The 55551-nt window shown below is 66.8% G+C and carries 56 protein-coding genes (1 of these 56 only partly in view); 21 read left to right on the top strand and 35 right to left on the bottom strand.

The window, feature by feature from the left end; translation table 11 throughout:
- Nucleotides 1-258: the 3' end of an arsenical resistance protein ArsH gene (gene arsH / locus GM672_RS12920; protein WP_155470937.1), read on the top strand. It extends 453 nt beyond the left edge of the window; the window shows 258 of its 711 coding nt (coding positions 454-711); the start codon falls outside the window, past its left edge; it ends in the stop codon at nt 256-258.
- A 2-nt stretch (nt 259-260) separates the two neighbouring features.
- On the opposite strand, the gene GM672_RS12915 is transcribed toward arsH, so the two are convergent.
- Nucleotides 261-1022, bottom strand: a complete 762-nt coding sequence (locus GM672_RS12915) for a carbonic anhydrase (RefSeq protein WP_155470936.1) — start codon at nt 1020-1022, stop codon at nt 261-263.
- A gap of 386 nt (nt 1023-1408) precedes the next feature.
- Nucleotides 1409-2392, bottom strand: coding sequence for an aldo/keto reductase (locus GM672_RS12910; RefSeq protein WP_155470935.1), 984 nt, complete (start codon nt 2390-2392; stop codon nt 1409-1411).
- Between the two features lie 103 nt (nt 2393-2495).
- Here GM672_RS12910 and GM672_RS12905 point away from each other — a divergent pair, with 103 nt between their 5' ends.
- Entirely contained in the window at nt 2496-3410 is a 915-nt protein-coding gene (locus tag GM672_RS12905) for a LysR family transcriptional regulator (RefSeq protein ID WP_155470934.1), read from the top strand.
- Nucleotides 3411-3429: 19 nt separating this feature from the next.
- On the opposite strand, the gene GM672_RS12900 is transcribed toward GM672_RS12905, so the two are convergent.
- The 3 genes from GM672_RS12900 to GM672_RS12890 form a co-directional block, all read right to left on the bottom strand.
- The gene (locus GM672_RS12900; RefSeq protein ID WP_155470933.1) at nt 3430-4002 is read right to left on the bottom strand and encodes a gamma carbonic anhydrase family protein; all 573 of its coding nucleotides are present in this window, start codon (nt 4000-4002) and stop codon (nt 3430-3432) included.
- A gap of 18 nt (nt 4003-4020) precedes the next feature.
- A complete protein-coding gene (locus GM672_RS12895; RefSeq protein WP_155470932.1) occupies nt 4021-4989 on the bottom strand; it encodes a threo-3-hydroxy-L-aspartate ammonia-lyase in 969 nt (322 codons plus the stop codon).
- A gap of 69 nt (nt 4990-5058) precedes the next feature.
- Nucleotides 5059-5700 carry a helix-turn-helix transcriptional regulator gene (locus GM672_RS12890; protein ID WP_155470931.1) on the bottom strand — a complete coding sequence of 214 codons (642 nt, stop codon included), beginning with the start codon at nt 5698-5700 and terminating at the stop codon, nt 5059-5061.
- 130 nt (nt 5701-5830) lie between these two features.
- On the opposite strand from GM672_RS12890, the gene GM672_RS12885 reads away from it, so the two are divergent.
- The 7 genes from GM672_RS12885 to GM672_RS12855 all read left to right on the top strand — a co-directional run bounded on the left by GM672_RS12885 (nt 5831) and on the right by GM672_RS12855 (nt 14471).
- Nucleotides 5831-6166, top strand: a complete 336-nt coding sequence (locus tag GM672_RS12885) for a hypothetical protein (RefSeq protein ID WP_155470930.1) — start codon at nt 5831-5833, stop codon at nt 6164-6166.
- 51 nt (nt 6167-6217) lie between these two features.
- Complete coding sequence (locus tag GM672_RS12880; protein ID WP_155470929.1) at nt 6218-7459, top strand: TolC family protein; 1242 nt, start codon at nt 6218-6220, stop codon at nt 7457-7459.
- Entirely contained in the window at nt 7456-8673 is a 1218-nt protein-coding gene (locus tag GM672_RS12875; protein WP_155470928.1) for an efflux RND transporter periplasmic adaptor subunit, read from the top strand. Before GM672_RS12880 ends, GM672_RS12875 begins: the two co-directional genes overlap by 4 nt.
- Nucleotides 8663-11821, top strand: a complete 3159-nt coding sequence (locus tag GM672_RS12870) for an efflux RND transporter permease subunit (protein WP_229417709.1) — start codon at nt 8663-8665, stop codon at nt 11819-11821. The genes GM672_RS12875 and GM672_RS12870 overlap by 11 nt, the downstream gene beginning before the upstream one ends.
- A gap of 80 nt (nt 11822-11901) precedes the next feature.
- Nucleotides 11902-13218: a hemolysin family protein gene (locus GM672_RS12865; protein WP_155470927.1), complete on the top strand. Its 1317-nt coding sequence runs from the start codon at nt 11902-11904 to the stop codon at nt 13216-13218.
- Between the two features lie 169 nt (nt 13219-13387).
- The gene (locus GM672_RS12860) at nt 13388-14119 is read left to right on the top strand and encodes a PEP-CTERM sorting domain-containing protein (RefSeq protein WP_170300047.1); all 732 of its coding nucleotides are present in this window, start codon (nt 13388-13390) and stop codon (nt 14117-14119) included.
- A gap of 97 nt (nt 14120-14216) precedes the next feature.
- Nucleotides 14217-14471, top strand: a complete 255-nt coding sequence (locus tag GM672_RS12855; protein WP_155470925.1) for a hypothetical protein — start codon at nt 14217-14219, stop codon at nt 14469-14471.
- Nucleotides 14472-14474: 3 nt separating this feature from the next.
- On the opposite strand, the gene GM672_RS12850 is transcribed toward GM672_RS12855, so the two are convergent.
- Nucleotides 14475-15890: a methyl-accepting chemotaxis protein gene (locus tag GM672_RS12850; RefSeq protein WP_155470924.1), complete on the bottom strand. Its 1416-nt coding sequence runs from the start codon at nt 15888-15890 to the stop codon at nt 14475-14477.
- 199 nt (nt 15891-16089) lie between these two features.
- On the opposite strand from GM672_RS12850, the gene GM672_RS12845 reads away from it, so the two are divergent.
- Both GM672_RS12845 and GM672_RS12840 read left to right on the top strand, forming a co-directional pair.
- Nucleotides 16090-18060, top strand: coding sequence for a peptidase U32 family protein (locus GM672_RS12845; RefSeq protein WP_155470923.1), 1971 nt, complete (start codon nt 16090-16092; stop codon nt 18058-18060).
- Nucleotides 18061-18283: 223 nt separating this feature from the next.
- Nucleotides 18284-19339, top strand: a complete 1056-nt coding sequence (locus tag GM672_RS12840; protein WP_155470922.1) for a M35 family metalloendopeptidase — start codon at nt 18284-18286, stop codon at nt 19337-19339.
- Between the two features lie 175 nt (nt 19340-19514).
- On the opposite strand, the gene GM672_RS12835 is transcribed toward GM672_RS12840, so the two are convergent.
- Nucleotides 19515-20012, bottom strand: coding sequence for a hypothetical protein (locus GM672_RS12835; RefSeq protein ID WP_155470921.1), 498 nt, complete (start codon nt 20010-20012; stop codon nt 19515-19517).
- 127 nt (nt 20013-20139) lie between these two features.
- Here GM672_RS12835 and GM672_RS12830 point away from each other — a divergent pair, with 127 nt between their 5' ends.
- Nucleotides 20140-20637 carry an arsinothricin resistance N-acetyltransferase ArsN1 family B gene (locus GM672_RS12830; protein WP_170300048.1) on the top strand — a complete coding sequence of 166 codons (498 nt, stop codon included), beginning with the start codon at nt 20140-20142 and terminating at the stop codon, nt 20635-20637.
- Nucleotides 20638-20649: 12 nt separating this feature from the next.
- Here GM672_RS12830 and GM672_RS12825 read toward each other — a convergent pair whose 3' ends face one another.
- A complete protein-coding gene (locus tag GM672_RS12825; RefSeq protein WP_170300046.1) occupies nt 20650-21501 on the bottom strand; it encodes a M48 family metallopeptidase in 852 nt (283 codons plus the stop codon).
- Nucleotides 21502-21678: 177 nt separating this feature from the next.
- On the opposite strand from GM672_RS12825, the gene GM672_RS12820 reads away from it, so the two are divergent.
- Together GM672_RS12820 and GM672_RS12815 are read left to right on the top strand one after the other, a co-directional pair.
- Nucleotides 21679-22161, top strand: coding sequence for a hypothetical protein (locus tag GM672_RS12820; protein ID WP_155470919.1), 483 nt, complete (start codon nt 21679-21681; stop codon nt 22159-22161).
- 84 nt (nt 22162-22245) lie between these two features.
- Nucleotides 22246-24654, top strand: a complete 2409-nt coding sequence (locus GM672_RS12815; RefSeq protein WP_155470918.1) for a sensor domain-containing phosphodiesterase — start codon at nt 22246-22248, stop codon at nt 24652-24654.
- A gap of 60 nt (nt 24655-24714) precedes the next feature.
- Here the strand turns inward: GM672_RS12815 and GM672_RS12810 are convergent, their stop codons facing one another.
- Complete coding sequence (locus GM672_RS12810; protein ID WP_155470917.1) at nt 24715-25281, bottom strand: SRPBCC family protein; 567 nt, start codon at nt 25279-25281, stop codon at nt 24715-24717.
- Between the two features lie 156 nt (nt 25282-25437).
- Nucleotides 25438-27543 carry an elongation factor G gene (gene fusA / locus GM672_RS12805; RefSeq protein ID WP_155470916.1) on the bottom strand — a complete coding sequence of 702 codons (2106 nt, stop codon included), beginning with the start codon at nt 27541-27543 and terminating at the stop codon, nt 25438-25440.
- A gap of 203 nt (nt 27544-27746) precedes the next feature.
- Here fusA and GM672_RS12800 point away from each other — a divergent pair, with 203 nt between their 5' ends.
- Entirely contained in the window at nt 27747-28811 is a 1065-nt protein-coding gene (locus tag GM672_RS12800) for a phospholipase A (RefSeq protein WP_155470915.1), read from the top strand.
- A gap of 54 nt (nt 28812-28865) precedes the next feature.
- Here the strand turns inward: GM672_RS12800 and GM672_RS12795 are convergent, their stop codons facing one another.
- The 9 genes from GM672_RS12795 to mltG all read right to left on the bottom strand — a co-directional run bounded on the left by GM672_RS12795 (nt 28866) and on the right by mltG (nt 35476).
- Nucleotides 28866-29063, bottom strand: a complete 198-nt coding sequence (locus tag GM672_RS12795) for a hypothetical protein (protein WP_155470914.1) — start codon at nt 29061-29063, stop codon at nt 28866-28868.
- Nucleotides 29064-29198: 135 nt separating this feature from the next.
- Nucleotides 29199-30137 carry a class I SAM-dependent methyltransferase gene (locus GM672_RS12790; protein ID WP_155470913.1) on the bottom strand — a complete coding sequence of 313 codons (939 nt, stop codon included), beginning with the start codon at nt 30135-30137 and terminating at the stop codon, nt 29199-29201.
- 116 nt (nt 30138-30253) lie between these two features.
- Complete coding sequence (locus tag GM672_RS12785) at nt 30254-30958, bottom strand: ankyrin repeat domain-containing protein (protein WP_155470912.1); 705 nt, start codon at nt 30956-30958, stop codon at nt 30254-30256.
- Nucleotides 30958-31740, bottom strand: a complete 783-nt coding sequence (locus GM672_RS12780; RefSeq protein WP_155470911.1) for a TatD family hydrolase — start codon at nt 31738-31740, stop codon at nt 30958-30960. The genes GM672_RS12785 and GM672_RS12780 overlap by 1 nt, the downstream gene beginning before the upstream one ends.
- Before the next feature lie 109 nt (nt 31741-31849).
- Nucleotides 31850-32380 (bottom strand): GNAT family N-acetyltransferase, encoded by a 531-nt coding sequence (locus tag GM672_RS12775; RefSeq protein WP_155470910.1) that lies wholly within the window; start codon nt 32378-32380, stop codon nt 31850-31852.
- Between the two features lie 25 nt (nt 32381-32405).
- A complete protein-coding gene (locus GM672_RS12770) occupies nt 32406-32798 on the bottom strand; it encodes a PilZ domain-containing protein (RefSeq protein ID WP_155470909.1) in 393 nt (130 codons plus the stop codon).
- A 28-nt stretch (nt 32799-32826) separates the two neighbouring features.
- Nucleotides 32827-33843: a DNA polymerase III subunit delta' gene (locus GM672_RS12765; protein ID WP_155470946.1), complete on the bottom strand. Its 1017-nt coding sequence runs from the start codon at nt 33841-33843 to the stop codon at nt 32827-32829.
- Between the two features lie 20 nt (nt 33844-33863).
- The gene (gene tmk / locus GM672_RS12760; protein WP_155470908.1) at nt 33864-34490 is read right to left on the bottom strand and encodes a dTMP kinase; all 627 of its coding nucleotides are present in this window, start codon (nt 34488-34490) and stop codon (nt 33864-33866) included.
- Nucleotides 34487-35476 carry an endolytic transglycosylase MltG gene (mltG, locus tag GM672_RS12755; RefSeq protein WP_155470907.1) on the bottom strand — a complete coding sequence of 330 codons (990 nt, stop codon included), beginning with the start codon at nt 35474-35476 and terminating at the stop codon, nt 34487-34489. Before mltG ends, tmk begins: the two co-directional genes overlap by 4 nt.
- 140 nt (nt 35477-35616) lie before the next feature.
- On the opposite strand from mltG, the gene ygfZ reads away from it, so the two are divergent.
- The 3 genes from ygfZ to GM672_RS12740 are packed head-to-tail and all read left to right on the top strand — an operon-like array spanning nt 35617 to nt 37735.
- On the top strand, nt 35617-36624 hold the full coding sequence (ygfZ, locus tag GM672_RS12750; protein WP_155470906.1) for a CAF17-like 4Fe-4S cluster assembly/insertion protein YgfZ: 1008 nt from the start codon (nt 35617-35619) through the stop codon (nt 36622-36624).
- Complete coding sequence (locus GM672_RS12745; RefSeq protein ID WP_155470905.1) at nt 36624-36911, top strand: DUF4936 family protein; 288 nt, start codon at nt 36624-36626, stop codon at nt 36909-36911. Before ygfZ ends, GM672_RS12745 begins: the two co-directional genes overlap by 1 nt.
- Nucleotides 36911-37735 carry an NRDE family protein gene (locus tag GM672_RS12740; RefSeq protein WP_155470904.1) on the top strand — a complete coding sequence of 275 codons (825 nt, stop codon included), beginning with the start codon at nt 36911-36913 and terminating at the stop codon, nt 37733-37735. The genes GM672_RS12745 and GM672_RS12740 overlap by 1 nt, the downstream gene beginning before the upstream one ends.
- Nucleotides 37736-37775: 40 nt before the next feature.
- Here the strand turns inward: GM672_RS12740 and nfsB are convergent, their stop codons facing one another.
- Genes nfsB through GM672_RS12725 form a run of 3 tightly spaced genes read right to left on the bottom strand, consistent with a single transcriptional unit; the run spans nt 37776 to nt 40604 of the window.
- A complete protein-coding gene (gene nfsB / locus GM672_RS12735) occupies nt 37776-38429 on the bottom strand; it encodes an oxygen-insensitive NAD(P)H nitroreductase (RefSeq protein WP_155470903.1) in 654 nt (217 codons plus the stop codon).
- 29 nt (nt 38430-38458) lie between these two features.
- Nucleotides 38459-39586 (bottom strand): L-dopachrome tautomerase-related protein, encoded by a 1128-nt coding sequence (locus tag GM672_RS12730; RefSeq protein ID WP_155470902.1) that lies wholly within the window; start codon nt 39584-39586, stop codon nt 38459-38461.
- A gap of 10 nt (nt 39587-39596) precedes the next feature.
- Nucleotides 39597-40604: a zinc-binding alcohol dehydrogenase family protein gene (locus GM672_RS12725; protein ID WP_155470901.1), complete on the bottom strand. Its 1008-nt coding sequence runs from the start codon at nt 40602-40604 to the stop codon at nt 39597-39599.
- A gap of 102 nt (nt 40605-40706) precedes the next feature.
- On the opposite strand from GM672_RS12725, the gene GM672_RS12720 reads away from it, so the two are divergent.
- Nucleotides 40707-41612 (top strand): LysR family transcriptional regulator, encoded by a 906-nt coding sequence (locus GM672_RS12720; RefSeq protein WP_155470900.1) that lies wholly within the window; start codon nt 40707-40709, stop codon nt 41610-41612.
- A 16-nt stretch (nt 41613-41628) separates the two neighbouring features.
- On the opposite strand, the gene GM672_RS12715 is transcribed toward GM672_RS12720, so the two are convergent.
- The 5 genes from GM672_RS12715 to GM672_RS12695 are packed head-to-tail and all read right to left on the bottom strand — an operon-like array spanning nt 41629 to nt 45439.
- Complete coding sequence (locus tag GM672_RS12715) at nt 41629-42057, bottom strand: GNAT family N-acetyltransferase (RefSeq protein WP_155470899.1); 429 nt, start codon at nt 42055-42057, stop codon at nt 41629-41631.
- A 51-nt stretch (nt 42058-42108) separates the two neighbouring features.
- Nucleotides 42109-43107 (bottom strand): NADPH-dependent curcumin/dihydrocurcumin reductase, encoded by a 999-nt coding sequence (gene curA, locus GM672_RS12710; RefSeq protein ID WP_155470898.1) that lies wholly within the window; start codon nt 43105-43107, stop codon nt 42109-42111.
- 28 nt (nt 43108-43135) lie between these two features.
- Nucleotides 43136-43924 (bottom strand): SDR family oxidoreductase, encoded by a 789-nt coding sequence (locus GM672_RS12705; RefSeq protein ID WP_155470945.1) that lies wholly within the window; start codon nt 43922-43924, stop codon nt 43136-43138.
- A complete protein-coding gene (locus GM672_RS12700; protein WP_170300045.1) occupies nt 43924-44229 on the bottom strand; it encodes a Dabb family protein in 306 nt (101 codons plus the stop codon). Before GM672_RS12700 ends, GM672_RS12705 begins: the two co-directional genes overlap by 1 nt.
- A 31-nt stretch (nt 44230-44260) precedes the next feature.
- The gene (locus tag GM672_RS12695; protein WP_155470896.1) at nt 44261-45439 is read right to left on the bottom strand and encodes an acetyl-CoA C-acyltransferase; all 1179 of its coding nucleotides are present in this window, start codon (nt 45437-45439) and stop codon (nt 44261-44263) included.
- Between the two features lie 245 nt (nt 45440-45684).
- Between GM672_RS12695 and GM672_RS12690 the strand changes: the two genes are divergently transcribed.
- Nucleotides 45685-47397 carry an MFS transporter gene (locus GM672_RS12690; protein ID WP_155470895.1) on the top strand — a complete coding sequence of 571 codons (1713 nt, stop codon included), beginning with the start codon at nt 45685-45687 and terminating at the stop codon, nt 47395-47397.
- Nucleotides 47398-47504: 107 nt separating this feature from the next.
- On the opposite strand, the gene nadC is transcribed toward GM672_RS12690, so the two are convergent.
- The 8 genes from nadC to queE all read right to left on the bottom strand — a co-directional run bounded on the left by nadC (nt 47505) and on the right by queE (nt 55165).
- Nucleotides 47505-48395, bottom strand: a complete 891-nt coding sequence (nadC, locus tag GM672_RS12685; protein ID WP_155470894.1) for a carboxylating nicotinate-nucleotide diphosphorylase — start codon at nt 48393-48395, stop codon at nt 47505-47507.
- A 21-nt stretch (nt 48396-48416) separates the two neighbouring features.
- Entirely contained in the window at nt 48417-49529 is a 1113-nt protein-coding gene (gene nadA / locus GM672_RS12680) for a quinolinate synthase NadA (RefSeq protein ID WP_155470944.1), read from the bottom strand.
- A 53-nt stretch (nt 49530-49582) separates the two neighbouring features.
- Nucleotides 49583-51181 carry an ABC-F family ATPase gene (locus GM672_RS12675; RefSeq protein WP_170300044.1) on the bottom strand — a complete coding sequence of 533 codons (1599 nt, stop codon included), beginning with the start codon at nt 51179-51181 and terminating at the stop codon, nt 49583-49585.
- Between the two features lie 62 nt (nt 51182-51243).
- Entirely contained in the window at nt 51244-52548 is a 1305-nt protein-coding gene (locus GM672_RS12670) for an NAD(P)/FAD-dependent oxidoreductase (RefSeq protein ID WP_155470893.1), read from the bottom strand.
- Nucleotides 52548-53483 carry a muramoyltetrapeptide carboxypeptidase gene (gene ldcA, locus GM672_RS12665; RefSeq protein WP_155470892.1) on the bottom strand — a complete coding sequence of 312 codons (936 nt, stop codon included), beginning with the start codon at nt 53481-53483 and terminating at the stop codon, nt 52548-52550. The genes GM672_RS12670 and ldcA overlap by 1 nt, the downstream gene beginning before the upstream one ends.
- Nucleotides 53484-53539: 56 nt before the next feature.
- Nucleotides 53540-54013 carry a tRNA adenosine(34) deaminase TadA gene (tadA, locus tag GM672_RS12660; protein WP_155470942.1) on the bottom strand — a complete coding sequence of 158 codons (474 nt, stop codon included), beginning with the start codon at nt 54011-54013 and terminating at the stop codon, nt 53540-53542.
- A gap of 43 nt (nt 54014-54056) precedes the next feature.
- On the bottom strand, nt 54057-54503 hold the full coding sequence (gene queD / locus GM672_RS12655) for a 6-carboxytetrahydropterin synthase QueD (protein WP_155470891.1): 447 nt from the start codon (nt 54501-54503) through the stop codon (nt 54057-54059).
- 26 nt (nt 54504-54529) lie between these two features.
- The gene (gene queE, locus GM672_RS12650) at nt 54530-55165 is read right to left on the bottom strand and encodes a 7-carboxy-7-deazaguanine synthase (protein WP_170300043.1); all 636 of its coding nucleotides are present in this window, start codon (nt 55163-55165) and stop codon (nt 54530-54532) included.
- A 192-nt stretch (nt 55166-55357) separates the two neighbouring features.
- Here queE and GM672_RS12645 point away from each other — a divergent pair.
- Nucleotides 55358-55551: hypothetical protein (locus GM672_RS12645; protein ID WP_155470890.1), on the top strand; the 194-nt coding region annotated here is incomplete at its 3' end.

Raw genomic sequence — 55551 nt, 5'->3', positions numbered from 1 at the left:
ACCCTGCGCCTGCTGGGCCGGTGGATGCGCATGGTGACGATCCCGAACCAGTCCTCGGTGCCGATGGCGTACAAGGAGTTCGACGACGCCGGCCGCATGCGACCGTCGGCCTACTACGACCGCGTCGTCGACGTGATGGAGGAACTGTTCAAGTTCACCCTGCTGCTGCGCGGACGGACGGACTACCTGACCGACCGCTACAGCGAGCGCAGCGAACGGGCCATGAAGGCCATCGACCGGCAGATCGCCAGGCTGTAGATTCAGCGGTTGACGACAATGACTCTGCCGTTCAGCGGCTGGACGGGCCGCGCGTTCATCCGGTACAGCTTGCGAAATGCCGCCAGCTGGCCGGCCGACACTTCCACAGGCTGCTTGAGGATATGCCAGCGCACGCCTTCGCTGCAGGGCGGCGTCGTTAGCGATCCCATATAGCCGTAGTAGGCGCGCTGCGCCGGCAGCAAAGAGTCGGCGTCGAATTCGGCGGCGGCCGCGCGCTTCTCGCCCGCCGTCGCCGGCAAGCTGGCGAAGACGGGCGCCAGGGCGGCATTGTCCCGGCCCCGCTTGAACAACACGGCCACGACGGCCAGGTCGCCCGCATCGTTCTTGTGCGCCAGGTGGGCCACCAGCGGGTAGCGCTTGCCGTTGACGGCTTCCTCGCTGGGCGTGTGGAAGTGGAACTGCACCAGGCGGTAGTTCGAACCGGCCACGTCGATGCCGCCGCCGTCGGCCAGGTCCACCTGCACGGTGTGGCCGTTATTGACGATATCGGCCGCGCTGGCGCGGTAGCCGAAGCCGATCGGCGCTGGCGTGCCCGTGCTGCTTGCCCGGTCGGCGCGGATATCGACGGGAGACTGCGCCTTGCCCTGCCGGCAGGCGGAGAAGTCCGGTGCCAGTTCGCCCCAGTGGGCGGTGCCTGCCTTGCCCTGGTATTCCCAGCGCGCGCCCGACCCTGCCGCCTGCACGCTTGCCGCCGCGGCCAGCGCCGTCAATGCCGCTGCCACCAGATGTAATTTCGCTTTCATGGATACCTTGGTCAATGTGGATAAAAGCCTGCTTGCACGGTTCGCCGTCCCCGCGCACGCGACCGTCCAGCGCCGCACGGGCGGTGGGAACGGGCTGGTGGGACGGGTGTCTGACCGGCGGTGGCCGGCGCATGGGGCGATACCGAAGAAGTGGCGATGGCCACCGTCATCGCGCTGCCGCGTCCTGCTCCGTGTCGGAGGCCGGGACGTCAACGGATGGCGCGGTAGCGGCGAGCAGGCGCCGGCCGGACCGCGTTGGCATACGAACGAATCGTACACTTAGATTGTATACAATCTAGGAAGATCGGCAAGGAGGGAGAGGCCGCGACGCGAAAAAACGACAGCGGCCGTCAATCAAGGACGCCGGAACGCTCCGGCTCCGCCGGTCAGCGGCTGACCAGTTGCTGCAGCTTGGCCGGGTAGCGCGCGCCCTGCACGGTGATGCCCGCCAGCGCCGTGTCGATGTCGGCCAGTTCGGCCGGGGTCAACGCGATGTCGGCGGCGGCGACGTTTTCCTCCAGGCGGTGCACCTTGGTGGTGCCGGGAATCGGCACGATCCACGGGCGCTGGGCCAGCAGCCAGGCCAGCGCCAGCTGGGCCGACGTGACCTGGCGCTGGGCCGCGATGCGGGCCAGCAGGTCCACCAGAATGCCGTTCGCTTCCCGTGCCTCGGGCGCGAAGCGCGGTACCGTGTTGCGGAAGTCGTCCCTGGCGAAGGTCGTGCTCGCGGCGATGGCGCCGGTGAGGAAGCCCCGGCCGAGGGGGGCGAACGGCACGAAGCCGATGCCCAGTTCTTCCAGCACTGGCAGGATGTCCCCCTCCGGTTCGCGCCACCACAGGGAGTATTCGCTTTGCAGGGCGGCCAGCGGCTGCACGGCGTGGGCACGACGGATCGCGTCGACACCCGCTTCGGACATGCCGAAGTGCGCCACCTTGCCCTCCTCGATCAACTCCTTGACGGTGCCCGCCACCTCCTCCACCGGCACGGCAGGATCGACGCGGTGCTGGTAGAACAGGTCGAGGCGGTCCACGCGCAGGCGCTTCAACGATGCTTCGGCCACGGCGCGGATATTCTCCGGGCGGCTGTCCAGCCCCGCGTTGACGTCGGCATTGCGAAAGCCGAACTTGGTGGCGATGACGACCTGGCCCCTGAAAGGCGCCAACGCTTCGCCAACGACGTCCTCGTTGATGCCGGCGGCGTAGACTTCGGCCGTGTCGAAGAAGGTGACGCCCCGCTCAACGGCGGCGCGAATCAGCCGGATGGCATCGGCCCGGTCGGATGCGGGGCCGTAGCCATGGCTCAGGCCCATGCAACCCAGACCCAGCGCGGACACTTCCAGGCCGCTCCTGCCCAATATGCGTTTTTGCATGAATGTCTCTCCCGTGCGTGGTGTAAATGGAAACAGTGTAGGTAGAAACCACCGCGATAATAAGCTGCTAAGATCGGGATGTTCTTATGAAATGGACTCATGAATGCGTCGAGACTTCAACGACCTGCTGGCCTTCGTGACGGTGGCGCGCGAAGGCAGCTTTACCCGCGCCGCGGGCGTGCTGGGCGTCTCCCAGTCGGCGCTGAGCCACACGATCCGGGGCCTGGAGGCGCGCCTGGGCATCCGCCTGCTGACGCGCACGACGCGCAGCGTATCGACGACGGAGGCCGGCGAGCGGCTGATGACGACGGTGGCGCCGCGCATGGACGAAATCGAGGCGGAGATGGCGGCGCTGTCGGAGTTTCGCGACCGCCCGGCCGGCACCATCCGCATCACGACGGCCGAACACGCGGCCAACTGTATACTGTGGCCGAAGCTGCGCCCGTTCATCGCCCAGTACCCGGACATCAAGGTGGAAGTCAATATCGACTACGGCCTGACCGATATCGTCGCCGAGCGCTACGACGTCGGCGTGCGCCTGGGCGACCAGGTCGCCAAGGACATGATCGCCGTGCGCATCAGCCCGGACATCACGATGGCCGTCGTCGCCTCGCCCAGTTATTTCGCCACGCGTCCGCCGCCGAAGACCCCGCATGAACTGGTGCTGCACAACTGTATCAACCTGCGCATGACCACCAGCGGCGCCATCTATGCGTGGGAGTTCGAACGGGACGGCAAGGCCCTCAACGTCCGCACGGAAGGCCAGCTGACGTTCAACAGCACGACGCCCCGCCTGCGCGCCGCCCTCGACGGCTTGGGTCTGGCCATGGTCCCCGGTGACATGGCCAGGGACGATATCGCCGCAGGGCGACTGATACAGGTGCTGGCCGACTGGATGCCTACCTTCCCCGGCTACCACGTCTACTATCCCAGCCGGCGGCAATCGTCGCCCGCCTTCTCGCTGCTCGTCGCCGCCCTGCGGCACGAGGAAGGCCGCTGCGATAAATTAGAAGTCTGACACCGGCTCGGCGGCGCGCTCAGCCGGGATGCGGCGTGCTGGCGGCGATGGCGTGGCTGATGCCCTGGACCAGGTAGTTGTCCTTGACGCGCACGTAGTGCTCGGCCGAGTAGCGCAGCCAGGCGATTTCGTCGGCCGTCAGGGCGCGTACACGCCGCACGGGGCGGCCCACGTACAGGTAGCTGCTTTCCAGCGTCTTGCCGGGCGGGACCAGGCTGCCGGCGCCGATCATCACGCGCGGCTGGACGACGACGTCGTCCATTACGATCGAGCCCATGCCCACCAGGCACTCGTCGCCGATGGTGCAGCCGTGCAGCAGTACCGAGTGGCCGATGGTGACGAAGTCGCCGATCAGCAGCGGCGAGCCGAGGGGCTTCTTGTCGTTCCTGTGGGAGACGTGGCCCATGGCGAAGTCCTGCACGTTCGAGCAGCGGCCGATGCGGATGTGGTTGACGTCGCCCCGCAGCACGGCATTGCACCACACGGAGCTGTCGGCACCGATGTGGACGTCGCCGATCAGCTGGGCCGTGTCCTGCAGGTAGACCCGTTCGCCGAGGATGGGCGACGTGTCCAGGTAGTTCGAAACGGGCATGGGGCTCCTTGTAGGTGATCAGCCGGCCAGGAACGTGGCCAAACGGGCCAGGTCGATATTGCCGCCGCTGATGATGATGCCGACCCGCTTGCCGCGCAGCTGCTCCTTCATGTCGCGGGCGGCGGCGAAGCCCAGGCAGCCGGTCGGCTCCACCACGAGCTTCATCCGTTCGGCGAAGAAGCGCATGGCTTGCACCAGGGCGTCGTCCGTCACGGTCAATATATCGTCGACGTCGCGCTGGATGATGGGGAAGGTGTGCCGCCCCAGGTGCTGGGTCTGGGCGCCGTCGGCGATGGTCTGCGGCGTGTCGATATGGACGATGGTGCCCGCGCGGAACGACTGCTGGCCGTCATTGCCGGCTTCCGGTTCCACGCCGTACAGCTTGCAGTCGGGCGACAGCGCGCGCGTGACCAGGGCCGAGCCGGACAGCAGGCCGCCCCCGCCCAGGCAGACGAACAGCGCGTCCAGCGGCCCCGTTTCCTCGAACAGCTCGCGCGCCGCCGTGCCCTGCCCTGCCAGCACGTCCGGGTGATCGTAGGGGGGAATCAGGGTCAGGCCATGCTGTTCGGCCAAATCGCGGCCGATCTGTTCGCGGTCTTCCTTGTAGCGGTCGTAGACGACGACCTTGCCGCCGTAGCCCCGCGTGGCGGCCACCTTGGCGGCCGGCGCGTCGTGCGGCATGACGATGGTGGCGGGAATATCGAGCAGCTGGCCGGCCAGAGCGATGGCCTGGGCGTGGTTGCCCGACGAGAAGGCGACGACGCCGGCACGCCGCTGCTCGGGCGTGAACTTCGACAGCGCGTTGTAGGCGCCACGGAACTTGAAGGCGCCCATGCGCTGCAGGTTCTCGCACTTGAAGAACAGCTGCGCGCCCGTTTCGGCGTCGGCCGTGCGCGACGTCAGCACGGGCGTGCGGTGGGCAACCCCGGCGAGACGGGCGGCGGCCTGGACGACATCTTCGTAGGTGGGGAGTTGGAGCGTGCTCATCGGTTCGGTCCTTGTCGGCAGGTTATTGGACAGCTGGTGTAGACAGTTTATCCAATTTTACACATAACGTCAAAACACCTGCTTGATGTCGTTGTATGCCGTGGCCCGCGAGATGCCCAGGTGGGCGGCGGCAATCTCCATGGCCCGGCGCACTTCAAGGAAGCCTTCGGCCTGCAGCTCCCGCATCAGCGCGCGCCGGTCGTCCGCCTTCAGCAATTGCGGCGACGTTGCGCGCCCCGTGGTGAACTGGTCGATGCGCCGGCGGATGGTTTCCGCGTTGGCCGGGTCGAGCGACTCGCGCACGGCGCCGGCGTCGGTCGCATTGAACTGGGCCAGCGCGCTCTGAAGGGGCCGGAACAGGCTCAGGTCCACGTTCATGCACAGCGCGGCGATGTAATGCCCGTCCGCGTCCTTGATGCCGATCGACGTGCTCTTGGCGGGCCGGCCGTCGGCGAAATGGTTCGCATAGTTGGCCACGACCTGGGGATAGCCGGCGTCGGCGATGCGGGCCCGGCCCAGCTCCGTGGCGGGGTCGCTGGCGGCGCGTCCGGACAGGTTGTTGTGGATCGCCAGCACGGAGTGCTCGGGGTCGCGCAGGTCGTGCACCACCACCTCGCAGAACGGGGCAAAGGTCTGCGCCAGGCCGTCGGCAATCTGGCGCACCTGTTCGATCAGCAGCGCGTGCTGGGGGTTGGTGTCGGGTTTGGGCATATTGGACATTTTATCCAGTTTTGGCACGATTTGGCCGATTCGGCCGATTCGGCCGATCTGGCCGATCTGCCCACGGGGTCGGCGCCGGGGAAGGTGCTATGATGCCGTTCCCTGGTCTCCAGATTTCGCCATGCGTCGTTGGATCGTCATCCTGCTGCTGCTGATCTACCCTTTCCAGCTCGCGCTGGCACTGGGCGACCGCTGCTGCCTGACAACGCCCGCCGGTGTGACGCACCACGGCGTCGACACGGCCAAGCCCGTGTTCACGGCCGGGGACAACGCCAGCGCGGCCGACCCGCACTGCTCGGCCTGCGTGTTCGGCCAGATCCTCAGCATCCCCCAGGGCTTCACGGTGATTCCTCCGCTGTACCAGCCTGGCGCCGCGCCGGCGCTGCCCTTCCCACCCCTGCAATCGCTGCCCGCCGGCCGCCCTGAGCGGCCCCAATGGATGCCTGACGCCGCATAAGGCGCGCCGGCATGCCGGCGCCCGATCCGTCTTTCACCATCAGGAGCACCCATGAACACGCAACGAGTACTCGTCGCGGCCGTGGTGTCGGCATTCGTTCTAGCCCGCAGCGCTGCTGCCGGCACGATCACTGCCGACCCGGCCACGCCGCACGCCGTCGAACTGCCCACCGCCATCGCGCTGGCCCTCGACCACCACCCCGCCCTGCGCGCCGCCGCCGAGGAAGTGGCCGCCACCGAGGCGGACGTCCAGCAGGCCGGCCGCCGGCCCAATCCTGAACTGGCCTGGCTGCGCGAAGGCCACCGCGCCGGCAATCGCACCACGACATTGCAGCTGAACCAGCCCATTGAACTGGGCGGCAAGCGCGCCGCCCGCGTCGCCGTGGCCGAAGGGGCCCTGGCCGTCGCCGGCGGCGAGCAGCAGGACCGGCGCCAGGCCGTGCGCGCCGACGTCATTGCCGCCTATTACGCCGCGCTGGGCGCGCGCGAACGCCAGCAACTGGCGCAAGCCACGTTCGAACTGGCCGGCCGGGGCCTGGACGCCGTCGCCCTGCGCGTCGCCGCCGGCAAGGTCTCGCCCATCGACGCGGACAAGGCCCGGCTGGCCCAGGCCGATGCCCGCCTGGAGCAGGCCCGCGCCGACGGCGAGCTGGCCATCGCGCTGGCACGCCTGCAGGCGCTGACGGGGCAAGCCGTGGCACCGAAGGATGACGCGGCGCCGCTGCCCGACCTTGGCCCCCTGCCGGCGGCGCAGGTGGCGGCAACGGAGGGGCCGGCCGTGCGCCAGGCGCGGCGCCAACTGGCCTTGCAGCAGGCCCACGTCAAGCTGGCGCGGGCGAACCGCCTGCCCGATGTGACCTTCACGGTAGGCAGCCAGCGCGACGACCAGCTGGCCGGACGCCAGGCCGTGCTGGGCCTGGCCGTACCCCTGCCCCTGTTCGACCGCAACAGCGGCAACGTCGCGGCGGCCCAGGCCCGCACCCGCCAGGCCGAGGCGGGCCTGCAGGCGGCGGAACTGGCCGCGCGCGCCGAGACGACGGCCGCCTGGCTGCGCTACCGCCAGGCGCGCGACGAAGCGTTGGCCCTGGAACACGACGTCGTGGCCGTTGCCCGCTCCATCTACGAATCGACCCTGCGGGGCTTCGAGTTCGGCAAGTTCGACTACCTGGACGTGCTGGACGCCCAGCGCACGTGGTTCGGCGCCCGCGCGCGCCGCCTGCAGGCCACCCAGGACGCCTGGCAAGCCCACGCGGCGCTGCAGCGCCTGGCCCCCATTGAAGAGATCCGACCATGAAACTTCCGAACAAACAATGGCGCATCGTCGCCCTGCTGTGCCTCGTGGCCGCCGTGCTGGCCGCGCTGATCCTGTGGCGCCAGCCCGGCGCGCCGGCCACGCCGGAAGAACACGCCGGCCACGCCGACTCGCACGGGCACGATGACCGCCACGAGGAACAGCAGGCGCCCCCCGAGGCCAGGGACGATATCGTCATGACGGCCGCGCAGGTGCGCGCCAACGGCATCGGCCTGGAACAGGCGAGGCCCGCCCGCATCCAGGAATTGCTGCACCTGCCGGCCCAGGTCAGTGTGGATGCCGAACGCACGGTGGCCGTGGCGGCGCCCGGCGCCGGGATGGTCCAATCCGTCGCCGTCACGCCCGGCGACACGGTGGCCAAGGGCCAGGCGCTGCTGGTGCTGCACAGCCCCGAGGTGGCCGTGTGGCGCGCCGAACTGGCCACGGCACGCCAGCGCCGGCTGCAGGCCGACGCCGTGTTCCATCGCGAACGGCAGTTGTGGGAAGAGCGCATCTCGGCACGCCAGGACATGGAAGCGGCGCAGGCCGCGCTGGCCGAAGCCCGGATCGCCGAGCAGGCCGCCCAGGGCCGCTTGAGCGCGCTGGGTATCGGCACCACGGGCGGCGCTGCGCTGACCGGTGCCGTCACCGTGCGCGCGCCGATTGCCGGCGTCGTCATCGAACGGCCCGTCACCGCGGGCGGCACCGTCGACGCCGGCAAGCCCCTGCTGACGGTGGCCGACCTGGGTCGCGTGTGGATCGAGGCGGCCCTGCCGACGGAGAACCTGCCCCAGGTTCGCATCGGCATGCCGGCCACGATCAGCGCCGCGGCACTGGAGAAACCGCTGGCCGCTACCGTCTCCTTCGTCGGCCCCGTGCTGGGCGAGACGACACGGATGGCGACCGTGCGCGTGACCCTGGCCAATCCCGGCCTGCGGCTGCGGCCCGGCATGCTGGCGACGCTGGACCTGATGGGCCAGCACGCCGACGCGGCTGTGACGGTGGCCAGCGATGCCGTGCAGACCATCCACGAACGCAGCGTCGTGTTCGTGCGCACGCCGGGTGGATTCGAGGCCCGCACCGTCGTGCCGGGCCGCGCGGACGGCAAACGCACGGAAATCCTGCGCGGGCTGGCAGCCGGCACGCAGTACGCGGCCGGTGCCAGCTACCTGCTGAAGGCCGACCTGGGCAAGGGCGAGGCAGAGCATGAGCACTGAAATGGACATGGACAAAAGCGCCGGCCGCTCGCCGTTCCAGGCCCTGATCGAGCTGTCGATCGCGCGCCGCTGGCTGGTGCTGTTCACGGCCGCCTGCCTGGCCGCGCTGGGCATCTACAGCTACCGCCACCTGCCCATCGACGCGGTGCCGGACATCACGAACGTCCAGGTCCAGATCAATACGGCGGCGCCGGGTTATTCGCCGCTGGAAGTGGAACAGCGCATCACCTTCCCGCTCGAGACCGTGATGAGCGGCCTGCCGGGGCTGGAGCAGACCCGTTCCCTGTCGAAGTACGGCCTGTCGCAGGTGACGATCGTGTTCAAGGACGGCACCGACATCTACTTTGCCCGCCAGCTGGTTGGCGAGCGGCTGCAACTGGCGCGGGAACGATTGCCGGCCCAGCTGTCGCCGGCGCTGGGGCCGACGGCAACGGGCCTGGGCGAGATCCTGTACTGGACCGTCGAAGCCAGTGCCACGGCGCGCAAGGCCGACGGCACGCCGTACACGCCGACGGACCTGCGCGAAATCCAGGACTGGATCGTCGCGCCCCAGCTGCGCGGCGTGGCCGGCGTCACGGACGTCAATACCATCGGCGGCTACCTGAAGGAATACCAGGTGGCGCCGGACCTGGCCCGGCTGGCCGCCCACGGCCTGGGCCTGGCGGACCTGGTCAACGCGCTGGAGCGCAACAACGGCAACGCCGGCGCCGGCTATATCGAGCGAGGCGGCGAGCAGTTCGTTGTGCGTACGCCCGGCCAGTTGCGCACCCTGGACGAGATCCGCAATATCGTGCTGGACGTCGTGCAGGGCGCGCCGATCCGCGTGCGCGACGTGGCCGACGTGGCGCCTGGCCGCGAGCTGCGCACGGGGGCGGCCACGGAAAACGGCCGCGAAGTGGTGCTGGGCGCCGTCTTCATGCTGATCGGCGAGAACAGCCGTGCCGTGGCCGAAGCGGCCAATGCCCGCCTGCGCGACGTGAACCGTTCGCTGCCGGCGGGCGTGCGCGCCCTGCCCGTCTACGACCGCGCGGTGCTCGTCAACAAGGCCATCGCCACTGTGCGCAACAACCTGGTCGAGGGCGCGCTGCTCGTCGTGGCCGTGCTGTTCGTCTTCCTCGGCAACCTGCGCGCGGCGCTGATCACGGCCCTCGTCATTCCATTGACGATGCTGATGGTGTTTACGGGGATGGTGCAGGCCGGCGTCAGCGCCAACCTGATGAGCCTTGGCGCGCTGGACTTCGGCATCATCGTCGACGGCGCCGTCGTCATCGTCGAGAACTGCATCCGCCGCCTGGCCCACGCGCAAGGCGCGGCGGGCCGCACGCTGACGCGGCAGGAACGCTGCGCCGAAGTGGCGCTGGCCGCCGCCGAAGCGCGGCGCCCGCTGCTGTTCGGCCAGTTGATCATCATGACGGTCTACCTGCCGATCCTGGCGCTGACGGGCATCGAAGGCAAGATGTTCCACCCGATGGCCGTGACGGTGGTGATGGCCCTGGTGGCGGCGATGCTGCTGTCGGTGACGTTCGTGCCGGCGGCGGTGGCGCTGTTCGTCACGCGTCCGCTGGCGGAACGGGAGAACCGCCTGATGGCCGCCGCACGCCGGCGCTACCTGCCCCTGCTGGACTGGACCCTGCGCAATCGCCCCGTGGCGCTGACGGCGGCGCTGCTGGCCGTGCTGCTGGCGGCCCTGCTGGCCACGCGCCTGGGGACGGAATTCGCGCCGAACCTGGAGGAAGGCGACCTGGCCGTACTGACGGTGCGCATTCCCGGCACCAGCCTGCAGCAGTCCGTGCGCATGCAGCAGCAGCTGGAAAGCACCCTGGTGCGCGAGTTTCCCGAGATCGAACACATGTTCGCCCGCATCGGCACGTCCGAAGTGGCGACCGACCCGATGCCGCCGAACGTAGCCGACAGCTACATCATGCTGCGCCCGGAAAGCCAGTGGCCCAGGCCGCGCCGCACGCACGCGGAACTGGTGGCTGCCATCAGCGCGGCGGCCAACCGCATTCCGGGCAACGCCTACGAGTTCTCGCAGCCGATCCAGCTGCGCTTCAACGAACTCATTTCCGGCGTGCGCAGCGACGTCGCCGTCAAGGTGTTCGGCGACGATGCCGAGGCCATGGCCGCCACCGCCCGCAACGTGGCCCAGCGGCTGGGACGCATCGACGGCGCCGTGGAAGTGAAGGTGGAGCAGACCGAGGGCCTGCCGGCGTTGACCCTGCTGGTGGACCGCGACAAGGCGGCACGCTATGGCCTGAACGTGGCGGACGTGCAGGAAGCCTTCGGCACCCTGGTGGGCGGGCGCGACGTCGGCCTCGTGTTCGAGGGCGACCGGCGCTTTGCCATCACCGTGCGCCTGCCCGAAGGCGTGCGCAACGATGTCGATTTCCTGCGCCAGTTGCCGATTGCGCTGCCGGCGCGGGACGGCCGCGCGGCCAGCATTCCCCTGTCGGCCGTCGCCACCCTCGCCTTCGTGCCGGAGGCGAACCAGATCAGCCGCGAGAACGGCAAGCGGCGCATCGTCGTCACGGCCAATGTACGGGGGCGCGACCTGGGCTCCTTCGTGGGTGAGCTCAAGGGACAGCTTGGAAGCATGAAGCTGCCGGCCGGCGTGTGGCTGGCCGTGGGCGGCCAGTTCGAGAACCTGGAAAAGGCCAGCCAGCGCCTGGCCCTGGTGGTGCCGCTGGCCCTGGCCATCGTGTTCGCGCTGTTGTACCTGATGTTTGGCAGCGTGCGCGACGGCCTGCTGGTCTTCACCGGCATTCCGTTCGCCATGACGGGCGGCGTGCTGGCCCTGTGGCTGCGCGGCTTGCCGCTGTCCGTGTCGGCGGCGGTGGGCTTCATTGCCCTATCCGGCGTGGCCGTGCTGAACGGACTGGTGATGATGGCGGCCGTGCGGGCCCTGCGCGACCAGGGCCTGGCGCCGCAAGCGGCCATGCGCGAAGGTGCCCAGTCGCGGCTGCGTGCTGTCCTGATGACGGCCCTGGTGGCGTCGCTGGGCTTCCTGCCGATGGCGCTGGCCACCAGCACGGGCGCCGAGGTGCAGCGCCCGCTGGCCACCGTCGTCATCGGCGGCATCCTGTCGTCGACTGCCCTGACCTTGCTGATCCTGCCGGCGCTGTATGCGTGGGCGTACCGCAGGAAGTAAACCAGGCTTGCAGGGAGCCCACGCGGCTCCCTGTACAATAGCCGCACCTTCACACCAGGGCGCAACGGGCGCCCCGCATCATGGAAATAGCGCTACTGTTCGGCCTGATCGTCCTCAACGGCATCTTCGCGATGTCCGAAATCGCCCTCGTCACGGCCCGCAAGATGCGGCTGGTGAAGCTGGCGGAGGCGGGCGACAAGGCCGCGCGCGCCGCCCTGGAACTGGGCGAAGACCCGAACAAGTTCATGTCCACCATCCAGATCGGCATCACGTCGATCGGTGTGCTCAACGGTATCGTCGGCGAGGCGACGCTGGCCCGGCCGTTCGCGCTGTGGCTGCAGTCGCTCGGCATGGAAGTCACTCCTTCCGAATACGCCGCCACGGGCCTGGTGGTGGTGACGATCACGTATTTCTCCATTGTCGTGGGCGAACTGGTGCCCAAGCGCCTCGGCCAGATCAACCCGGAGCCGCTGGCGCGCCTGGTGGCGCGGCCCATGCTGGTGCTCGCTGCCATAGCCAAGCCTTTCGTGCAACTGCTGTCCGGCTCGACCGAGCTGGTGCTGCGCCTGCTGGGCGTGCGCAACAAGGGCCCGGCCGCGATGACGGAGGAAGAGCTGCACATGATGCTGGCCGAGGGCTCGGACGCCGGCATCATCGAGGCGCACGAACACACGATGGTGCGCAATGTGTTCCGGCTGGACGACCGCCAGATCGCCTCGTTCATGGTGCCGCGCAGCGATGTCGTGTATTTTGACGCCGCGGCGGACCTGGAAACGAACCTGGTGCGCCTGGAATCGAGCCAGCATTCGCGCTTTCCCGTCGTGCGCGGCGGCTGGAACGAAATCCTCGGCGTGGCCAGCGCCCGCCAGATGCTGACCAGCACCCTGCGCGGCGAAGCGCCGGACCTCATCGCCGGCCTGGCGCCGCCCGTGTTCGTGCCGGCCTCGCTGACGGGCATGGAGCTGCTGGAACACTTCAAGGGTTCGGGCGTGCAGCTGGCCTTCATCGTCGACGAGTACGGCGAGGTGCAGGGCATCGTCACCCTGCAGGACGTGCTGGAAGCCATCACGGGCGAGTTCAAGACCAACCAGGGCGAGGACGATGCGTGGGCCGTGCAGCGCGACGACGGTTCCTGGCTGCTCGATGGCCTGATCCCCATTCCCGAGCTGAAGGACCGCCTGGGCCTGGCGGCCGTACCGGAAGAGGAACGGGGCCGCTACAACACCCTGAGCGGCATGCTGATGCTGCTGGTCGGCAGCATTCCCCACACAGGCGAGCACTGCGACTGGCAGGACTGGCGCTTCGAGGTGGTCGACCTCGACGGCCTGCGCATCGACAAGGTGCTGGCCACGCGCCTGCCGGATCGGACCGGCGACCCGGTGGCGGACCAGTCGTAAAAGCGTCGGGATCGCTTACACATCAGCAATAAAAGATGCCCGCCGGACTGTCGTTCGGCGGGCTCTTCCATTGTAATCAGGCACTTGCCCCACACTCGCTTGTTTGGCACGGGAGTTGCTCTCTTCATAGATGGATGGAAATTGTTCCACCTGTGACGAAGGGATCAACATGAAAACCGCTAAAAAAATCATTGTCGGATTCGCATTGGGCCTGGCAGCGCACGGCGCCATGGCCACCCCCGTAACGGTGGGGGGCGTGACCTGGGACCCGGCCTACCAGCTCGACTTCTCGTCGGCGTCGGTCCAGATCCAGCAGTTCATCGGCAACGACGGCGCCGTAAGTGGCTTCGGTTTCATCTCGACGATGAACGGCGCCAACCAGGCCAGCTTCTGCCCCGGCTGCGAACTGACCTTCAAGTTCGGCAATTTCACGCGGTGGAAGGAAGAAGGCAGCCAGACCTACTACAAGGGCGGCACCCTGGACATCTTCGTCAACACGGGAGTGACCTTCATCAATCCGAACGATGTCACATCGATGAACGCCGGTAACACCGGTATCGGCACCCTGTGGCTCAGCCTGCAAGGCCGGGAAATCGACGGCTCGTCGATGATGGGCAGCGTCAATTTCCGCAATCCTCCCAATATCGCGGGCCTGGGCCAGCTGGACGCCGTCGGCGGCCTGGCCCGGGCCTGGTTCGACACGAACCGCCAGGCCGGCGGCGCCGACCTGGCCTTCAGCACCAGCTATACGCAACCTTTCCCCGGCCAGGGCATGCGCCACATGGGGGGCACGGGCAACTTCTTCGGTGCCACATTCCAGCACGTGCCGGAACCGGGTTCACTGGCCATATTCGGCCTTGGACTGGCGGGGTTGGTGGCCAGCCGCCGCAAGCGGCATTGAGTCCACGGAGCGGGCACGACTATAGTCTTAATACCTTGCAACCAATGTGATCGCTCCGTTAAGCAGGTCACACACGGCGCCGGCCAGGAGGCTTATCGTGCCCCCCATGGTGAACGTATCGACGAAAAAGCTTTATGCCATGCAGCGCATGTCGCGGGCGCTGGAACGTGCCGCCGCCGAACAGCCGTACGGCAGCGTCACGGACCGGGCCCTGCGCTGGGCTGCGGCCTGGGGCATGGCCTCGGGTATCCGCGCTCCCCACGCGCGCGTGCGCCTGCGCCGCAGCACCCTGGTCGGCGTCGTCCCGTGGGACTGCGACGATGCCGACGGCGACGGCGCACCCCTGCTGTAGGCCTCAGACCCGCACGTTTTGCAGCGACGCCGTCAGCCTGTCGGCTGTTGCGTGCAGCGCCTGTACGGAATCGTGGGTCGTGGCGATGGCGCTGGCGTTGCGCCCGGCGCCGCGGCGCATTTCCGCCAGATTGTTTTCCACCGCCGTGATCTCGCCGCGCTGCCTGGTCGAGGCATCGACGATGTGGTCCATTGCCTGCGCGACCCGTGTGATGCCGTCGACGATGTCGTGCATCGTCATGCCGGTCCGGTCCACCAGGGCCGCGCCGGCAGCGACCTGGTCCACCGACGTGACGATGACGTCCTTGATTTCCCGCGCCGCCGTGGCCGAGCGCTGGGCCAGCTGGCGCACTTCCGACGCCACCACGGCAAAGCCCCGTCCCTGCTCGCCCGCCCTGGCCGCTTCGACTGCCGCGTTCAGGGCCAGGATGTTGGTCTGGAAGGCAATCCCGTCGATGACGGCGATGATCTCCTCGATCTTGCGGGACGACGCCGAAATACCCGCCATCACGCGCTGCACTTCGTCCACTACCTGCCGCCCGGCACCCGCCACCTCGCTGGCCGATGCCGCATAGCCGCTGGCCTCGCGCGCATCGGCCGTGTTGGCGACGATGCCGGCCGCCAGGGCCTGCATCGTCGCGGCCGTGCTGTCGACGTGGTCCGACTGCTCGTCGGCATTGCGCATGGCCTCGGCGTTGGCCGCGGCAATGTCATCGGCGGCGGCATGCACGCCGGCCAGTCCGGACGCGACGGCGCTCGTGGCCAGACGCAAGGTTGCGACGCCGTGTTCCAGCGCCTGGCCGGCAGGACTGGCGGCGGGCAGCGCCAGCGGTCGCAGGTCGACCGCGCCGGCCGGTCCCCCCGTGATGGCCGCCACCGCCGCATTCAGCTCGGCCGCCTGCATCGCCTCGGCTTTCAGGCGCATGGCCAGGAAACACAGCACGGCGCTCTCCAGCACGACATAGGCGGCATGGACGAACACGACGTCCCAGCCGGGCTCGGTAAAGCAGCGTACGCCGTACGCCTGTTGCTGCAACCAGTTGAACGACAGGTGATGCACGGCGATGACGGCGGCGCCGGCCAGGATCACGCGCCAGTCGCGGTAGCACAGCAGGAAGGCCAGCATGACGAAGATGCCGAAATGGGCCTCGTCCATGCCGCCGCTCTGGTGGATATGCAAGGCGTTGAGCACCATGGACGCGGCGGCAACGGCCAGCCGCGTGCCCAAGCTGCCGGGGCGCCACCATGCCAGCGCCGTGCACAGCGCGGCCGGGCCGGCACCCGCCAGGATTGCCCAGTGCAAGGTGTCGTGGCGGGATGCCAGACCGAACGCGGCAAGCACCATCAGCCACAGGATGGTCACCATCAGCCGGTCGGCCTGGCAATGGATGGCGTGAAGGGAAAGTTCCTGCTGTTTCATGGTGCGCCTCGCGGTAACGAAAGGCGGGGTCGCGGCCTGGGAAATATGGGCCGGTGCGGGATCGAGGCAGGCGGTCAAGGTGACTATACACACGAAGTTGCCGATGAGCACTGAATATCCGTGGCCGGAGACGCCGCCGTTGCTGGCGCCCGACGGAGAGCGACGCTATAATTTTTGTCTCCCCGCAAAGGAAAGCGCCATGTCCCTGCTCGACCACCAACTCGAACTGTTGTCACCCGCTAAAACCGCCGAGATCGGCCGCGAAGCCATCCTGCATGGCGCCGACGCCGTGTATATCGGCGGCCCCGCCTTCGGCGCCCGCCACAATGCCAGCAACACGCTGGAAGAAATCGCCGACCTGGTGACGTTCGCCCACCGCTACCGGTCTCGCATCTTCGTCACGATGAACACCATCTTGCATGACGCCGAGCTGGAACTGGCACAGCGGCAGATCCGCCAGCTGTACGAGGCCGGCGTCGATGCGCTGATCGTGCAGGACATGGGCCTGCTGGAACTGGACCTGCCGCCGATCCAGCTGCATGCCAGCACCCAGTGCGACATCCGCACCGTCGAGAAAGCGAAGTTCCTGGGCGATGTGGGTTTTTCCCAGCTGGTGCTGGCGCGCGAGCTGACGATCCCGCAGATCGCCGCCATCCGCGCCCAGGTCGACACGCCGCTGGAATACTTCATCCATGGCGCCCTGTGCGTGGCCTTCTCGGGCCAGTGCTATATCTCGCATGCCGACACGGGCCGCAGCGCCAACCGGGGCGACTGCTCGCAGGCCTGCCGGCTGCCTTATACCCTGTCGGACGGCCAGGGTCGCGTGGTGGCGTATGACAAGCACCTGCTGTCAATGAAGGACAATGACCAGAGCCGCAACCTGGAAGCGCTGATCGACGCCGGCATCCGCTCCTTCAAGATCGAGGGGCGCTACAAGGACATGGGCTATGTGAAGAACATCACGGCCCATTACCGGCTGCTGCTGGACGAGATCCTGGCGCGGCGCAGCGGCTTCGTGCGCGCCGCCAGCGGCCGCACCCACGTGCTGTTCACGCCCGACGTCGACAAGAACTTCAATCGGGGCCACACGGATTATTTCGCGCAAGGCCGCCAGGACGATATCGGCGCCTTCGATTCGCCGAAATACCTGGGCGTGCGGGTGGGCGTCGTAACAAAAGTGGGCCTGGACCACGTCGAGCTGCTGGCCGAGGCGCCGCTGGCCAATGGCAACGGCCTGAACTACATGAACAAGCGCGCCACCGTCGGCATCCAGTGCAACACGGTGCAGAAGCTCGGTGAGGATGAAACCGGCCAGCGCTGGCGCATCCACCCCAACGAACCGGTCAGCGCCCTGCCCGGCCTGAAGCCCGGCGTCGAGGTGCACCGCAACCGCGACCACCAATGGGAAGCCGTGCTGGCGAAGAAATCGTCGGAGCGCAAGGTGGCGCTGCAGCTGACGCTGTCCGAAACGCCCGATGGCCTGTCCCTGGCCATCCGCGACGAGGACGGCATCGAAAGCGTGACCGGCGCGGCCATCGCCTTGCAGCCGGCCACGCAGCCGGAGCAGGCCGACACGGCGCTGCGCACGTCGCTGGCGAAGCTGGGCAACACGATGTTCGTGGCCGAAGGCGTCGCGCTGGACCTGCGCCAGCCGTGGTTCGTGCCGGCCGCCGCCATCAATGCCTTGCGGCGCGATGCCGTCGCGGCCCACGAGGCGGCCCGGCTGGCGGCGTGGGAGCGCCCTGCCCGCAAGGCCCCGGCCGAGCCGCGCGCCGTGTACCCGGACACACAGTTGTCCTACCTGGCCAACGTGTACAACGAACGGGCCCGCGCCTTCTACCAGCGCCACGGCGTGCAGCTGATCGACGCAGCCTACGAGGCGCACGAGGAAGCGGGCGAGGTGTCGCTGATGATCACCAAGCACTGCCTGCGCTTCTCCTTCAACCTGTGCCCGAAACAGGCCAAGGGCGTGACGGGCGTGCAGGGCCAGGTGCGGGCCGAGCCGATGACCCTGGTGAGCGGCGACGATACGTACACCCTGCGCTTCGACTGCAAGCCTTGCGAGATGCATGTGGTGGGCGCGATGAAACCCGGCATCCTGCGCTCCCCGCCACCGTCGGCAGTGCCGTACAGCCCGCTCGTCTTCCACCGGCAGCGGCCGAGGGCCTGAGCTTCCCTGGCATTGTTGACAGGTTGCGGGACCATACCACCTGTCTCAAATTTAACAAATGGGCTGAAAATGTCCAGAAAGTTCAAGATGTTGCGGCTTTGCCGCGCGCACGATTGCGCACGCGTTTGACAATGTTGACTCCGCGCTAATGCCATGTGAGGATGAGTTCACCCCGTTCCTATCCGGTCCGGGAGTCCTCTCTACCCTCTTACAGGAGAACTGCATGCGCTGGAATCATATGGTCAAGTTGGGCGGTACCGTCGTCGCGACGGCATTCTGCATGTCCGCCTATGCGGCATCGGGCGTCGTGGCAAGCATCAGCTTGGACAAACAATCGCTCGGCCCGTCGGACGACGTCGTCGTCAAGGTCACGTTGACCAACACATCGTCGGTACCGCAGCGCCTGCTGAAGTGGCAGACCCCGTTCGGCCCGATCGAGGAGTCGCTGTTCGACGTCACCCGCGACGGCGTGCCGGTGGCCTATGAAGGCAAGCACGTCAAGCGCCATGCGCCCAGCGCCAAGGATTACTTCGTCATCCAGCCAGGCAAGTCGCACACGGCCACGGTGGAACTGTCGTCGATCTACGACCTGACCACGTCGGGCGACTACGCCATCCGCTTCGTCACCAAGGCACCGGACATCCTGGAAAAAACCAAATCCGCCGCGAAATCGGCACCGGCCGACAGCGACGACCTGCTGACGTCGGAAGCCGTGCAGGTGTGGATCGAAGGCAGCAACCAGAAGCGCGTGGCCCCGGCGCCCGAAGGCGAAGGCCTGACGTTCAGCTCGTGCAGCGCGTCGCAGCAGACGTCGATCACGTCGGCCATGTCGGCCGCCAAGACGATGGCCAACGGCTCGGTCAATTACCTGAACGCCGGTACCCGCGGCACGCGCTATACGAAGTGGTTCGGTACCTACGACGCCGGCCGCTATTCCACCGTCAAGTCGCACTTCGCGAATATCAAGAACGCGCTGGACACCAAGCCCATCAACGTCGATTGCAGCTGCAAGGAAAGCTATTTCGCCTACGTCTATCCAACCCAGCCGTACAAGATCTACGTCTGCAATGCGTTCTGGAGCGCGCCGACGTCGGGCACGGATTCGAAGGGCGGCACGCTGGTGCATGAGCTGAGCCACTTCAACATCGTCGCCGGCACGGACGACTGGGCCTACGGCCAGTCCGCCGCCGCGTCGCTGGCCACCAGCAACCCGACCCGCGCCGTCGACAACGCCGACTCGCACGAATACTTCGGCGAAAATACGCCAGCGCTGCAATAAAAAAACAGAGATTCTTCGGAGGGGGAGAATTCCAGGCCGCGTACGCGCGGCCTTTTTGCGTCTGCCCTGCGCCGCGCCGCCCGGTAAAGAAAAGTCCGGGACAGACCCGGAACATTCGGGGACAGTCCCGGACTTTGCTTGCTCGTGTCGGAAAATTCGGGGACAGTCCCCGAATTTACTTGGCGGTGTAGGAGAAGGTGACGGGTGCCGGTGCCAGCACGTTTGCCGCTGCCCCTGCCGCAAGCGCCTGGACGTCGCTGCCATAGGTGCCCGCATACGACAGCCGGTAGTCGTGCTTGCCGGGCTTGAAGGCGTAGGCGGGCGTGATGTCGATCGTGTGGCGGTGCTTCGCACCGGGCGCGAGCGCCAGGAAGTCTTCCGCCGTCAGCGGGCCCCGCTTGACCATGCGGCCCTGGTAGGCCACTTCCTCGCCCGTGCGCGCATCCGTGATGTCGAACAGGCGCCCGTCCAGTTGCGCCTTGCTGGCCAGCGAACGCGGCACATACGCCGGTTTGCTGCCCCGGTTTTCCAGCTGCACGGTGACCAGGACCTTGTCCTGCTTGCCGTCGACCGCCAGTTGCACATCCACCTTGCCCATTGCCTCCCCTTTCGCTGCACCTGCCGCCACGTTTGCCACCAGCAGCAGCGCCATCGTTACCTTGCCCTTGTCCACGGCCGTCTCCCGTTGTCGATATCGCCACAGTATAGCGACGGACCGGCGCCGACGACGTTCCCCTGCGTTGACCTTGCCGCGAGCCGTGGTTATAGTGAACTTTTGACCACAGGAGCAGTAGTTGACGATACGCGAGACGATCCGCGACGCCACCGGAGAGGACGCCGCCGCCATCGCGGCCATCTACAACCCGTATATCCTCGACAGCACGATCAGCTTCGAGGAACAAGCCGTCACAAGCGAGGACATGGCGACCCGCATCGCCGGCGTGCAGGATGGCGGCCTGCCCTGGCTGGTGCTCGAGCGCGACGGCATCATCGCCGGCTATGCCTATGCCACCAAGTGGCGCGTGCGCCATGCCTACCGCTATTCCGTGGAGACCAGCGTCTACCTGGCACGGGGCCAGGGCGGCCGGGGCGGCGGCACGGCCCTGTACGAAACGCTGCTGGCGCGGCTGCGCGCGGCCGGCTGCCACCTGGCCATCGGCGGCATCGCCCAGCCGAATCCGGCCAGCGTGGCCCTGCATGAAAAGCTGGGATACCAGAAAGTCGCCCACTTCAGCGAAGTGGGCTTCAAGTTCGACCGGTGGATCGACGTGGGCTACTGGGAACTGAAGCTGGACTGAGCCAGGCTGCGCTTACCGTTTCTTCGTGCCCGTGCCGGCCTGCGCCACCGGCTGGTACAGTGGCTGCACTTTCGGCAGCATGGCCGTCAGGTCCGTGATGCGGGTCGAATGCGACGGATGGGTGGATGTGAATTCGGCCGGCTGGCGGCCCTTGTCCTGGGCCTGCATCTTGCGCCACACGGCAACGGCGGCATCGGGCTTGTAGCCGGCCCGCGCCGCCAGTTCCAGGCCCATGGCGTCGGCCTCGGATTCGTTCTGGCGCGAGTTCGGCAGCGCGTACAGGTAATGCGCCACCGTGTTGGCCGCCTGGATCTGCGCCGCGCTGTTCGGGGCGGCGGCCAGCGCCGTCGACGTCAGCGCGTTCTGGGCATAGGCCTGGGACACGCGCTCGCGGCCATGTTCGCGCAGCGCGTGGGCGATTTCATGGCCCATGACGATGGCGATCTCGTCGTCCGTCAGCTTCAGCTGGCGCACCAGGCCCGTGTAGAAGGTGATCTTGCCGCCCGGCGCGCAGGTGGCGTTCTGCACGGGGGCGTCGATCAGGCTCAGCTGCCAGTTCCACTTGGCGGCGTCGTCGCGGAAGGTGCCCACCTGGCCCTGCAGCCGGGCGGCGATGCGCTTCAGGCGTTCCAGCTCCGGGCCTTTCGTCACGAGCCGGCCGGCCTGCTGGGCGTCCTGATTCTGGCGCGCATAGCTGACCAGGGCCATGCGTTCGACGGTGTCGGCCGATACCAGCATCAGTTGCTGGCGCTGCACGCCGACGACGCCGGGCTTGGTGGTGGTGGCGCAGCCGGCAAGGGCCGCAACCGTGGCGGCCACCAGGGTGGCCCGCGTCAACAGGATGTTCGTCGTGCTTGCGATCATTTCGCTCTCCGGGAGAAGGTGGGAGTTGTACTGTCGGCGATGCCCAAAAGACAGTCAAATGCCATCTGGCAATTTCCTAAGCCAGATCAAGCGTTGCCCCGCCCGCTTTGATCTGTAGCTATAATTGCCACGCTATTGATGAGGAAGTAACACCATGGCTTACGTCAAAGGAAACCGATGAAATGCACTGCCCTGCTGGGCGTCCTGCTGACGGCGCTGCCGCTTGCGGGTTACGCCAATCCCTTCGAACTGATCGAATCGCAGCCGCGCAGCGAGCTGTGGGTCAACCCGGGCTTCTACTCGTACCACTTCCAGCGGGACAAGGGCTTCGACGACACCAATCCCGGCATCGGTGCCGAATACCGCTTCTCGACGGTGGCCTCGGCCACGGCGGGCCGTTTCCACAACAGCGACCGCGCCATCTCCAACTATGCGGGGGTGTACTACCAGCCCTTTGCGCTGGGTCCCGTGCGGATCGGCGCCGTGGTCGGCGGATTTGACGGTTACCCGAAGATGCGCGACGGCGGCTGGTTCCTGGCTGTCATTCCCGTACTCAGCGTGGAGAACGACCGGTTTGGCGTGAACTTTGCTATCGTACCGACATACAAGGATCGCCTGCATGGCGCACTTGCCATCCAGCTCAAGCTCAAGCTGTTCTGATGCCGCCACGGTGTCCGGACACTTTGCCGTTGCCGCAAACACCGTCGCATGCGACGATCCCATTTCCGCCCCGGTAAGCAGACCATGAACCACATCGCCCCCCAAGAACAACATGAACTGGCGCTGCCGGATCCGCCCTGCGTGGCGCCGCCCGTGGATGCCGACGGCATCGCCCCGGAACTGGCCCGGCTGGCCGCCTTCATCGTCGGCCGGCCCGTGCCCGTGGATAGCCTGGCGGACGAGAACCGGCTGCTGGCCCTGGCGCCCCACGCCGGCCCGGCCCAGCGCCAGGCCCTGCTCGACCTGGCCGGCGCCGCCCGCGGCCAGCAGGAACTGCGGCGCAAGCTGTCGCGCGCGGAAAGCTTCCTGTCCGGCTTCGCCGAGCATTCGCCGTCACCCCTGTGGATCAAGGACCGCTCCGGCAGCTATGTGATGGGCAATGCCGCGCTGCACGGTTTTTTCGGCGTGCCGACGGTGGTGGGCAAGGACGACAGCCATTTCTGGCCCGAGGACATCCGCCGCAGCCTGGAAGAACAGGACCGGGCCGTGCTGGAAAATCGCGAAGTCATCAAGACGATGGAAACGTCCAGCGACGGCAGCCGCCACTGGCTCGTGCACAAGTTCCCCATCGACGTGGACGGCGAGCCCTTCCTGGGCGGCTCGGCCATCGACATGACGGAGGAAGTGGCGAAGGAACGGGCCCTGATCCGCCACGATAATTTCTATGTGCTGCTGTCGCGCCTGTCCGCCATCATTTCCCGCGCCCGCACGCTGGAATCGCTGTGCCTGGACACGTGCCGGGAAGCGGCCCACCAGCCCGGGCTGGACATGGTGGACATCAGCCGTGTCGACGAGGCCACCGGCGGCCTCAAGCTGTTCACGTCGGCCGCCCGCGACGGCACCGAACACGAGTGGCGCGACGCCGACAGCGGGACGCCGGACGGCCGCGCCGTGGCGGACTGGTTCCTGCCGGAGCTGGCCGGCGCAGCCCTGACGACAGGCAAGCTGCAATTCTCCCATGAGCTCAACAGCGGCTGCGCGGCCCGTGCCATCCAGTCCTGCATGGCCATTCCCCTGTTCGTCAACGGCAAGTCCTGGGGCGTGATCTCGTTCTACTCGCCCAAGCCGGACTTCTTCGACAGCTTCTACCGGGAACGGGCGGGCGAACTGGGCACGGAACTGAGCTTCGGCCTGGAGCGCCTCCTGAACGCGCAGGAACTGCACCGGCTGGCCCGCACGAATGCGCTGTCAGGCCTGCCCAGCCGCCTGCATTTCGACGAGGAAGTGGCCGCGCTGGCGGCGGCGAACGCCAGCGGCACTGTCCTCTTGATCAATATCAACCGCTTCGACGAAATCAGCTCGGCCTACGGCAACACGGCCGCCATCGGTCTGATGCGGCAGGTGGCCCAGCGCCTGCGCGACCAGGTGGATGCACGCATGATCCTGTCGCACGTGGGCATCGGCCGCTTCGCCCTGTTCTACCCTGTCGACGAAGCCCGTTCCCCGCGCGGCTACGCGCACGACGTCATCATTCCGCTGCTGGAAGGGTCGTACCAGGTCGACCAGCACCGCATCTGGTGCACCGTCAACGTGGGCGCGGCCATGCTGCCCGAGGACGGCACCACGGCCGACGAGCTGCTCGTCAAGGCCTGGGATGCGCTGGCCGGCGCGCGCCACATGGAAGAACACATCGGCTTCTACGACCGCGACGCGGACCACGCGCTGGCGCGCCAGATCAGCATGGAAGCGGAGCTGCGCGATGCCGTCGAGCGGGGCGAATTCCTCAACTACTACCAGCCGAAGATCGACCTGAAGACGGGCAAGCTGGCCGGCGCCGAGGCGCTGGTGCGCTGGCGCCATCCGCGCCGGGGCATCGTGCCGCCCAGCGAGTTCGTGCCGGTGCTGGAGCGCAGCGGCCTTGTCATCGAAGTAGGCCGCCACGTGATGCAGCGGGCCATGGAGGACTGGCGCGCCTGGCATGACGCGGGGCTGAACCCGCCGCAGATCGCCGTCAACGTGGCACCGGCCCAGTTCCGCTGCGACACCCTGTTCGACGATATCGAAAAGGCCCTGAACACGGCCGAGGCCCATATGCGGCCCCTGTCGATCGAAGTGACGGAATCGAGCCTCGTGTCGGATCACCGCAAGGTGGTCGACATCCTGAACCGCGTGCGCAACCTGGACGTACCCGTCGCCATCGACGACTTCGGCACGGGCTATTCGTCGCTGGCTTACCTGGTGACGTTACCGGTGGACGTGCTGAAGATCGACCGTTCGTTCGTCATCAAGATGGCGCAGGATGCCGGCTACATGGGCCTGGTGCAGACCATCGTGTCGCTGGCCCACAACCTGGACCTGCAGGTGGTGGCCGAAGGCATCGAGAAGCCGGAGGAAGCGAAGCTGCTGAAACTGCTGCGCTGCGAATACGGCCAGGGCAACCTGTACGGCAAGCCCGTGCCGGCGGACGAATTTGCCAAGCTGCTGGGCGGGTAAGGCCAGCGGGGGCCGGCCGAGACAAACCGGGCAGGCGGCCCGCGCCGCCCGCCCGGACCGTCAATGCGTCGTCGGCTGCGGCTTGTCGCCGGCGATCGTGCCGCGCCAGGCGCCCGTTTCCCGGCCGCGGGCCTCGATGGTTTCCTTGAAGCGGCGCAGGTTGTTGCGCGCCTCCGTCCGGACGGCACCCAGCGCATCGCCGGCCACTTCCAGCGGGCCACCGGGCGTGTACGTCATTTCCAGCACGATCCGCGTACGGCGGGAGCCCAGCGGCTCGAAGCTGACGATGCCGCTGTTGGGCGTGCCCGTCGTGCTGCGCCACGCAATGCGCCGGTCCGGCACCTGCGCCGTGATCTCCGCATCCCACTCGATCGTCTTGCCGGCCACGTCGGCCTTCCAGCGCAGCCGCTTGTCGTCGAGCTGGCGCACTTCCTGCACGCTGTCCATAAACGACGGGAATTCCTCGAACTGCGTCCACTGGTCGTAGGCCGTGCGCAACGGCACGTCCACGACGATGGTCTCGCGCACGGTCGAATCGCCCTTCAGCATACCGTTCTTCTTCAGCTGCCTGGCCAGGTAGGCGCCGCCCACCGCCAGGGCCGCCAGAGTCACCAGTCGATTGATCATCGTTCCTCCTTGTGCATCGCTTGTTTGTCGGAAAATGCCGCCGCGCCAGGGCGCGCAGGGCCCCGGCACGCGGCGGGTAGAAGTCATCCTAGAACGTGGCGCAAGGTCTTCCTATCGTCCGATTCCGTATACTGGATCGGACTTTTCCGCGCCCGTTCAGACCCGCCGGCCGGCCGCGATCTGCTCGAGGATGTGCTTCGGCACGGCCGCGTAGTGCTTGAATTCCATCGTGTAGGTGGCGCGGCCCTGCGTCAGCGAACGCAGCGTGGTGGAGTACCCGAACATCTCGGCCAGCGGCACCAATGCCCGGATCAGCTTGCCGCCGCCGCCGGGAATCTCGTCCATGCCCTGCACCATGCCGCGCCGCGTCGTCAGGTCGCCCATCACATTGCCCATGAACTCCTCCGGCGTTTCCACCTCCACGTCCATCATCGGTTCCAGCAGCTGCGGGTCGGCCCGGCGCATGCCTTCCTTGAACGCGATCGAGCCGGCCATGCGGAAGGCATTCTCGTTCGAGTCGACGTCGTGGTACGAACCGAAGGTCAAGGTGGCACGCACGTCCACCACCGGGTAGCCGGCCAGCACGCCCGTGCGCAGGGTTTCCTGGATGCCCTTGTCGACGGCCGGAATGAATTCGCGTGGCACGACACCGCCCTTGATGGCATCGACGAATTCGAAGCCCTTGCCGTGTTCCAGGGGTTCGAGCCTGAGCACGACATGGCCGTACTGGCCCTTGCCGCCGGACTGCTTGATGAACTTGCCCTCGACGTCGACGACGGCCTTCTGGATGGTCTCCCGGTAGGCCACCTGCGGCTTGCCCACGGACGCCTCGACGCCGAATTCGCGCCGCATCCGGTCGACCAGGATTTCCAGGTGCAACTCGCCCATGCCCGCCATGATGGTCTGGCCCGATTCCTCGTCGGTATGGACGCGGAACGACGGGTCCTCCTGGGCCAGCCGGTTCAGTGCGATGCCCATCTTCTCCTGGTCGGCCTTGGTCTTCGGTTCGACCGCCTGCGAAATCACCGGCTCCGGGAACACCATCTTCTCCAGCACGATCACGTGTTCCGGCGAGGACAGGGTGTCGCCCGTCGTCACGCCCTTCAGGCCGACGGCGGCGGCGATATCCCCGGCGAACACCTCCTTGATCTCCTTGCGTTCGTTCGCATGCATCTGCAGGATGCGCCCCAGCCGCTCCTTCTGGCCCTTGGTGGGGTTATACACCGAGTCGCCCGAATTGACGATGCCGGAATACACGCGGAAGAAGGCCAGCTGGCCCACGAACGGGTCCGTCATGATCTTGAAGGCGAGCGCGGCGAACGGGTCGGAATCGAGCGGATGCCGTTCGATCTCGTTGTCATGCTCGTCGTGGCCGGCAATGGCGGGCACGTCGGCCGGGGACGGCAGGTATTCCACCACCGCGTCCAGCATGGCCTGCACGCCCTTGTTCTTGAAGGCGCTGCCGGCCAGCATCGGCACGATCTCGTTGCGGATGGTGCGCTGGCGCAGGGCCGCCTTGATTTCGTCTTCCGTCAGGGTCTCGCCGTTCAGGTATTTTTCCGTCAGCTCGGGCGTGGCCTCGGCGGCCGCCTCCACCATCTTCTCGTGCCAGGTCTGGGCCAGCGGCAGCAGCTCGGCCGGAATGTCCTCGTAGGTGAACTTGACCCCCTGGCTGTCGTCGTCCCAGCTGATGGCGCGCATCTTGACGAGGTCGATCACGCCGTGGAAATGGTCCTCCGCGCCCAGCGGAATCTGGATCGGTACGGCCGTGCCCTTCAGGCGGTCGCGGATCTGCTGCTGGACGCGGAAGAAGTCCGCGCCCACCCGGTCCATCTTGTTGACGAAGGCGATGCGGGGCACCTTGTACTTGTTGGCCTGGCGCCAGACGGTTTCCGACTGCGGCTGCACGCCGCCGACGGCGTCGTACACCATCACGGCGCCATCGAGCACGCGCATCGACCGCTCCACCTCGATGGTGAAGTCGACGTGGCCCGGCGTGTCGATGATGTTGATGCGGTGCTCCGGCAGGTTGCCGGCCATGCCGCGCCAGAACGCCGTGGTGGCGGCCGACGTGATCGTGATGCCCCGTTCCTGCTCCTGCTCCATCCAGTCCATCGTCGCCGCGCCGTTGTGCACCTCGCCGATCTTGTGATTGACGCCCGTGTAGAACAGGATGCGCTCCGTGGTGGTGGTCTTGCCGGCGTCGATGTGGGCGCTGATGCCGATATTCCGGTAACGCTCGATGGGGGTCTTGCGGCTCATGACATTCTCCTTGGAGGTTGACGATGGGTGCCCGACGATTCTAGCAACGTTCCACCAGGGCCGGGCCGGCATGGTTTGGGTGCTGTTTCCACCTTTCAAGCATTCGTGCGGCGGTTCAGCTCGGCAACCCCTATACTGCGTGTTGCTGCCAACTGAATGATATTATGACAATGAAACTACGCACTTCCCCCCTCCTTATGGCCATGGCCGCGCTCTCCCCATCCTTCGCCTTCGGCCAGATCGCCACCGATGCCCCCGCTTCGGTAACGGCGCCGGTCGAGCAGACCCTGGAACGCTGCGCCCTGCTGGGCGACCCGACCGGCCGGCTGGCCTGCTACGACTCTCTGGCCAAGCGCGCCCCGGCGGCGGACGGCGTCGTGGTGGCGCCGTCCGCCGCCGCCAATGCCGGCAACTCCGCCGTGGCCCAGGCCGCGCCTGCCACGACGCAGCCGGCCACGCCGGCACTGGCCGGCGCGCCGCAGGTATCGCGCATGGTGCCGCAGTGGGAGCTGGACCAGGGCAGCAAGCGGGGCGTGTTCAATTTCCGCCCGCACCGCGACACCTACCTGCTGCTGGCCAACTACAGCAACAGCACCAACGATACGCCGTTCGAGGAAGTCACGCCGGCCGGACTGAAATCGAAGCACGTCGAACTGATGTACCAGTTGAGCTTCAAGATGAAGATGCTGGAAACCATCGCCGGCTCGCCCGTCGACCTGTGGTTCGGCTACACCCAGCAAAGCTTCTGGCAGGCGTATAACCGCAGCGCATCCAGCCCCTTCCGTGAAACCAACTACCAGCCGGAAATCATGGCCGTCATGCCGATCGGCAAGCGCCTCGGCGGCTTCGACTTCCGCTACGCCGGCCTCGGTGTCGTGCACCAGTCGAATGGCCAGACGTCGACGCTGTCGCGCAGCTGGAACCGCGTGTATGGCGAGCTGGGCGGCGAATACGGCAAGTTCGGCGTGACGCTGCGGGCCTGGAAGCGGCTCGACAACGACAAGTCGGACAACGACAACCTCGACATCACCGACTTCATGGGCCACGGCGACCTGCGCGTGACCTACCGCGACGACGGCACGGAATACTCGATGACGGCCCGCCGCAACTTCCACACGAAGCACGGCGCCGTGCAGGTGGGCGTGGCCATGCCCGTGCGCGACAACCTGAAAGGCTACCTGCAGTTCTTCTCGGGGTACGGCCAGAGCCTGATCGACTACAACTACTCGCAGGTGTCGGTGGGCGGCGGCTTCCTGGTCGAGTTCTAAATAGCAACATTGCTCAAAAAATGGGGACAGACCCCATTTTTCGAGCAACTTCTCTCAGCGCCGGGCGCCGCCCAGCACGCGCGCCGGCAGCAGCACAATGGCCCGCAGGGTCTCGAAGATGGCATCGACGCCGATGCCGATCAGCCGGAACGGCAGTGTCAGCAGCCAGCAGACGGGATACAGCAGCAGGGCCAGCAAGGCCAGCGGCCAGCACAGCAGGAGCAGAAGCAACCACAGCATGAAACCGAACATCGCAGCCTCCGAAAATCCGTGAGGTGCTACTGTAACGTCCGTGGGCGGTGCGTGGCGCGGAATGCGACCGGTGGCGCGTGGCGCCGACCGGCCGTCAAAAAGGCGGGATGAACGGTGCGGGAGCTGCGCGGCCGCTCAGGCCAGCGCGCCGATGGGCGCGACCGGTGCCGGCACGGCCACTTCGGGCACGGCTTCGAACAGCACGGTGGCCTGCAGCGCCGCTTCCAGCGACGGCAGCGAGCCGCCGGCGCGGTAGGCGAAGCTGACCTGCACGACGTCGCCCTGGCGTACCTTGACGGGCTGCGCCAGCGGCAGGTTCATGTAGTGGTTCAGCCAGTCGATGGTGGACGAGCGTTCCGGTACGACGGCCAGGATGTTCTTCGTCACGAAACGCATCGCGTTCAGGGTGCCGTCGCGCTCGATGACGAACTTGCCCGACCACGCGAACGACAGCGCGTTCGGTTGCGTGAAGTCGATGACGCCGTACACGGCCGGCTGCGCCAGCTCGACCGACTGGGTGTGCACGACGCCCGTTTCCTGGAACTGCACGATGGGCGCGTAAAAACCTTCGAAATCGTATTCCTGCTGCAGGGGCTGGACAGCCATCAGCACGGCCTCGGGAATGAAGATGGGCAGCGGGCCGCCGAATTTCTGCTGGTAGCGGCGCTTGAACGATTCGATCACCTCGACCTGCTTCTCGCGCAGCATGGCCACGTGGATCATTTCGCAGATGACGACGTCGACCGGCTCCGGCGGCAGGTATTCGAAAGCGTCGGCGTGGATCACTTCCACCTTGTCGCCGTTCGGGTTGATCGCCATGAACTTGCGCGCTTCCTTGACCATGTCCGGATTGAATTCGACGCAGTAGACGTGGGCCGCCTTGGCCGCCGCGAAGAAGGACAGCACGCCCGTGCCGCCGCCCAGTTCCAGCACCTTCATGCCCGGCTTGACGATGTAGTCGATGGCCGACTTGAAGCTGTGCATGCGGTTATTGTCCATCAGCATATTGTGATGGTAATGGACGGGGATGAACTGGCCCAGGTAGCAGCTTTCGATTTCGCGTTCGTTCAACATGGTCGATCCTTTGATATGTGCCACTGGCAATAACGCTATTATCGACAGCAATTGGACAACTCAAAACGGCGAGGTCGCCGGGAAAACCCGTCCAGTTCGAACGATGGCCAGCGGCCCTAGCGCTTGCCGCCCCTGGCCGCCAGGTGCTTGCGGATGGCTTCGGCGATCCACGGCTTGTCCGCCTTCTCGGCCATTTCCGCGGCCGTCAGCTTGAAGCCGCTGTCGCGCAAGGTGGCGTCGGCGCCCTCTTCCAGCAGCACTTTCACCGCCTCTTCCTGGCCTTCCCGGGCCGCCAGCATCAGCGGGGTCACCTTGGTGGGCGATTCGGCGTCGATATACGCATGCTGTTCGAGCAGGTAGCGCAGGATGTCGATATCGCCGGCGGCAGCGGCGTAATGCAGGGCCGTGAAGCCGGGCCGGTTGACCTGGGCGCCCTTGGCGACGAGTTTCTCGACGGCGGCCTTGTTCTTGCGGAAGGCCGCCATCATCAGGGCCGTGTTGCCGTTGTCCGCCTGGGCGTCCAGCGCGATCTTCGGCTGCGCCAGCAGCAGCTCGAACACGTTCATCGCATCATAGCGCAGGGCCGTGATGAGGGCTGTTTCGCCACGTTCGGGCTCGCGCAGGTTCGGGTCCAGCCCACGCGCCAGCAGGGGCTTGATGCGGCGCGCGTCATCCACCTGGGCGGCGCGGAAGAAGGTCACGGCGTCCGCCTCGCTGGCCTGGCCGGGCGCGGCGTGGACGTGGGGCGCCGTCCCAAACGACGCAATGGCGATGGCGATGGCCGCGAGCCGGCGGCGGATCAATCGAAGGCGCAGTCCCATCAGGCTTGCGCTCCGCTGAACAGCTTGAAGAAGTTGGCCGTCGTTTGCGCGGCGACTTCCTCGACCGATACGCCCTTCAGCTGGGCGATATATTCGGCCACGTGGGCCACGTAGCCCGGCTCGTTCATCCGGCCCCGGTACGGCACGGGCGCCAGGTACGGCGAATCCGTTTCGATCAGCATGCGCTCGAGCGGCACGGCCAGGGCCACGGCCTGCAGCTCCTTGGCGCTCTTGAACGTGACGATGCCGGAGAACGAGATATAGAAGCCCAGTTCCATCGACGCCTGGGCCACTTCCAGCGACTCCGTGAAGCAGTGCATGACGCCGGCCACGCCGCCGTCGCCCGTGCCGGCACCTTCCTCGCGCATGATGCGGATGGTGTCCTCGCTGGCCGCGCGGGTGTGGATGATCAGGGGTTTTTTCGTCGCGCGCGAGGCGCGGATATGGATGCGAAAGCGCTCTCGCTGCCATTCCAGGTCGCCCGTCAGGCGGTAGTAATCCAGCCCCGTTTCGCCAATGGCGACGATCTTCGGATGGTTCGACAGCTCGACCAGCTGCTCGACCGTAGGCTCGGGCGTGTCCTCGTAGTCGGGATGCACGCCGACGGAGGCGAAGATATTCGGATACTGTTCTGCCAGCGCAAGCACGCGGGGGAAGTCCGGCAGGTCGACGGACACGCACAAGGCGTGCGTGACGCCGTTCTCCGCCATCTTGGCGCGCAGTTCAGGCATCCGGGCTGCCAGCTCCGGAAAATCGATATGGCAGTGTGAGTCGATAAACATGGGGCGATTGTAACAGTTGCCCGAAAAATGGGGACAGACCCCATTTTTCTGGCAACTATTGCTTTAAAACAGGGGACTGTCTCCGGTTTTTCGCCGGTCTTCCATCGCCCTACGCCACGCGCTTGCCGAGGATGATCAGGTCGCGCTCGACGCCGTCCAGGTTGGCCACCTTGGGGAAATTGGCCCACTGTTCGAAGCCGAACTTCCTGAACAGGGCCAGGCTGGCGCCGTTGTGGCCGAAGATGAAACCCAGCACCGTGTGGACGGCGATCTTCGGGGCGTGGGCGATGGCTTCCGTCAGCGCGTAGCGGCCGATGCCCTTGCCGCGCCATGCTTCGTCGATATAGATCGACACCTCGGCCGTGCCGGAATACGCCGGGCGGCCGTAGAAGTTCGAGTACGAGATCCAGCCCAGGATGGCCGGCTTTTCCGATATGTCGCCGGCCGCCTCGATCACCCACAGGGGCCGCCGTTCCGGCTGGTGCTCGTGGAACCAGTTCAGCCGCGAGTCGACCGACACGGGCTCGGTATCGGCCGTCACTTCGCGCGAGGCGATGGTGCTGTTGTAGATGGCGACGATGGTCGGCAGGTCGTCGAGGGTGGCGATGCGGTGAACGTATGCGGTGCGGCTGTGGGACATGTGACTATGAGACATGTGGCGGTGATCAGAGGGTGTGGGTGGCGCGCGAGGAACGCAGGGCCGCGCCGAGGATTTCCTCGATGCGGGCACGGGTGCGCTGGCCCGTCTCGTCGTCCGGGAAATGGACACCGATGCCCTGCGCCTTGTTGTTGTGGGCCCCGGCCGGCGTGATCCACACCACCTTGCCGGCGATGGGATATTTCGTGCCGTCGTCCATCAGCGTCAAAATCAGGTAGATTTCGTCGCCGACCTTATAGGCCTTCTGGGTCGGCACGAAAATGCCGCCGTTCTTCAGGAAGGGCATGTAGGCCGCGTACAGGGCCGCCTTTTCCCGGATCGCCAGCGACAGCACCGTCGGCCGGGCCAGGCCCGGGGGCGGTGCGCCCGGCACGGTATGCGGATCGGGGCCAGCGCTCATGGACATCCTTTCAGGCAGGGCGGCAGGTTCAGGCACAGCAAGAGGTATAGTCCAGCAGCATGTCCTCGATGAACAGCTTTGGCGACAGCGGGTGGTCCGCCGTGGCGCGCCGCTCGGCCGTGCCCTTGATGGCGGCCAGCAGCCGGCTGACGTGGACCTTCTCGGCCAGCGCCTTGAGCTCGCGGCCATAACGGGGATAATACCGGATGTTGCCCGTCAACTTGCAGGAAAACACGTCGTACAGCCAGCGCTGCTGCCATGCCACCAGCGACGACAGGGGCACCTTCTGCAGCTTGTCGGCCGTGCGCAGCGCCCCTTCCACGCCGGGATGGGCCAGGTACTGCAGCAGCGCGTCGATCTCGTCGCGGTTGCCGGCCTCGGACTGGGCCAGCGCCGCCAGCGGCGCCCCGCCCTGCTCGCGCAGCCAGCTGTCGGCATCGGCCACGCCCTGGGCCTGCAGCCAGGCCAGCGCCTCGGCATGGGCCGGCAGCGGCAGGGCGAACTTGCGGCAGCGCGACAGGATCGTCGGCAACAGCCGGTCCAGGCTGTTCGAGGCCAGCAGGAACACGGTACCCGGCGGCGGCTCCTCCAGGGTCTTCAGCAGCGCGTTCGAGGCCGGCATGTTCAGCGCCTCCGCCGGATACAGCACCACCACGCGCAGGCCCTGCCGGTGCGTCGAGATGTTCATGAAGTCGGTCAGCGCGCGCACCTGCTCGATCTTGATTTCCTTCGACGGCTTGGTCTTGCTCTTCTTGTCCTCGCCCTCCTCGCCTTCGCCCGGTTCGTCCTCGAACGCTTCCGGGCGGATGCGCCGGTAGTCCGGGTGGCTGCCCTGCACGAACCAGCCGCAGGACGGGCAGGCGCCACAGGCATGGCCGTCCGCGCGCACGTTCTCGCACAGCAGGCCCTGGGCGAAATGCTCGATGAAGTCGGCCTTGCCGATGCCGGCCGCGCCATGGAACAGGATGGCGTGCGGCAGGCGCTGGCGCAGCAGCTGCAGCTGGCCCCACGCGCCCTGCTGCCATGGATACACGTCCGGGCGCATCGCCGTCTCCACCGCGCCGCTCATGCCGCCCCGGCCAGCAGCGCGGCCACGATGGCGTCGAGCTCGACGCGGATGGCGTCGATGCTCTGGCTCGAGTCGATCACGCGAAAGCGCGCCGGCTCGGCGGCGGCACGGCGCAGGTACTCGTTGCGGGCCGCCAGGAAGAAATCGGCCTTTTCCTGCTCGAAGCGGTCCAGTTCGCGGGTGGCGTCGAGCCGGGCCCGCGCCACGTCCAGCGGCACGTCGAACAGGATGGTCAGGTCCGGCGACAGCTCGGGGTGGACCCAGTTGGCCAGCGTGTCGATCTTGACCAGCTCCAGCCCGCGCCCGCCGCCCTGGTAGGCAAAGCTGGCATCGGTGAAACGGTCGGAGATGACCCAGGCACCTCGCGCCAGGGCCGGCTCGATCAGCTGGGCGATATGTTCGCGCCGGCTGGCGAACACCAGCAGCGCTTCCGTTTCCAGGTGCATCGCTTCATGCAGGATCAGTTCGCGCAGCTTTTCGCCCAGGGGCGTGCCGCCCGGTTCGCGCGTGCTGACGAGCTCCACCCCGCTGGCGGCGATCAGGTCGGCGCAGTAGCGGATATGGGTGGACTTGCCGGCACCGTCGATGCCTTCGAAGGTGATGAATTTGCCGCGTGAAGTCATTGTCTCTGGTACTGGTTGACCGCCCGGTTATGGTCGGTCAGATTGTCTGAAAACTGGCTGGTGCCGTTGCCGCGGGCGACGAAATACAGCGCGTTCGAACGGGCCGGCATCATTGCCGCCGCCAGCGACTGCAGGCCCGGCAGGGCGATCGGCGTCGGCGGCAGGCCGGTACGCATATAGGTATTGTACGGCGTGTCCGTCTCCAGGTCCTTCTTGCGGATATTGCCGTCGAACTTCTCGCCGATGCCGTAGATGACGGTGGGGTCGGTCTGCAGCATCATGCCCAGCTTGAGCCGGTTCACGAACACGGCCGCGATCATGGCCCGCTCGGACTTCTGGCCCGTTTCCTTCTCGACGATGGAGGCCATCGTCAGGGCCTGGTAGGGCGTCGTGTACGGCAGGTCCGGCGCGCGCTTTTCCCAGGCGGCCGTCAGGTGCTGCATCATGGCCGTGTGGGCCTGCTTGTAGATCTGCAGCTCCGACGAGCCTTTGGCGAACAGGTAGGTATCGGGGAAGAACAGCCCTTCCGCGTCCTTGTATTCGGTATCGAGCCTGGTCATCAGCTCGCGGTCGGACAGGCCGACTGTGTCGTGCTTCAGGCCCTTGTGGGCGGCAATGGCCTGGCGCATCTGGCGGAAGGTCCAGCCTTCGATGATCGTCAGGGTCTCCTGGGCGTATTCGCCCCGCACCAGCTGGTCGATCAGGCGCAGCGGCGTCGTGCCTGGCTTGAGTTCGTAGGAGCCGGCCTTCAGGCGCCCGCTCTTGCCCGTGGCCCGGGCCAGCACGTTGAACAGCAAGGGCTGCATCGGCACGCCGGCACCGGCGATCTGCTGGCCGGCCGCATGGGCACCGCTGCCTTTGCTGATGGTGAAGGGGATCGGCTCGCCCGCCGCCGTGATCGGGGCCTGGGCCCACCAGGCGAAGCCGCCTCCGGCCGCGCAGGCGGCCAGCACGCCCAGTGCTATCGTTCTTGTTATCAGTGCCATCGTCTTCGTGCAGTCCAGCAGGTTACGCTCCGGGAGACGCCAGGGGCCGGCCGTTTTGCGGCGCGCCCGGCGCGTTTGGCGCGGGATCTTTATAATGAGCCCGTAATGATAATGCTTTCATGGCCAAAGTATCCAAATTTATGAACACCTGGAATCAACTCCTGTCGCCGCAACAAGAATCGGCCACCCCCACCGCGCTGGCGGTGGGCTTCGTCAGCGTCATCACCGACCTGGGCCTGATCGCCTTCACGGGCCCGCAATCGGCCACCTTCCTGCACTCCCAGCTGACCAACGATGTCGAGCACCTGGGGCCGCAGGACGTGCGCCTGGCCGGCTACTGCTCGCCCAAGGGCCGGCTGCTGGCCAGCTTCCTGATGTGGCGTGATGACGAATCCGTCTACCTGCAACTGGCCCGCGACATCCAGCCGGCCGTGCAGAAGCGTTTGCAGATGTTCGTGCTGCGGGCCCAGACCAAGGCCCGCGATGCGTCCGACGAGCGCGTTGTTCTCGGCGTGGGCGGCGGCTTCGGCGAGGCCGTGCTGCGCACCTGGTTCGACGCGCTGCCGGAAGCACCTTACACGAAGCTGGACCATCCGCTGGGCACGATACTGCGCGTGGCCGACGCCTTCGGCGCCCCGCGCTACCTGTGGCTGGCCAGCCCGGAGACGGTGGCGACGGTTGCCGCGGAACTGGCGGACCGCCTGACGGTGACGGGTAACCAGGCCTGGCGCCTGTCCGACATTCACGCGGGCGTGCCCGTCATCACTGCCGCCACGCAGGAGCAGTTCGTGCCGCAGATGGTAAACCTGGAGCTGCTGGGCGGCGTCAGCTTCAAGAAGGGCTGCTACCCGGGCCAGGAGATCGTCGCGCGCAGCCAGTACCTGGGCAAGCTGAAACGCCGCACGGCGCTGGTGTCGATCGCCGATCCTGCCGTGACGGCGGGCACCGAGGTGTTCACGCCGGCTGACCCGGACCAGCCTTGCGGCATGGTCGTCAACGCCGCGCCGAACGGTGCCGGCGGCGTCGACGCGCTGGTCGAGATGAAGCTCGACGCGCTGGAAGCAGGCGTCGTCCATGCCGCTTCGGCGCAAGGCCCGGCCTTGCAGTTCCTGCCCCTGCCCTACGTGCTGGACAAGCTCGACGTGTGATGGAACAGGCGGACTTGTATATCTATTACAAGGTGCGCGACGCGGACGCGCCGGTGCTGCGCGAGCGCATCCTGGCCCTGCAGCAGTCGCTCGCCGGCGAGCACGGCGTCGCGGGACAACTGAAGCGCCGCCCCGGCAGCAAGGACGGCCTGCAGACGTGGATGGAAGTCTATCCGCGCACGGGCGAAGCGTTCGGCGAGGCAGTCGAGCGGGCCTTTGCCGGCACCGGCATCACGGCACTGCTGGCCAGCCCCCGCCATATTGAAGTATTCACGGATCTCGCCTGATGTGCCTTATCGTCTTTGCCTGGCAAGTGGTGCCGGGCGTACCCCTCATTGCCGCCGCCAACCGCGACGAATACTTCGCCCGCGCCAGCGCGCCGGCCGCGCCGTGGGAGGAAAATCCCCGCATCGTGGCCGGCCGCGACCTGAAGGCCGGCGGCAGCTGGATGGGCATCACCCGCCCGGACGGCCCGCTGGACGCCTACCCGGCCAATATCTCGCCGCTGCGGGCCCGCTGCACGGACGGCACCCTGGCCGCCGAACCGCAGGAAGGCAAGGCGCCATCCCGCTTCGCGGCCATCACGAACATCCGCGCGCCACAGGACTTCAATCCCGACGCGCCATCGCGCGGCATGCTGGTGTCGAACTTCCTGGCCGGCGAAATGAGCGCACGCGAATATGTCGAGCAGATCCGCGCCGGCGCCGGTGCCTACAACGGTTTCAACCTGGTGCTGTGCGACGGTGCCGAGCTGGTATGGTTCTCCAACCGGGGCGACGCGGACGCACGCAACGGCCAGCCGCTGGCGCCGGGCATCTACGGCCTGTCGAACGCCCTGCTCGATTCGCCGTGGCCGAAAGTGCTGCGCACGAAGGCACAGTTCGCCAGCCTGCTGTGCCTGGGCGCGCCGGAAGACGCCTATTTCGAAATGCTGGCCGACACCACCCGCGCGCCCGACCAGCGCCTGCCCGAGACGGGCGTGTCCATCGAACGGGAGCGCGTGCTGTCGGCCGTGAAGATCGAATCGCCCGATTACGGCACCCGCACTTCCACCGTCGTCAAGCTGTACGCCCAGGCACCGGCCGAGCTGCATGAGGTGGCGGTGGAGTAGGCAGCTGCCACCGAATCGACCCCGAATTGGCGGCGTGCCGTCAGATGTCGGTAAACACCACCTCATCCGGCAGCCGCGACTTGGGCAGCCTGGCGTTGAAGTCCTCGCCGCTGCTGTAACCCAGCGAGACGATGACGGTGGCGCTGTAGCCCTTCTCGCGCAATCCCAGTTCCCTGTCCAGCACTTCGGCGTTGAAGCCTTCCATCGGCGTGGCGCCCACGTCCAGGGTGGCCGCGCCCAGCAGCAAGGTGCCCAGGGCCAGGTAGGTCTGCTTCTCATACCACTGCTGCACGTCCTTCAGGTTGTAGCGGTGGATGTCCGTGAACAAGGTGCGTGCACCGCGGCCGGACTGCTTTGCCGCCGCGTTGACGAAGCGCCCGTCCCGTTCTTCCTGGGCCAGCAGCATGTCCAGGTAGGCCTCGTCGGCCGTCGTGCGGGTGGCCAGCACGATCACGTGCGAGGCCTGGCGGATCTTCGGCACGTTGTAGGCGAAGCCCGCCTCGGCGCTGCGGACGATCTTTTCCTTGCCTTCGTCGGTGGCGGCGATGACGAAGTGCCAGGGCTGCGAATTGACGGACGACGGGGCCAGGCGCAGCAGCAGGCGCAACTGGGCGACGATTTCATCGGGCACCTTGCGCTCCGGGTCGAAGGCCTTGACGGTGTGGCGCTGGGCCGCTTTCTCGACGATATTCATGGGCTATCCTTTGCAGTGATGGTTTTGATTCAGCGTGTCGGCGCCGGCGCCGCGTCGATCTTCACGCGCAGCAGGCGATACGGCTTGACGCGCAGGTCGCGCCCGCCGTTGAAGTTGGCCTGGCGGTGCAGCTGGTTGGCGACCACGTACAGGTAGCCGTCCGGGCCGACCGACAAGGTGTCCGGCCACAGCAGCTCCGGCCCCTGCGCGATGGTCTGCCACGTGCCGCCGGGCGTCAGGCGCCGCAGCGCATTGTGCTCGTAGTCGCCGCCGTAGACATTGCCGCGCGCGTCCGCTTCCAGCCCGTCCGACGCGCCCTTCTCGCCCAGGTCGCGCACGGCCGCGGCCAGTTCCGCTTCCGTGATGGCAGGGTCGCGCAGCAACCGCGTCGGGACGGCGAACAGTCGCCTGCTCGACAGTGCCGAATAGTACAGCGTCTGGCCGTCCGGCGACAACGCGATGCCGTCCGACGCCACCTTGAACGGCGCCGTCTTGCCGTCCGCTCCCCGCTGCTGCAATGGCTTGCCTTCCACGACCGGCGCGAAGCCAGCGTCGGCCGACGTGCTGCGATGTCCGCTCAGGCGCCGGACGGCCTTGCCCGAGGCCAGGTCCAGCACGATGATGGCGCCCGGGCCCGACAGCGAGGAATCGGTGACATAGGCCACGCCCGCACCAGTGCGCAAATCGAAGCGCATGTCGTTGACGTAGGTGGTTGGCAGGATCACGTCGGCCGGGAACACGACCGTCTTGACCACCTTGTTCGTCTTCAAGTCGACCGCCACCAGCTTCGGCCCGCCCGGCAGCGGGGCGGCGAACTTCGGTGCGGCCGTATCGAGCAGCCACACGCGGCCCTGGCCGTCGGCCACGACGCTCTGCACGCTGATCAGGCCGCGCTTGGGATCGCGTGCATCGGCGCGGTTGAAGGCGGCGTCCGGATACGCCACCGGCCTGCCGGCCTTCAGTTCGGCCACCGTGTAGGGCACGTCGTCGCCCCAGCGGGGGAAGTTGACGAAAATGCGGCCCGTCTCGGTAACGGTCACGCCGGTGGGCATCGCGCCGGTGAATTCGGCCACCCTTTCCAGTTCGGCGGCCGATGCCGGCACGGCCGCGCCCAGTGCGATGGACAGGGCCGCGGCCAGGGAAGTGAGTCGTCTCATCGCGATCCCCTTAAAAGCCGGCCAGCACGATCTTGCCGCGTGCCTTGTTCGATTCGATGACGGCATGGGCGCGGCGCAGGTTCTCCGCCGTGATGGCGCCGAAGTTCTCGCCCACCGTGGTTTTCAGCACGCCACTGTCGACCAGTTGCGCCACGCGGTCGAGGATCTCGCGTTGGCGCACCATGTCGGGCGTCTCGTACATCGAGCGCGTAAACATCAGCTCCCAGTGCAGCGAGATGCTCTTGCGCTTCAAGGGCACGGCATCCAGGGTGGCGGGATCGTCGATCAGCGCGAACTGGCCCTGCGGTGCCAGGCTTTCGACGATATCGGCGTAGTGCTGGTCCGTGTGCGTCAGGCTGATGACGATATCGACGCCGGTAAAGCCCAGCGCGGCCAGTTGCGGCGCCATCGGCTGCGCATGGTCGATCACGTGGTGGGCACCGAGTGCCTGCACCCATTCGCGGGTTTCCTGGCGCGAGGCCGTGCCGATCACCGTCAGGCCCGTCAGTCTGGCGGCCAGCTGCGTCAGGATCGAGCCGACGCCGCCCGAGGCGCCGACGATCAGCAGCGACTTGCCGGCACCGCCGCCCTCGGGCACCTTCAGCCGGTCGAACAGCAGCTCCCACGCCGTCAGGGAAGTCAGCGGCAACGCTGCCGCGTCGGCGAAGTCCAAGGTGGCGGGTTTGTGGCCGGCGATGCGCTCGTCGACGAGATGGAGTTCGCTGTACGAGCCGGGGCGCAGCAAGGAGCCGGCGTAGTACACCGCGTCGCCCGGCTTGAAGGCCGTGACGTCGGCACCGACGGCCACGACGACACCGGCCGCATCCCAGCCCAGCACGCGCGGCGCCGTCACGGCCGCGCCCAGGCGCACCTTCGTGTCGACCGGATTGACGGCGACGGCGTGCACCTGCACCAGCAGGTCGCGCGGTCCCGGCACGGGCGCCGGCAAGTCCATCGCGTGCAGCGCGTCGGCTTGGTCGATGGGCAAACCGTGTTGCGTGTAGACTATGGCTTTCATGATGAGTCCTTCGAGAATGAGTGGAGATGGCAGGATGATATGGCCCGGCGCGGTCCTTGCACAGACGGGTAATCGAGCAGCACTTTCACTGCGCGAGTGAAAATGGTCCGCTTCGAGGATCTTGCACTGTTCGTACGCACTGCCGCCTGCGGCAGCTTCAGCAAGGCCGCGCGCGACGCCAACCTGCTGCCCGGCCAGGTCAGCGCCGCCATCCAGAGGCTGGAACGGGACCTGGACATCCGCCTGTTCGCCCGCTCCACCCGCAGCCTGCGCCTGACGGACGAAGGCGAACGCTACCTCCCGTATGCGCGCGACGTCATCGACCTGCTGCACGCTGGCCGGGACGAACTGCGCCGGGACGACGAAGCCTTGAGCGGCACCCTGTTCATCGCCGCGCCGTCGGACCTGGGCCGCAACGTGCTGCTGCCTTGGCTGGGCGAATTCCGCCGCGCCCACCCCCGGCTGGACATGCGGCTGCAACTGTCGGACCAGGTGACGGACGTATTCCGCGACCCCGTCGACGTGGCGCTGCGCTACGGCGCCATGGTGGACGCCAGCTTCATCGCCCTGCCGCTGGCCCCGGAAAACCGCCGCGTGCTGGTGGCGGCCCCGGCTTACATCGAACAATGCGGCATGCCCCGATCGCTGGAGGAATTGAAAAATCATTCCTGCCTGCTGTGGCAGATGGCGGGAAGGCTGTACGACAAGTGGGTATTCCCGACGACCAAGGGCAAGGCGACCGTACACGTGAAAGGCGCTCTGGCCTGCGACGATGCCGATGTGGTGAGGCGCTGGGCCTTGGCAGGCGAAGGGATCGCCTATAAATCGTGGCTGGACGTGCGCGCCGACGTGCTGGCCGGGCGCCTGATCGTGGTGCTGCCGCAGCAGCCGGGCGAGCCGGCGCCGCTGCAGATGATCTGCCCGCACCGGCGCCAGTTTTCACCGGCCGTGCGGCAGTTGCACGGGTTTCTGAGGGAGCGCTGCGAAACGCTGGCCGGGCCCTTGTAGAGCCCGGCCAGGCGCGTCAGAAACCGTGCCGCATGTCGACGTGCGGGATGCCCGCCTCGACGAACTCCTCGCCAACGAGGGTAAAGCCGTGCGCCGTATAGAACGGCGCCGCGTGGGTTTGCGCCGACAGTTCGACGGCCGCGTGGCCGCGCGTGCGGGCCTGGGCCATCAGGCCTTGCAGCAGCGCGCCGCCGACGCCCGTGCCGCGGGCCCGGGCCAGCACGGCCATGCGGCCGATATGCCCGTCCGGCAGCAGGCGCCCCGTCCCCACCGGCACGCCGTCGCCGTCATAGGCAATGGCGTGCAGGCAGACGGCGTCCTTGTCGTCCATTTCCAGTTCGGCCGGCACGCCCTGCTCCCGCACGAACACTTCCGTACGGATGGCGGTGGCCTGCGCGCCCAGGGTGGCCCAGTCGCCGAAACGAATGGTGGTGGTGCTGCTCATTGCATCGATTCCGCTGTCGAAAACACGCATTGTAGACCGTCCTCGTTCAGCTCAGATCAGCTTGACCAGCTGCTTGCCGAAGTTGCGGCCCTTGAGCAGGCCGATAAAGGCATCCGGCGCTCCCTCCAGCCCTTCGGCGATGGACTCGCGGTATTTCAGCTTGCCCGTGGCGACCAGCGTGCCCAGTTCCTGCAGGCCCTGCGGCCACAGTTCCATGTGCTCGCTGACGATGAAGCCGCGCAGGGTGATGCGGTTGGTCAGCAGCTGGCGCACGTTGCGCAGCGGGATATCCTCGCCGTTGTAGCCGGCGATCATGCCGCACAGGGCGATGCGGGCAAACGCATTGGTGCGGGCCAGCGCGGCATCGAACACTTCGCCGCCCACGTTCTCGAAGATGGCGTCGATGCCTTTCGGTGCCGCCGCCTTCAGGTCGGCGCGCAGGTTGCCGGCCTTGTAGTCGATGCAGGCGTCGAAGCCCAGTTCCTCGACCACGTAGTCGCATTTATCCTTGCCGCCGGCGATGCCGATGGCGCGGCAGCCCTTCAGCTTGGCCAGCTGGCCGACGACGCTGCCGACGGCGCCGCTGGCGGCCGACACGCAGATGGTTTCGCCCTCCTTGGCCTGCATGATCTGCGTGAAGCCATACCAGGCCGTCATGCCGGGCATGCCGACGGGGCCCAGGTAGGCCGACAGGGGAATATGCGTCGTGTCGATCTTGCGCATGTCGCTGCCGTCGGAGACGGCCAGTTCCGTCCAGCCGGCCATGCCGACGACGAAGTCGCCGGCGGCATATTTCGGGTGCTTCGATTCCACCACCTGGCCGACGGTACCGCCGATCATCGTCTCGTCCAGCGGCTGCGGCGCGGCATAGCTCTTGGCGTCGCTCATGCGCCCGCGCATGTACGGGTCCAGCGACAGGTAGTGGTTGCGCACCAGGACCTGGCCGTCCTGCAGGGCCGGCACTTCCACCGTCTCGAGGCGGAAATTGTCCGGCGTGACTTCAGCCTGCGGCCGCGAGGCCAGTACCATGCGTTTGAATGTAGTCGTCATCGATGTTTTCCTTTGATTGTTCAGGTAATCAGACGGCGGAAACGCCGCCGTCGACAGCCAGGATCTGGCCCGTGATATGGCGCCCCGCATCGGAGGCGAACAGCACGACGGCACCCTTCAGGTCCTCGTCGCTGCCCAGGCGGCCCAGGGGCGCTTCTGCCATCAGCTTGTCGCCCATGGCCTGCAGCACGCCGGCGCTCATCTTCGACGGGAAGAAGCCCGGCGCGAGGGCGTTGACATTGATGCCGTGCGCGCCCCACTCGCCGGCCAGGGCGCGGGTGAAGTTCACCAGCGCGCCCTTGGACGTGTTGTAGGCAATGGTCTTCATCGTGCCCGGCGGGTTGCCGGCCAGGCCGGCGATGGACGCGATATTGATGATGCGGCCCTGGCCACGGGGGATCATCGAACGCTTCGCCACGGCCTGGCACAGCAGGAAGACACTGCGCATGTTCAGGTTCATCACCTTGTCCCATGCCTCCGCCGGCATGTCCTCGGCCGGCGCGCCCCAGCTGGCGCCGGCGTTGTTGACGAGGATATCGATATGGCCAAGCTTGTCGATGGCCGCTTGCGCCAGCTGCTCCGGCGCACCGTCGGCGGCCAGGTCGATGGCGACGGCGTGGGCCGCGATGCCTTGCGCGCTCAGTGCCGCCAGCGCCTCATCGAGTTCGTTCTGCTTGCGCGCGCTGATGACGACGGTTGCGCCCTGCTCGCCCAGTGCCAGGGCCATCTGCAGGCCCAGGCCGCGCGAACCGCCCGTGACCAGGGCCGTCTTGCCGGCCAGGTCGAACAACTGCTGCGTGGTGCGGACGGTCGCCATCATTGCACCTCGTAGTCCATGCATTGGCGGCCTTCACGCACGGCGGCGAAGAAGGGCTTCAGTGCGGCGTGTTGCGGGTGCACCTGGTAGGCGTCCAGCGCGGCCTTGTCGGCGAACTCGGAGTACAGCACGACGTCGTAGGTCGCTTCCAGCGCAGGGTCGGCCAATGCCACTTCCAGCTTCAGGATGCCCGGCACGATGTCCGCGCAGGCATCCAGCAGTTCCTTCATCTTGCGGGCGTTGGTGGCGCGGTCCGCCCCTTCCGCCTCGTCCTTCAGCTTCCACATCACGATATGCTTGATCACTGCGTCTCCTTCTCTATTTTTATGGAATTTCTTATACGACTTCGAACAGGCCGGCCGCGCCCTGGCCGCCGCCGATGCACATGGTGACGACGACATACTTGACGCCGCGGCGCTTGCCTTCCAGCAGGGCGTGGCCCGTCAGCCGCGCGCCCGACACGCCGTACGGGTGGCCCACGGCAATCGCACCGCCGTTCACGTTCAGCCGGTCCATCGGGATGCCCAGTTTATCGGCGCAGTACAGCACCTGCACGGCAAAGGCTTCGTTCAGTTCCCACAGGCCGATGTCGTCGACCGTCAGGCCGGCCTTCTTCAGCAGCTTGGGCACGGCGTAGACGGGGCCGATGCCCATCTCGTCCGGCTCGCAGCCGGCCACGGCGAAGCCGCGGAAGATGCCCAGCGGTTGCAGGCCCTTGGCGGCGGCGGCCTGCGCGCTCATGACGATGGCGACCGAGGCGCCGTCGGAGAACTGGCTGGCGTTGCCGGCGCTGACGACACCGCCCGGCAGTGCCGTGCGGATCTTGCTGACCGCTTCGAGCGTCGTGTCGGCGCGGATGCCTTCGTCGGCGGATACAGTCACTTCGCGCGTGCCCAGCTTGCCGGTGGTTTTGTCGGCCACGCCCATCACGGTCGTCATCGGCGCGATCTCGGCGTCGAACAGGCCGGCGGCCTGCGCGGCGGCGGCACGCTGCTGGCTACGGGCGCCGTATTCGTCCTGGCGGTCCTTCTTGATGCCGTAGCGTTTCGCGACGATTTCGGCCGTCTGCAGCATCGGCAGGTAGATTTCCGGCTTGTGCTCGCGCAGCCACAGCTCGCGGTACATGTGCATGTTCATTTCCTGCTGCACGCAGGAGATCGATTCGACGCCGCCGGCGGCATAGATGTCGCCTTCGCCCGCGATGATGCGCTGGGCGGCGGTGGCGATGGTCTGCAGGCCGGAAGAACAGAAGCGGTTGATCGTCATGCCGGCGGTAGTGACGGGGCAGCCGGCGCGGATGGCGATCTGGCGGGCGATATTGCCGCCGGTGGCGCCTTCCGGATTGGCGCAACCGATCAGCACATCCTCCACTTCGCCCGGCTCCAGCCCGGCGCGGGAGATGGCGGCGGCCAGCGCGTGGCCGCCGAGGGTGGCGCCATGGGTCATATTGAAGGCGCCCTTCCACGATTTGGCCAGGGCGGTACGGGCGGTCGAAACGATGACGGCATCAAGCATGAGTGTCTCCTCCTTGTTGGTGTGATGTTCTCGTTCGAGCATAGCACAAGGCGAAGGGTTTAAGCACGGTCGTTCACATTCTTCCTGGGCGGCTCCCGACATGTAAGTTTCGTGTAAGTTTCGTGAAAGAATCGCGTAAGTTTCGGCGCGCACAGTCGATCATGCCAACTTCATAACCGGGACCACCCGGATGGCAATCCAACGATCCGGAACGCGCGCGCGTTCCCATAACGGAGACAAAAAACATGGCTATAACATCTGGCACCGCGGACCCGCGGAACCTGGGGGGCAAGGGCGACGGCAAGGCGACGCCGATGACGAAGGAGGAGCGCAAGGTCATCTTCGCCTCCTCGCTCGGCACCGTATTCGAGTGGTACGACTTCTATCTGTACGGCGCGCTGGCGTCGATCATCGCCAAGCAGTTCTTCATCGGCGACCCCACCATCACCTTCATCTTCGCGCTGCTGGCCTTCGCCGCCGGCTTCATCGTGCGCCCGTTCGGCGCCATCGTGTTCGGCCGACTTGGCGACATGATCGGCCGAAAATACACCTTCCTCGTGACGATCCTGATCATGGGCCTGTCGACCTTCATCGTCGGTCTGCTGCCGAGCCACGCGTCGATCGGCGTGGCCGCGCCGATCATCCTCGTCACCCTGCGTATCCTGCAAGGCCTGGCGCTGGGCGGTGAATACGGCGGTGCCGCGACCTACGTGGCCGAGCACGCGCCGCACGGCAAGCGGGGCCTGTTCACGTCGTGGATCCAGACCACGGCGACGATGGGCCTGTTCATGTCGCTGCTGGTGATCCTGGGCACGCGCCTGGCCGTCGGCGAGGAAGAATTCGCGGCCTGGGGCTGGCGCATTCCCTTCCTCGTCTCCGTGCTGCTCCTGGGCGTGTCGGTGTGGATCCGCATGTCGATGCAGGAGTCGCCGGCCTTCGCCAAGATGAAGGCCGAGGGCAAGACGTCGAAAGCACCCCTGTCGGAAGCCTTCGGCCAGTGGAAGAACCTGAAGATCGTCATCCTGGCCCTGGTCGGCCTGACGATGGGCCAGGCCGTCGTGTGGTACACGGGCCAGTTCTACGCCCTGTTCTTCATGCAGCAGACCCTGAAGATCGAACTGGCCACGGCCAATATCCTGATCGCCATCGCGCTGCTGCTGGCCACGCCCTTCTTCATCTTCTTCGGCGCCCTGTCGGACCGCGTGGGCCGCAAGTGGATCATCCTGGGCGGCTGCCTGATCGCCGCGGCGACCTACTTCCCCCTGTTCAAGGGCCTGACCCACTACGGCAACCCCGCGCTGGAAGCGGCGCTGCAGAATTCGCCCGTCGTCGTCGTCGCCGATCCCGCCTCGTGCAATTTCCAGTTCAACCTGACGGGCCAGAAGAAGTTCCCATCGTCCTGCGACATCGCCACGTCGGCCCTGTCCTCCGCCTCCGTCAACTACACCCGCCAGGATGCGCCGGCCGGCACGGTCGCGAAGATCATGGTGGGCGGCAAGGAGGTCACGTCCTTCAACGCCGTCATGACGCCGGATAACCTGAACTTCGACAAGGCCAGCAAGGACAGGGAAGCGGCCTTCAAGAAGGAAGTGGGCGCCGCCATCAAGGAAGCGGGCTACCCGGCCAAGGCCGATCCGGACCAGATCAACAAGCCGATGATGGTGCTGCTGCTGTTCATCCTCGTGCTGTACGTGACGATGGTGTACGGCCCCATCGCGGCCATGCTGGTCGAGATGTTCCCCACCAAGATCCGCTACACGTCGATGTCGCTGCCGTATCACATCGGTAACGGCTGGTTCGGGGGCCTGTTGCCCACCACCGTCTTCGCGCTGGTGGCCTTCAAGGGCGACATCTACTACGGCCTGTGGTACCCCATCGTGATCGCCCTGATCACGCTCGTCATCGGCGCCATCTTCATCAAGGAGACCAAGGACCGCGACATCTACGCCGGCGATTGATGCCCTCACGCGGCGCCCGCGCGCCGCTGCTACAATGCAAAAGGCCACCCTCGCGGGTGGCCTTTTTTGCTTCAACCAGGTGCCTGACACCGCATTGGCGGTGGCGATCAGGCCAGTGCGCGGCCGACGATGCGTAGCGAAAAGTCCGTGGCGCGCACGTCCTTCGTCAGCGCGCCGATGGAGATGCGGTGCACGCCCGTTTCGGCAATTGCACGGACGGTGTCGAAGTTGACGCCGCCCGACGCTTCCAGCAGCGCCCTGCCCCGGTTGACGTGCACGGCGGCGCGCATGTTTTCCAGGGTGAAGTTATCCAGCAGGATCGACGTGGCGCCGACGGCGAGCGCTTCGTCCAGCTGCTCGAGCGTTTCCACTTCGACCTGGATCGTTACCTGGCCACCGGCGGTGGCGCCGACGCGCTTGGCCGACGCCAGCGCGGGCGTGATGCCGCCGGCGGCAGCGATGTGGTTTTCCTTGATCAGGATGCCGTCGTACAGGGCCAGGCGCTGGTTCTTGCCGCCGCCCACGCGCACGGCGTATTTCTGCGCCAGGCGCAGGCCCGGCAGGGTCTTGCGCGTGTCGAGGATCGAGGCCGTCGTGCCGGCGATGGCGTCGACATAGCGGCGCGTGGCCGTGGCCACGCCCGACAGCAGCTGCATGAAGTTCAGCGCCGAGCGCTCGGCCGTCAGGATGGCGCGGGCCGGGCCCACCATCGTGCAGACGGGCGAATCGGCCGTCATCACGTCGCCTTCGGCGTAATGCCATTCGATGCCGATGCCCGGATCGAGCGCGTGCATGATGCCTTCGAACCAGGGGGCGCCGCACAGCACGGCTTCCTCGCGCACGATGACGCGCGCCGTGGCGCGGCCCGCCTCGGGCACGAGCTGGCCCGTCAGGTCGCCGCTGCCGACGTCTTCCAGCAGCGCCGCCAGCAGGTTCGATTCGTAGGCCTGCTTCAGCGCCGCATCGAAGGGCGCGAAGGGATTGAGCAAGGTACTCATGATGTTCCTGTTGTGTTTTTATCAGGCCGGGCCGATGCCGGAGAACAGTTTCGCTTCCTGGGCCAGGTCGGCGCCCGGGGCCACCCTGGCTTTTTTCGCGGCCGCGAAATCGAGCATGCGGTTGATCGAGCGCTGCGCCTGGCGACCCACTTCCGGGTCGACGTGGATTTCGTTGCTCATGTTTTCCAGCACGTCGACCAGGTTGCGCAGGCCGTTCATCGCCATCCACGGGCAGTGCGCGCAGCTCTTGCACGTGGCGCTGTTCCCGGCCGTCGGCGCCTCGATGAAGGTCTTGCCCGGGGCGGCATTGCGCATCTTGTGCAGGATGCCGTTGTCGGTGGCGACGATGAAGGTGTCGGCGTCCATGCTGACGGCCGCGGCGATCAGCTGCGACGTCGAGCCGACGACGTCCGCCTGGGCCACCACGTTGGCGGGCGACTCCGGGTGAACCAGCACCTTCGCCTGCGGGTACTCGGCCTTCAGCAGGTCCAGTTCCACGCCCTTGAATTCGTCGTGCACCAGGCAGGAGCCCTGCCACAGCAGCATGTCGGCGCCCGTCTTCTTCTGGATGTAGGAGCCCAGGTGCTTGTCCGGCGCCCACAGGATCTTCTTGCCCTGCTCGTGCAGGTGCTGGACGATGTCCAGGCCGATCGACGACGTCACCATCCAGTCGGCGCGCGCCTTCACGGCCGCGCTGGTGTTGGCGTAGACGACGACGGTGCGGTCCGGATGCTGGTCGCAGAAGGCCGCGAATTCGTCGGGCGGGCAGCCCAGGTCGAGCGAACAGGTGGCGTCCAGGTCCGGCATCAGCACGGTCTTTTCAGGACTGAGGATCTTCGACGTCTCGCCCATGAACTTCACGCCCGCGACCACCAGGGTCTTGGCCGGATGGTCGCGCCCGAAGCGGGCCATCTCGAGCGAGTCGGAGACGCAGCCACCGGTTTCCTCGGCCAGGTCCTGCAGGTCGCCATCGACGTAGTAATGGGCCACCAGCACGGCTTCGCGCTCGCGCAGCAAGGTGCGGATGCGTTCCTTCAGCAGGATCTTTTCATCGGCCGGCACGGGGGCCGGCGTGCGTGCCCACGCGTGGGCGACACAGCTGCCGCCCTGCTGGTTATCTTCCAGCACGGGCATTTCATACTCGACGGTCTTGATGGGAATGGCGATGGCAGACACTAAGGTTCTCCTTAATCGATGCCCTGGCTGGTCAGGTACTCTTCATAGTTGCCGCGGAAGTCGACGACTTCGTTTTCCTTGATCTCGATGACGCGGTTCGCCAGCGACGAGACGAACTCGCGGTCGTGCGAAACGAAGATCAGGGTGCCGGCATACTTGTCGAGTGCGATGTTCAGGGACTCGATCGATTCCATGTCCATGTGGTTGGTCGGCTCGTCCAGCAGCAGCACGTTGTGACGGCCCAGCATCAGCTTGCCGTACATCATGCGACCCTTTTCGCCACCGGACAGCACGCGCACGGACTTCTTCACCTCGTCGCCGCCGAACAGCAGGCGGCCCAGGATGGAGCGCACGGCCTGGTCGTCGTCGCCCTCTTTCGTCCAGTTGCCCATCCAGTCCGTCAGGGTGGCGTCGGACGCGAATTCCTCGGTCGGATCCTGCGGCATGTAGCCGACGTTGGCGTTCTCGGCCCACTTGACGCGGCCCGTGTCCGGCTGCAGGTTGGCGATCTCGCCGGCGATACAGCGCAGCATGGTCGTCTTGCCGGCGCCGTTGGCGCCGATGATGGCGATGCGCTCGCCCGCCTCGACCATGATCGAGAAGTTCTTGAACAGGGTCTTGTCGTAGGTCTTGGAGATGTTTTCCACTTCCACGGCCAGGCGGTGCAGCTTCTTCTCGCCGTCGAAGCGAACGAACGGGTAGGCGCGCGACGAAGGCTTGATGTCCTCGACCTTGATCTTGTCGATCATCTTGGCGCGCGACGTGGCCTGGCGCGCCTTCGATTTGTTGGCCGAGAAGCGGCGCACGAAGTCCTGCAGCTCGGCGACCTTTTCCTTGGCCTTGGCATTGTTCGACAGCTGCTGGTTGCGCGCCTGCGTCGAGGCGAGCATGTAGTCGTCGTAATTGCCCGGATAGATCTTCAGGGTGCCGTAGTCCATGTCGGCCACGTGGGTGCAGACCTGATTCAGGAAGTGACGATCGTGCGAGATGATGATCATCGTGGAATTGCGCTGATTGAGCACGTCTTCCAGCCAGCGGATGGTGTTGATGTCCAGGTTGTTGGTCGGCTCGTCCAGCAGCAGGATGTCAGGGTTCGAGAACAGGGCCTGGGCCAGCAGCACGCGCAGCTTCCAGCCTGGCGCCACGGCGCTCATCGGGCCGTGGTGCAGTTCGATGTCGACACCGGCGCCCAGCAGCAGTTCGCCCGCGCGGGCTTCGGCCGTATAGCCGTCGTATTCGGAGACCTTGCCTTCCAGCTCGGCGGCCTTCATGTAGTCGTCGTCGGTCGCTTCCGGATTGGCGTAGATGGCGTCGCGCTCGGCCATCGCGGCCCACATCTCGGTGTGGCCCATCATGACCACGTCGAGCACGCGCATTTCCTCGTACGCGAACTGGTCCTGGCGCAGCTTGCCCAGGCGCTCGTTCACGTCGAGCATGACGTTGCCGGCCGACGGCTCCAGGTCGCCGCCGAGGATCTTCATGAACGTCGACTTGCCGCAGCCGTTGGCGCCGATCAGGCCGTAGCGGTTGCCGTCGCCGAATTTGACGGAAATATTCTCGAACAGCGGCTTGGCGCCGAACTGCATGGTGATGTTAGCGGTGGATAGCACTGATGAGCCCTTAAAACGGAGGTATGCAAGTAACCGGGCATTTTACCATTCTTCGCCCCGTCTTACAGCCCGCCACCGCCCTGGCGCCCGAGCCGTTCGCGGATCATGTCCTGCGCGATCCTGGCCCAGTACGACAGCTGCGCCGCCCCCAGCCCGAGCGGCCCGCCCACATGGGCCAGGCCCCAGCGCGCAAAGGCGCGCAGCGCGGCCGTGTCGCCCAGCACACCGGCCGCCAGCAGCTCGCCGCACAAGGTGGTGGGCGCCACGCCATGGCCGCCGAAGCCGCTGCCGAACCACGGGCCCTCGGGCAGCCTACCCATCTGCGGCATCTGGTGGCGGCCGTAGCTCATCATGCCGCTCCACGCGTAGTCGACCCGCGTGCCGGCCAACTGCGGATACACGCGCAGCATGTCCCGGTACAGCAGCCGCGCCACATCGCTGCTCGCGCGGTCACGCACGGAGATGCGCCCGCCCCACAGCAGCCGCCCCTCCGGCAGCGGGCGGTAGTAGTCGAAGGCGAAGCGGGTGTCGTAGATGGCGGCCCGTGTCGTCAGCGCTTCCTGCAGGCGCTCGCCGAGCGGCTCGGTGACCATCACATAGGTCGCCACCGGCAAGGTGGCCCGCGCCAGGCGGCCGTACAGCCGGCCCAGGTAGCCGCCGCCGCACAGCACGACATGCCGGGCCCGCACGCTGCCGTCGGCCGTCACCACGCGCCAGCCCAGGGCGTCGCTGCCCTCCACGGCGACGACCCGGCTGTGCTCGTGCAGCCGCACGCCGCCTGCCGCCAGCACGCGGGCCAGCCCCTGCGCGTACTTCAGCGGGTGAAAATGAAAGGCGTTCGCTTCGAACAGGGCGCCGCGATAGCGGTCCGTGCGGGCGATACCTTCGAAGTCGGCGCGGCTCACACCGGTCCAGTCCACGCCTAGATGGTCGAGCATGAACCGGCGGCGGGCATCGAGGGCGCCATCGCCGAACCAGTCGGCCAGGTACACACCGGCATGGACTGCGTCGCAGTCGATGCCATGGTGTGCGATGCGTGCGCGGATCAGGGCGACGGCATCCAGGGTGGCGCGGTACAGCTGGCGTCCCTGCTCCGCCCCGGCCGCGCGCAGCAGGGCCGGTTCGGCCAGCGAGAAGCCGCCGAAGACGAAGCCGCCGTTGCGCCCCGACGCGCCGTGGCCGACCGTATCGCCTTCGAGAACGACAATATCGCGCGCGCCCCGTTCGAGCAGCGACATCGCCGTGCCCAGGCCCGCGAAGCCGGCGCCGACGATGCACACGTCCGCAACGGCGTCGCCCGCCAGCGGCGCGTACGTGTCGCCGGCCGCCGTGGCCCGGTAATAGCTGGGCGGCGCGGCAGCCTTCATTACAGGTGCGGGTTGGCCAGGGTGGGGTAGTCCGTCACCGTCAGGTCGAAGCCGGCGGTATCGGAGACCAGGTGGGCCGTGCCGCCGAAGGGCAAGGTGCAGCGGTGGCGCACGTGGCCGAACGGCAGTCCGGTCAGCACGGGAACCGGCAAGGTCTCGCGCAGGTAGCCCACCATGGCATCGAAGTCGTAGCCGTTGTCCGTGGGCGCCAGCCGGTAGCCGGAGAAGTCGCCCAGCACGATGGCGCGCTGGCCGTCGAGCGCACCGGCGTAAAGCAGTTGCAGCAGCATCCGCTCGACCCGGTACGGGTGCTCGTTGACGTCCTCCAGGAACAGGATGCCGCCTTCCATGCGGGGAAAATACGGCGTGCCGGCCAGGTGCGCCACCATCGCCAGGTTGCCGCCCCACAGGGGACCGGTGACGTCGATATGCGGGTTGCCCTCCCCCTCCCCGCGTACGCGGTGGCTGGGGCCGCGCAGGCAGTCCCAGAACTGGTCCAGGGTGTACTGCACCGGTTCGTCACGGATGAAATCGTCGCACATCATCGGGCCGGCGAAGCTCTTGCGGCCCGTGGCGCGCATCAGGCCGAAATTGAAGGCCGTGAAATCGCTGTAGCCGACGAACAGCTTGCCGCTGTCGGCCATGGCATGAAAATCGATGCGGGGCAGGATGCGCGACAGGCCGTACTGCCCCCGCAGCGCGACCACGACCTGCACGTCGGGGTCGCGCGCGGCCGCTTCCAGCTGCGCCAGGCGTCCGGCATCGGTGCCAGCGAAGCGCTGGTGCTTCAAGGCGCTGTCGTAATAATTATGGACCGTGCAGCCCTGCTGTTCCAGGCGCGCGATGCCGCGCGCCAGCAGCGCGTCATCCAGTGCGTAGCCGCCCGGGGCGGCGATGGCGATGCCAATCTTGGTAGGGGGAGTTGCGGTGCTCAACGTGGTTCCGGCGGTAGATGGTGGAGTCCCATCTTACCGCCCGCCGCGGGTGCCGATCAAGGCTGTCCGGTGTCGGCCTGCAGCCGTGCGGCACGAGCGGCGGCGCGGCGGGCCGCGAAGAAGCCCCGCAGCAGCTCGCCGCACTCGTCGGCCAGCACGCCGCCGACGGCCTCGGTGTGGTGGTTCAGCTGGCCCGATTCATACAGGTTGACGACAGAGCCGGCGGCGCCCGTCTTCGGGTCGCGCGCGCCGTAGACGACGCGGGCCAGGCGCGCGTGCATCATCGCGCCCGAGCACATCACGCACGGCTCCAGGGTCACGTACAGCTCGCAGCCGGGCAGCCGGTAATTGCCCAGGGCCCGGGCGGCGGCCCGCAGCGCGACGATTTCCGCATGGGCGGTGGGATCGTGTCCAGCGATGGGCTGGTTGAAGCCCGTGGCGATGACGACGCCGTCCTTGACGACGACGGCGCCCACGGGCACCTCGCCCAGGTCCCAGGCGCGCTGCGCCTCGGCCAGCGCGATGCGCATGAAGTCCTCCGGCGCGGGTTGTACCGCCGTCGCCGCCGCTGCCTCAGTCTTCAAGGATCTCGGCCCAGCAGTTCGGCGTTTCGTGCAGCACCAGCTTGTGCAGGTGCAGGCCGGTGCCGTAGCGGTCCTTGAAGGCCGCCTTCAGGATGCCGAAGGCGACGGCGGCCAGGTTCTCGACGGTGGGAATGCGGTCGATGACGACGGTCTTGTGGTTCGGCAGCGAGGCCAGGAACTCCTTGACGGCGATATCCTTGTCGTAGACGAGGAAGGCGTGGTCCCACACGTCGACCAGGTGCTCCTTGGCGATGGCCTTGACGTCGGAGAAGTCCATGATCATGCCGTTGTCGGAGTTGCCTTCGGCCGTGATGACTTCGCCCGTCAGGGTGATCTCCAGCGTGTAGCGGTGGCCATGCAGGTTGCGGCACTGGCTTTTATGGTCGGGAATGCGGTGGCCGGCGTCGAATTCGAGCTTGCGGGTAATGGTCAGCATGGGGAAGTCGGTAAAGTCGAAAAAATTCAGGGAATGTTCAGCAGCTTGTGGGTCTGCAGGCTCAGCTTCCATTTCGGATTGGCCTTGCACGTGTCGATGGCCAGCGTCGTATTGAACGCGGCCAGCGGGCCATCCATGGGCTGGACGAAGAAATTGTCGAAGTCGAGGGCTTCGTAGTCCGCCAGGTCCTGGCCCAGCTGCGGGATGACGACTTTCAGTTCATTACCCTTGCCGACGACGAGCTTCGAGCCCACCTTCGGGCTGACGCAGATCCAGTCGACGCCGGGCGGCACGGCAATGGTGCCGTTGGTCTCGATGGCGATCGTGAAGCCGGCCGCGTGCATCGCGTCGATCAGCGGGGCATCGAGTTGCAGCAGCGGCTCGCCGCCCGTGAAGACGACGTACTTGCTGGCGGTATAGGAGCTGGGCCACAGGCCGTCGATGGCGGCGGCCAGCAGCGCGGGCGTGGCGAATTTACCACCGCCTTCGCCGTCCGTGCCGACGAAATCCGTGTCGCAGAACCGGCAAATGGCATCGGCGCGGTCGCTTTCGCGGCCCGTCCACAGGTTGCAGCCGGAAAAACGGCAGAACACCGCGGGCCGGCCGGCATGGGCGCCTTCGCCCTGCAGGGTGTAAAACATCTCTTTGATACTGTAAGTCACTGGAATTTCCTGGATGGCAGCCCCGCCGGGCCATCCCGGGGACGGTCGGCAACGGCAACAAATAAGGGGCAACCCTCAATTATAAGCCAAGCGGCGCCGCCGTGCGCGGCCTGCCGCAATTGATCCAGGCCAAAACCCGGCACGGTCTCTTCAGTTAAGGTCGTTGGAATTCAGATTTATCAGGGGCAACAAATGAAACTTCGCGCAGCCTGCCGCACGCTTGCTTATTCCGGTTTCCGCCGCGGTTCGATGCCCTCCTCCGTGCTGGCCGGCCTGCTGGCAGCCGGTACCGCGACGGCGGGCCCGGCCCTGCCGTGGTACGAACTGGGCGGCAGCGACGGCGGCGTCGCGGCGGCACTGGCGGCGATCGCGTGCGCCGTGCTGGC

The sequence above is a fragment of the Pseudoduganella buxea genome (assembly GCF_009720835.1).
Classification (GTDB): domain Bacteria; phylum Pseudomonadota; class Gammaproteobacteria; order Burkholderiales; family Burkholderiaceae_D; genus Rugamonas; species Rugamonas buxea.
The sequence above is the reverse complement of the archived record's forward strand: the minus strand, read 5'-3'. Positions and strand labels throughout refer to the sequence as shown.

What these genes read in the sequence shown, in the direction of transcription:
- GM672_RS12890 (WP_155470931.1), bottom strand. Translation starts at nt 5,700, where the DNA reads ATGCCCAAACCCGACACCAACCCCCAGCACGCGCTGCTGATCGAACAG.
- GM672_RS12695 (WP_155470896.1), bottom strand. Translation starts at nt 45,439, where the DNA reads ATGCTTGATGCCGTCATCGTTTCGACCGCCCGTACCGCCCTGGCCAAA.
- tmk (WP_155470908.1), bottom strand. Translation starts at nt 34,490, where the DNA reads ATGACTTCACGCGGCAAATTCATCACCTTCGAAGGCATCGACGGTGCC.
- GM672_RS12725 (WP_155470901.1), bottom strand. Translation starts at nt 40,604, where the DNA reads ATGAAAGCCATAGTCTACACGCAACACGGTTTGCCCATCGACCAAGCC.
- GM672_RS12825 (WP_170300046.1), bottom strand. Translation starts at nt 21,501, where the DNA reads ATGATCGCAAGCACGACGAACATCCTGTTGACGCGGGCCACCCTGGTG.
- nadA (WP_155470944.1), bottom strand. Translation starts at nt 49,529, where the DNA reads ATGCCCGTGCTGGAAGATAACCAGCAGGGCGGCAGCTGTGTCGCCCAC.
- GM672_RS12845 (WP_155470923.1), top strand. Translation starts at nt 16,090, where the DNA reads ATGTCCCTGCTCGACCACCAACTCGAACTGTTGTCACCCGCTAAAACC.
- GM672_RS12895 (WP_155470932.1), bottom strand. Translation starts at nt 4,989, where the DNA reads ATGAGCACGCTCCAACTCCCCACCTACGAAGATGTCGTCCAGGCCGCC.
- GM672_RS12880 (WP_155470929.1), top strand. Translation starts at nt 6,218, where the DNA reads ATGAACACGCAACGAGTACTCGTCGCGGCCGTGGTGTCGGCATTCGTT.
- GM672_RS12910 (WP_155470935.1), bottom strand. Translation starts at nt 2,392, where the DNA reads ATGCAAAAACGCATATTGGGCAGGAGCGGCCTGGAAGTGTCCGCGCTG.
- mltG (WP_155470907.1), bottom strand. Translation starts at nt 35,476, where the DNA reads ATGGCACTGATAACAAGAACGATAGCACTGGGCGTGCTGGCCGCCTGC.
- GM672_RS12850 (WP_155470924.1), bottom strand. Translation starts at nt 15,890, where the DNA reads ATGAAACAGCAGGAACTTTCCCTTCACGCCATCCATTGCCAGGCCGAC.
- GM672_RS12730 (WP_155470902.1), bottom strand. Translation starts at nt 39,586, where the DNA reads ATGAGACGACTCACTTCCCTGGCCGCGGCCCTGTCCATCGCACTGGGC.
- GM672_RS12840 (WP_155470922.1), top strand. Translation starts at nt 18,284, where the DNA reads ATGCGCTGGAATCATATGGTCAAGTTGGGCGGTACCGTCGTCGCGACG.
- GM672_RS12720 (WP_155470900.1), top strand. Translation starts at nt 40,707, where the DNA reads ATGGTCCGCTTCGAGGATCTTGCACTGTTCGTACGCACTGCCGCCTGC.
- tadA (WP_155470942.1), bottom strand. Translation starts at nt 54,013, where the DNA reads ATGCGCATCGCGCTGGCCGAGGCGCAGCGCGCCTGGGACCTGGGCGAG.
- GM672_RS12690 (WP_155470895.1), top strand. Translation starts at nt 45,685, where the DNA reads ATGGCTATAACATCTGGCACCGCGGACCCGCGGAACCTGGGGGGCAAG.
- GM672_RS12715 (WP_155470899.1), bottom strand. Translation starts at nt 42,057, where the DNA reads ATGAGCAGCACCACCACCATTCGTTTCGGCGACTGGGCCACCCTGGGC.
- GM672_RS12905 (WP_155470934.1), top strand. Translation starts at nt 2,496, where the DNA reads ATGCGTCGAGACTTCAACGACCTGCTGGCCTTCGTGACGGTGGCGCGC.
- GM672_RS12820 (WP_155470919.1), top strand. Translation starts at nt 21,679, where the DNA reads ATGAAATGCACTGCCCTGCTGGGCGTCCTGCTGACGGCGCTGCCGCTT.
- GM672_RS12870 (WP_229417709.1), top strand. Translation starts at nt 8,663, where the DNA reads ATGAGCACTGAAATGGACATGGACAAAAGCGCCGGCCGCTCGCCGTTC.
- GM672_RS12900 (WP_155470933.1), bottom strand. Translation starts at nt 4,002, where the DNA reads ATGCCCGTTTCGAACTACCTGGACACGTCGCCCATCCTCGGCGAACGG.
- GM672_RS12800 (WP_155470915.1), top strand. Translation starts at nt 27,747, where the DNA reads ATGGCCGCGCTCTCCCCATCCTTCGCCTTCGGCCAGATCGCCACCGAT.
- GM672_RS12740 (WP_155470904.1), top strand. Translation starts at nt 36,911, where the DNA reads ATGTGCCTTATCGTCTTTGCCTGGCAAGTGGTGCCGGGCGTACCCCTC.
- nadC (WP_155470894.1), bottom strand. Translation starts at nt 48,395, where the DNA reads ATGAGTACCTTGCTCAATCCCTTCGCGCCCTTCGATGCGGCGCTGAAG.
- GM672_RS12915 (WP_155470936.1), bottom strand. Translation starts at nt 1,022, where the DNA reads ATGAAAGCGAAATTACATCTGGTGGCAGCGGCATTGACGGCGCTGGCC.
- GM672_RS12810 (WP_155470917.1), bottom strand. Translation starts at nt 25,281, where the DNA reads ATGATCAATCGACTGGTGACTCTGGCGGCCCTGGCGGTGGGCGGCGCC.
- GM672_RS12865 (WP_155470927.1), top strand. Translation starts at nt 11,902, where the DNA reads ATGGAAATAGCGCTACTGTTCGGCCTGATCGTCCTCAACGGCATCTTC.
- GM672_RS12815 (WP_155470918.1), top strand. Translation starts at nt 22,246, where the DNA reads ATGAACCACATCGCCCCCCAAGAACAACATGAACTGGCGCTGCCGGAT.
- GM672_RS12780 (WP_155470911.1), bottom strand. Translation starts at nt 31,740, where the DNA reads ATGTTTATCGACTCACACTGCCATATCGATTTTCCGGAGCTGGCAGCC.
- GM672_RS12860 (WP_170300047.1), top strand. Translation starts at nt 13,388, where the DNA reads ATGAAAACCGCTAAAAAAATCATTGTCGGATTCGCATTGGGCCTGGCA.
- GM672_RS12775 (WP_155470910.1), bottom strand. Translation starts at nt 32,380, where the DNA reads ATGTCCCACAGCCGCACCGCATACGTTCACCGCATCGCCACCCTCGAC.
- ygfZ (WP_155470906.1), top strand. Translation starts at nt 35,617, where the DNA reads ATGAACACCTGGAATCAACTCCTGTCGCCGCAACAAGAATCGGCCACC.
- curA (WP_155470898.1), bottom strand. Translation starts at nt 43,107, where the DNA reads ATGACGACTACATTCAAACGCATGGTACTGGCCTCGCGGCCGCAGGCT.
- GM672_RS12765 (WP_155470946.1), bottom strand. Translation starts at nt 33,843, where the DNA reads ATGCGCCCGGACGTGTATCCATGGCAGCAGGGCGCGTGGGGCCAGCTG.
- GM672_RS12770 (WP_155470909.1), bottom strand. Translation starts at nt 32,798, where the DNA reads ATGAGCGCTGGCCCCGATCCGCATACCGTGCCGGGCGCACCGCCCCCG.
- GM672_RS12785 (WP_155470912.1), bottom strand. Translation starts at nt 30,958, where the DNA reads ATGGGACTGCGCCTTCGATTGATCCGCCGCCGGCTCGCGGCCATCGCC.
- GM672_RS12790 (WP_155470913.1), bottom strand. Translation starts at nt 30,137, where the DNA reads ATGTTGAACGAACGCGAAATCGAAAGCTGCTACCTGGGCCAGTTCATC.
- queD (WP_155470891.1), bottom strand. Translation starts at nt 54,503, where the DNA reads ATGCTGACCATTACCCGCAAGCTCGAATTCGACGCCGGCCACCGCATT.
- fusA (WP_155470916.1), bottom strand. Translation starts at nt 27,543, where the DNA reads ATGAGCCGCAAGACCCCCATCGAGCGTTACCGGAATATCGGCATCAGC.
- nfsB (WP_155470903.1), bottom strand. Translation starts at nt 38,429, where the DNA reads ATGAATATCGTCGAGAAAGCGGCCCAGCGCCACACCGTCAAGGCCTTC.
- GM672_RS12885 (WP_155470930.1), top strand. Translation starts at nt 5,831, where the DNA reads ATGCGTCGTTGGATCGTCATCCTGCTGCTGCTGATCTACCCTTTCCAG.
- GM672_RS12875 (WP_155470928.1), top strand. Translation starts at nt 7,456, where the DNA reads ATGAAACTTCCGAACAAACAATGGCGCATCGTCGCCCTGCTGTGCCTC.
- GM672_RS12745 (WP_155470905.1), top strand. Translation starts at nt 36,624, where the DNA reads ATGGAACAGGCGGACTTGTATATCTATTACAAGGTGCGCGACGCGGAC.
- GM672_RS12670 (WP_155470893.1), bottom strand. Translation starts at nt 52,548, where the DNA reads ATGAAGGCTGCCGCGCCGCCCAGCTATTACCGGGCCACGGCGGCCGGC.
- GM672_RS12705 (WP_155470945.1), bottom strand. Translation starts at nt 43,924, where the DNA reads ATGGCGACCGTCCGCACCACGCAGCAGTTGTTCGACCTGGCCGGCAAG.
- GM672_RS12795 (WP_155470914.1), bottom strand. Translation starts at nt 29,063, where the DNA reads ATGTTCGGTTTCATGCTGTGGTTGCTTCTGCTCCTGCTGTGCTGGCCG.